The following is a 57671-nucleotide window of genomic DNA, read 5'->3' on the forward strand; positions in this document are numbered from 1 at the left end:
AGTCCGTGTAGAGATCAAGGTTGGTTTGCATGACCAAAGATAATTTGTCCAGTTAACCCAGTTGCGTAACTTCAGCTACTAACTTATCGGTCCATTTTAGTTTTCCTTGTTCGACTAGTTTAGCGGCCATGAAACTAGTCACGGCCTTGGTATTAGAGCCTAAATGAAATTTACTAGTTGCCTTGATGGTATCCGTTCGGTCGGCTCTAATTCGTCCACCATAGCCGTACAGAATTTGAGTCGGCTTAACGATTGCGGCTACAATAGCCGGAACTTGATTGGCTTCCAGTACGCTGTCAATCGCCTGGGTGATGATAGGCGAATGAACTTGTGCACTTAGTGAAAGTGGCCATAGTACGACCAGGATAAGAAGAATTTTCATGTGTGCTCAATTATGTATTCATACAGCATAGTTCAACAACAACCGGGTAAAATTAGGAACGTAGGTAGTATGATTAAGCCTCCCAATTCAAGAAGCACATTTATAAAAACTGATTAGTCTCACTAGGGAGCGTATTTTGAGACGATTATTTGTTAATAACTGTAAACTTTGGTTAGTCGCATACGCTTTTGCAAAAGCCACTCTTGTTTTATAACACCTCTTCGAAAAATACAACGCCCGGTAGTGCAGTGAGCATGACCGGGCGTTGTATTTTTTAATCGATAGCTACTCTAAATTCCACGCTGACATTAACCGTTTTGGACGGGTGTCCAGTTAAAGATCACTATCGGGATGAAGACATTCACTCCAATAAGCAAGTATCAACCTGATCTGCTCTTTCAGGTCGGAATAGCGTACCGGTTTTTTGAAGTAACCTTGGACCGTTTCGTCGTAAGCAGTCTGAACTAAGCCCGGATCGGCCGCTGTCGAGACAAACAGGAAGGGAATAGATTTTCGTCTTAGATATTCATTTTGGTTAAGCTGCTTTCGTAGCTCGATGCCATTCATGAGCGGCAAATTGATGTCACACAAGATTAGAAACGGCTTTTGGGGGGTACTCTCTAAATACTGGAGCGCCGTTTTGCCATCCGTAAAAAAGCGTAATTCATTGGCGACTTGTAGCTCCTTGATCGCTACGCTCATTAAATGTTGGTCGTCATCATCATCTTCGATACAAACTATGGGGCCGGTAATTGACAAAAGGAAAGGATTGAAAATGAGCTTAATACAAACTCACATGAACACTACACATGAATACATATAAATGTTTCGTATGTATGAATGAGCGTTTCACCCTATACACCCAACCAGATTATTGGCAATAGCCAACGGATAGATTTAGGGGTCATAATAGCGATCATATAGCCGTTTTCTCTCCGGCTGGGCCTTTACCCAATCGGTAAACTCCCGCACGGCCTGCGTCTCCGATCTGTCCTATGACAAAGCTGCTTTGCGTTCGCTGTTCAAGAAATACACACCCACAATCAGCAAGCCAAACCCGCCCGCCGACAGGCGTATGCTACGGATAGTAGTTGACAGTACCTGAGACAAGCTGTCCAATTAAACGCCCTATTTATTGATACGTAAACTCCTACTGGTCTCATGTTGGAGCCTTTGCTGAGACGCTATTAGTGGTTAGCCAATTGAAGATATAAGAGTTTATAAACGACTCATGACTGACTCCTGGCTGGAGACGGAAAACAAGCGTATGAGAAAGACTAAACTAGTTCCCTAACTAAGTCGCATTTGTACCAACTCCACGAAGTACTGGATGCCGTATAGTAAGGCGTCATCATTAAAATCGTATCGGAGGATTTTGCTCAGTTTCTTGAGCATGTACCGAGCAGCGCAAAATTGCCCAGTACATGCTCAAGAAACTGAGCAAAATCCTCCGATACCGTAACAGCCTCCATCGCTGAGTCAATCGAACCAGTCGCAAATACTTGAGCGGCTGCCTGAAGCGCAATGGCCGTCGTGCCCGGCTCATTTCGCAGCGGAATAAATTCCCGCTCGTAGGCAACCAGAGCTTGACAATCATTGGCCAGGGCGATACCCGTGGCGATTCGCCGGAGTTCCGTTTCAATCTGTTGACTGATTGCCGGTTGGAAACTTCGCACATCGCCTTTGATGGTGACCTGATTGGGTAAAGCGTTTCGGATACCATCCGTCATAAATTCAGTTACCGACACAACGGCAATACGGGACGGATCGACTCGCCGGGCAACAATGGTTTGTAGGCTAAGCACTAAGGAACTAGCGGCGACTAAGACATCTTTACTTTTATGGGGTCGGGATGCGTGGCCACCAACCCCGGTTAATGTAATCGTGAAAATATCCTCGGCCGCCATTAGCTCGCCCGTTGTAGTGGCAAAGTGGCCAACGGGAAGGCCGGGCCAGTTGTGCAATCCATAGATTTCGTCGAACGGGCATTGTTGTAACAGACCATCGGCCAGCATCGCTAAAGCCCCTTTCCCCCATTCTTCGGCGGGCTGGAAAATAAAGTGAACGGTGCCATCGAACGCCCCATACCGGGCTAACCAATGAGCCGCGCCCAGCAGCATACTGGTGTGGCCATCATGCCCACAGGCATGCATAATTCCTTCTTGCTGGGAGCGGTAGGCAGCAGGTCCCTGTTCTGAAATGGCTAAGGCATCCATGTCCGCTCGCAGGGCCAAACTACGCGTCGCCGAGCCGCGACGAAGCGTCCCGACGACCCCTGTTTTACCAATGCCTTCTACGACAATATCCAACCCGAATTCGCGCAGCTTAGCCGCGACAAAGGCGGCCGTTTGCTTTTCGGTAAAGCCCACTTCGGGAAATTGGTGTAAGCGATGTCGCCAGCCGGTTACGGTTGGTATTAAGTCAAGTAGGCTTTGAGAAAGCATCGATGAATAGGTTTAGTGATTAGTTTACGGATTCGTTACTACCCGGTAGCAGGGGAATGCCTACCAACGCTTCGTAGCGGTCGGGATCAGTCGCCCCTTCGGTATTGATGACCATAACGCAGGAATGACTCGTTATGCCTAGGGCTTCTCTCCAGTCCTGATGCTGACAGACCTGGAGCAATCCGGCTAAGCCCGCGCCACCACTTTCTCCTGATATAATAGCCGGATCATCGTCTAATGGACGGGCTAACCGAATCATGCTGTCAATGGCCATTTCATCCCGAATGGTCAGAAACGCGTCGGTGGTGCGGAGCAGAATGCGCCAGGCGATAGCTGAAGGCTCATAGCATTCGAGCATGGCCATCACGGTAGACTCACCGGGGGGAAGGCTGACCCGCTGATCCGCCTTGGCACTTTCGAAAAGACAAGCCGCCCGTTGCGGCTCAACGATAATGATCTTAGGCCGGTCCGCCCCCCAGCAACTGGCTAGGTGACCCGCAAGGGCCGCGGCTAATCCACCAACGCCCGCTTGAATAAAAATATGCGAGGGTAGACGGGGTAACTGGCTGATCGACTCCTGCCACAAGGTCAAATAGCCCTGCATGACCAAACCGGGAACGTGTTCGTAACCTGGCCAGGAGGTATCCGAGGTAAGCAGCCATCCGTTTCGGTCGCTCACCCGGCTGGCTTCTCGCACGGCATCGTCGTAGCTTCCTGGCACTTCCACAATCTGCGCACCCAGCTCGGCCATACGCTGCCGACGGCGTTGGCTGACACCGGGATGGACAAAAATAACGGCCTTGGCGCCGACGAGTTGCGCGCCGAACGCCACTGATCGGCCATGATTACCGTCCGTAGCACACGCAAACGTGAGCCGTTGAATGACTTCCTGGTGAATCGGTTGACGCAGGGTTTCCCAGGAAACCTGTTGACCAAGCCTTTTAGCTACTTCTTCTTGGGCTAATGTAACGACGGCATAGGCTCCTCCCAAGGCTTTGAAACTTTGCAGACCCAATCGATGCGCTTCGTCTTTTACATACAGTTCGCCAATTGAAAGTGAGCTGGCTAGTGCAGAAAGTGCCTGTAATGGCGTTGGGCGATAAGCGGGCTGTGATTGCCAGAATCGTTGACTGGCCTGGGCTGACAACTCACCGAGTAACTGACTGTCGACTTCAGTCAGAGGTTGGTTAAACGTAGTACTCTCGTTGAAATGAATCATAGACATGTCAAAATGTTATGCAAAATTATTTCAATGGGAGTGTAATTTTTCGTCTAATATTGAGTCTTTATTGCAACAATATTTCACAAAGTCGCTTCCTGTTGACCATAAATAGTACGCTATGCAACTCGATCGGTTTGACCTGGCTATTCTAGGAATTCTTCAACAAAATAATATGATGTCGCAACGAGACATTGGGCACGCTGTTAATCTATCGGCGGCAGCGGTGAACCGTCGTATCAAGGCGCTGAATACATCGGGCATCATTCAAGCTAATGTGGCCGTTATTAATCCGGCCAGCGTAAATCGGGAGATCACGTTATTCGTAGAAGTGGAAATGGTTAATGAACGGAAAGAATACATTGACGAAGCGAAACGACGGTTCACCGATCTGATCGCCGTTCAACAATGCTACTATGTAACGGGCGAGGCTGATTTTGTTTTGGTCATCGTGGTATCCAGTATGATCGAATACGAGCAGATTACCCGGCAGCTGTTTTTTGACAATAGCAATGTGAAACGTTTTCGAACCTTTGTGACCATGGATCGGGTAAAGGTAGGTTTGTCAGTCTCAATACCAGAAGCCAGTCAAGCTCAATTGGTAAGCCCTCCGATCAACCGAGGGTCTAATGGTTGACTGCTTAACGAAACAAACGTGCAAATACCACCGTCAGCCGCCCTGCTGTCGGAAATCTGGCTTGATATTCGTTGGCAATGGGTTGATTATTTGGGAGCGGTGTTAATTATTTTAACGGTATTTCTGCTAGCTCTAGACCGGCAGCGAAAGCCAATCGCCCTGTAAAAGTTGTCTTTATAATCGCCCAATTAGTGAAGCGTATACATGAAAACTCCAACGTCTCATCTAGGAGCGTTTAGTGAGAATAAGTTAACAACCGTTTATTGATTTACTGTCTACTTACAATTTTCGTACTTTACTTCCAAAGTAGGAAACGCATTTTCGCCTATTACTGAAGTCGATCAAGTATCAATTTACGTATCCAATGAGCTTGCTTGAGTTGAGCTTCATAGCGTCTTACTATAGACTGATACCGATTAAAGACCACTTCGCTTTTTGTTCTAAAGGGGATTTCCTGGTGTTCACACCGGCTATTTACGTCGCTAATCATTAATTCTAGTCTAACAATACTCTGTTCGTAAAAACTCAATTTCTTTCTATACCAATGAGTGGCCTCTAAATCTAGCCGTAATCTTATTGGAAAGGACTTAGCCAAAATAGAAATCCATTCTAGTTCTAATTGCTTAAGCTCAGCTAAGAATGAAACACCATCAAATGCCTCTACCGGTAAGCTTGTTCGCTGATAATCGTCAATGAGGTCAGCGCTAATCAAAATATCCCCCTGTTTTTTAATACGATTGACGATGTCAAACCCAATTTCTAAATTTTCAAATTGAAAAATAAATTGACGTTTCTCTTGATTACTATCAATTACATTGAGCCTGAGATACATTTTAGAAAAACAGTTAGAGTGAATACATCGATTAGTCCAGTCGACAATGATCCACTACATGCATATCGGTAACCGAAAGTGGACAGATGCGGCCGAGCCGCTGGAGCGGTGAAAAAGAAAAAAATACTTTTAAGCACGTTGCAAACGCTAATAAATATGACCACTGCGGTGGGCTGCTTTTTCAGAGTTTGAGCAGCGATAACTGCTTAGTTTTTTGCCGTTCCGCTACAATTTGGTCTTGGCGACCCCAGTACTCATCAGCGGGACGTAAATTCTCGAGTGATACATGGTAGCGTTGGTGATTGTAGTAAGCTACCCACTCCGTTAGGCGTTCTCTCAATTCTTCCGGACTGTATTAGTGCTCTAATAACAGCACATTTTCATCGACCGATGCCGCGACGGCGGACCGTTAGCGCTCGATCTTATCCGCTCCGGCTACCTGGTTGCGTCATCGGATGAAAGGGAGCGCTGCGAAAATGCTCAATGCTTTCTCCTTTCAAATACTCTTTTAATTACCGAGACACGTAAGCTGAGCCATTGTCCGACAGCATACGCGGGCGCTGACCAGCAGTCAAACTACTGGCTTGTAGAGCTGCTTGGACAATGCTCTCTACGTCCGTCGCCTACATACCCGGACACAGTACCCAAGCTAGAACGTAACGAGAATAGTCATCCAGCAGGGTTGACAGATAATATCAACCCCAGTTCTTGATCTTAAAATAGCCGGGCCTCCGGTGCGGTAAAGTCGGTCTGCCAAAGTTGGTTGGGCGCGGTAGTCGGGTTATAGAACTCATCATCCGCTTCCATCAACCGATAAGCTGGAGCCGTAATTAAGCCCCGACTTTTCAAAATATGGTAAACGGTTGAATCTGAGACAAACCACCCCTCATTGTCAACAATATAACAGGCCAATTCTTAGCCAGACAGATCAGACCGTTCTAAGGCTAGCTCTACCACACAGTTTTTCTCTGCGGGTGGCATCGGACCGCCGAAGCAGTTGGTTCCAAGCACTGGTGTCGATATGCCTGATCGGCCAAGCCATCATAGCCATCCTGCAAATAACGTTTGTATCGCACCAGTGGCCCGGCACTTATAAAACGTCGACCGGTTGATGCTTAACTCCTGTAAGGTGGCTTTAACGCTCAAAGGCGACTGCTCCGCCAACGTGATAATTTATATTTTTCTCGGACTGAATCATATGATGATAGCGATTAGTCGTCGGCTTTAAGCTGCGGTGGCGGACCGCCTTTTTTAATCTACTATTATTCAGACTCAGCTTGCCCACCAGTTGCTTAAGAGTCTCATTTTCCGCTTTGATGTACTGGACTTCTGGAGCCCTAGCTTCCCGGGTGGTATCCCCAGCTAACCACCTCTTGCCAGCCTCCAAAAACTCCTTACCGCAACGGCGGTCCGTTCCAACGATAACAAATCTTGGTATTGAGCACTTCTAACCGACGGATTTCGGTTACAAACTGTTCGCCTTACAGACCTTCCAGCACGATGAGTATTTTTTCTTCCACGGTGTATTGACGTCGGGTCTGTCACGGTCTGCCGTTGCGGCTGAATGTCTTTGATGAAAAATAGAGCGGGCTTACGCTCGGTAAATGTGCAGTATTGGGAGGCTGCTCGTTTGGCTTTGGGAGTTTTGGCCGAATTGTACATAATCAAGGTGAAACAACGGTTTCTCCTTTTCAATTACTGAATCGTCCCTTCTCATTTTACTCGTTTGGTCCAATTTCATTTGACTCGCTTAGCGAATTAGCGTTTAATTATTACAACTAATTTTCACAGACTTATTCACGATCCAATACCAAATCTTTACAAATTATTCAGCCTGCTAAACACTTTCTGAAAAAGCTCATCTGACAGATTTTGTTGTCTTTGTATCACTTTTATGACATACTGTTTGTAAAGAGCCTCAAATTTGTCGCTAGAGTGTTTACAGGAATGGTGTGGATAAAGCTCTCCTTCATCATACTTTTTATTTGCCGAATCTTCAACTTTATTTTTTTTCATTATTTTATTCGATAATTAAGGTAAAATTATAGGTGATTCTTGAGGTCAAAATTGAAATAATTAATAATAAAATTGGTAGGACTATTGGAGCTAAAAAGTGGGAAAATTGTATAGTTATTATTTATGATTATAAAGCAACATTAAGGTAAGGTATGAAAATTGGTAATATAAGTGTGAAAATTGTAAATTACTCCAATTAAGCAGAGTCTTAAGTCAGATACCGTAGACTTATGCATTACTTTTATAATAGGTCACATTAAATAGTCAGTGGTATAGTATAACCCTTATGAAAACGTTTTATGAACATCTTAGATCGGCAATGTCCAGTAGAATCAATTTTATTTTTTTACTTTATAGTATCATTTTATGGTCTTGTTGCCTAGCGCAAACACCTGTATTTCATTTCTTTGATATACAGAGTGGCCTAGCTCAAAATACAGTATTATCTATTACACAGGATGCGCGAGGTTTTTTATGGTTCGGCACACCCGAAGGCCTCAGTCGCTATGATTCACGATCGTTTAAAACGTACACTAATGATCCTACTAATCCTACTAGTATTTCGTACAACAGGATAAGTTCTTCGCTTAGCGACACCCACCATACATTGTGGATTGGGACCTTTAAAGGATTAAATAAATATAAACCCGAAAGCGATTCGTTTCAGCGGTATTTTCATGATCCAGAAAACAAAAAAAGTTTAAGTAATGATCGAATATTTTGTTTATATGAAGATCGAAAAGGTACAAAATGGATTGGGACTGATAATGGATTAAATAGACTGGTTAATGATAATTTGAATAAGTTCGAGCGGTATTTGTATTCTGAAATTAAGCCCACTGCTCCTAATCAAGCTATGATACGTATCAATGGTATATGTGAGGATCAGCAAGGCAACTTGTGGTTAGCCACCAATACTGGATTGATCAGGATGACATTTACTAAAACTGGTATTGGTTATAAAACCTTCACACACCAAGCGAATAAATCCAATAGCCTGATTGAAAACTCGGTCTCTGCTGTAATCTGTGATCAACACAATAAACTGTGGATTGGTACAAAGAGTGGAAAGATAGACTCTTATGATCCCGTCAATGAATCATTTATCCATTGGCCTAATCTAACGCCTGGGCTTTCAACGTACAATGAAATTAATTGTATGCAACTGGATAAGCAGGGGCGTATATGGATTGGTACGTTACAAGGGGCTATTCGACTGAATCCTATTTCAATGGAAGTTACCGAATATCAAAATGATCCGAGAAATTCTCAGAGTTTAAGTGACAATAGTATTTTCGTAATTTTTGAAGATAACCAACAGTCAATTTGGCTTGGTACATATATATCGGGCGTTAATGTCCTTTATCCAACTTTCACTCCCTTTAAAACCATAGAGCAATCAAAGCCGGCAAGAGGAATTACCCATAGAGCTGTAAGTTCTATTCGGGAAGATCAACGTCAAAACTTTTGGATTAATATCAATAGTACAAGCCTGGATTATGTAAATCTTCAAACGGGTTTATTGGCCAATTATAGAGTTGATAATAGATTTAGAAGGTATCTGCCATCCAAGTTAATTAAAACTGTATTTGTCGACAAAAGTGGATACACCTGGGTGGGTACGCAACGTGGTGATTTAAGTCGAATATCACCCAATCACCGCCAATGGATGTTATACCCAACAAATCATCAGGATTCTGCTTCGGGTAATGAAAATACGATGCGGGCCATACTTGAGGATAGTCAACAACGATTTTGGGTGACTTTCGGTAGGGAAATTGATCTTTTTGATCAAGAGAAAGGAAGCTTACGGCGTTATCATCGATTCACTAATCAGGTAGCATTAAGTGATATCTTATTAGAAGATAGTCACAAGAATATCTGGATTGGCGGTAAAGGGGGCATGTGTTTACTTAAGGACAAAAGTACGCGTTTCTGCTGGATACCCTTTACCATAAATGTCCGTGCCGGAGACGCTCCGGAATGGGTAAATTGTATGCATGAAGATCGTTACGGAAGATTATGGCTAGGAACAAGTTATGGTGGGCTGAAGCTATATGATGCCAAGAAGAACACATTTGTTGATTACAACTTTACCAGCGACTTAAGCCGGACTAGAATAACGTCCATTGAGAGTGACGCCGCTAATTCGCTATGGCTTGGTACGTACCGGGGACTGATTCGCTTTAATGTAGGGACTAAACGCAGCCAGCAGTATACTCGTTCTGATGGTCTTGCCGGGAGCGAAATTATGCCTAATGCTAGCTACCGTGCTACTAATGGAGAATTATATTTTGGCACCAATAAAGGGTTAGTCTATTTTAACCCAGCCGATATTAAGCTTAATCAGTATCCCCCGCCTGTCGTATTTACTGGCCTGGAAGTGGCCAATAAAGCCGTTTCCATCAACGATAAAACCCATTTACTAAACCTAGATATCAGTCAGACAGACCAAATAAGGTTCAGCTATCAGCAAAATTTTTTCACGCTTACGTTTGCGGTTCTGAATTACATCAAGCCAGAAAAAAACCAGTATGCCTATAAACTGGAAGGGCTTGACCAGGAATGGCACTCTATTAAAGCACCGTCTATCACCTACAATAATCTTCCCTATGGTACCTATACCCTACTAGTAAACGGGGCCAATAATGATGGAATCTGGAATCCGAATCCAACTAAGCTTAGCTTAGTGATATTGCCTCCCTGGTGGAAAAGTTGGTGGGCTTATTCACTTTATGGGATACTGGCTGTCGTTGTTTTGTCTGTCATTCTCCGGTATTACTGGCTAAGGGGTCGGATTAAACAGGAACACCTTCTGAATCAAGCCAAGCTTGATTTCTTTACCAACATCTCTCATGAAATTCGCACAAACCTTACGTTAATCACTGGTCCTATCGATCGATTACTGAGTCTAGAAAAAGACAATCCTGAGCTCCAGAAACACTTAACATACGCTAAAAGTAACTCCGATCGCTTGTTAACCCTAGTCACCGAATTACTGGATTTCCGGAAAGCGGAAAGCAATGAATTGCAACTTTATGTTTCCCAAAACAAGGTTACTTCCTTTTTGAAAAATAGCATTACATCCTTTCAACACCTAGCCGAAAAAAGGAATGTGAATCTAATCTTTTCGGCCAAGCCTGAGCACCTAGTACTCTGGTTTGACCCCAATCAACTTGCGAAAGTTATTTACAATCTACTCTCAAACGCCTTTAAATTCATGTCTGATGGAGGGACTATTGAGATTAGCGTGAAAGAGACTGAGCATTGGGTTGCTATTACTGTGTCCGATACCGGTCGGGGAGTATCAGAGGAAACTATTAAAAAGCTATTCACAAATTATTTTCAGGGATATAATCAGGGCGAAACGAACACAGGTTATGGGATTGGACTTGCCTTATCACGCAGGATTGCCGAATTACATGGAGGTACATTGACAGTTGAGAGCCAGGAAGCTCGCAACGGGAACAATGGATTTACCTGTTTCACCCTAGCGCTTCGGAAAGGGCATCATCATTTTACCAGGGAGCAATTGGTCGATTCTATTCCGCTGCTACCAACAGCGGAATTCTCATCAGAAGTATCTGTAAAAACGCAAGAAGCCATAGAAAGAGCCGAATCTGGCCAGCACCATACTATTTTACTCGTTGATGATAATGATGAGCTACGCAGTTTCATCAGGGATGTATTAATTAATACATATCATATTATCGAAGCGATCAATGGGCAGGTAGGATGGGAAGCGGCTTGCCAGCACATACCTGACCTAGTTATCAGTGATATTATGATGGCTGACATGGATGGTCTGGCATTATTACGTAAGTTAAAAACCGATGTCCGGACAAACCATATTCCGGTTGTACTGCTTACGGCAAAAGCAGCCGTTGCTCATCAAATAGAAGGTCTAGAGACGGGTGCCGATAGTTATCTTATCAAGCCCTTGAACCTGCCTCTCTTAGAGCTTTGTTTACGGAACCACTTCACTGCGCGTGAGATCATGCGTCAAAAGTACAGCCGACTTATTACTCTCGAACCACAGCATCTAACTATCAATACTGTACAGGAAGAATTTATTGTTAAACTAGTACAGATTATAGAAGAGAATTTATTCGAAAAGGGGTTTGTCGCAGAAAAACTAGCCGCTCAAGTAAATATGAGCAAACCCGTACTCTATAAAAAGCTCAAAGCGATTACAGACATGTCGGTTAACGATTTTATCAAATCGATCCGCATGAAAAAAGCAGCAAAGTTATTACAACAAAGTAATTTAAATATTAATGAAGTCGCAATGGCCGTAGGTTTTGACGATCGACGTTACTTTAGTCGAGAGTTTAAAAAGTTTTTTGGTCTCTATCCGAGTGAGTATATGAAATAAAAATCTCTCTCCTAAACTAACATGCTTAAATTGTACATCGTCAAGTAAAATCGGAAAAAGGTGGGAGGAGACAATTTAGTAATCTCAACGGTGTCTCGGTTGTTTCACCTTAATCAGCTTATTTATTTTTTATTCAATCAAAAAATCCTGGCCGTTCTAAATCTGGGGTGTTTCGTTTGGCCGGACAGTATTTTGAGATTGTATATAGGTGACCTCGATCTTGAAAGAAGTTGGGCTTGACTGTAAGCAACAATTCCGGTAAACGTGTATTTAAGAATAGCCCTATCCAACAACTCTATGACGGATATTTTTGAACCCGTTCGGCAAGCACTTCTCTCACTCAATCCACAAATCGCCACCCAGGAGTAGAACTACTTTAAGAATGGGTTAATCCAGCATAGTCTGGCCCCCATAGCCTTTTTTATGGAAGCCGATCAGCCCAATCAACTCATCGGTTTTCTAACCAGGGGACTTGTCCGGGGCTATTATCGCAATCAGGCCGGGGAAGAAATAACAACCCGATTCTCCACAGTAAAGAATTGAGTCACCGACTACCCCTCCCTGCTGATGGGCAAACCGAGCCGCTATTCGTTTCAGTGTTTGGAACCCACCACCCTGATCACCATTTCGTATCACCACATTCAGCTGGGCAATGACCAGTTCATCGGATTCGAGCGTAATGGGCGCCTGATTGCCGAAGCGGTACTGCGCCAACAGCAGCGCCGGATTGAAAGCTTTCAGTTCGACGCCACCTGCTGCTTACTCACTGCCATATCGACCACGCTGGCAGTGCGGCTGAAGTACGTCGGCGTACCGGTGCCCGTACTTGGGGTTCTTTTAGTAACCAGACAAAGAATTACGCTAAGGAAATTCGATGTCAAATTTTACTGATTTTCAGTTTTTTACAAAAACGAAGGATTTCCGGTACAATGGAGAAGAGCTGATAAACTAATGAAATTTGAGCTTTGCCTTATATCCAAAACTTATACCAGAAATCAATGTACCTGATTTTTACGTCAAACGGGTACTGAATACAGATTTAAAACGCTTAAAGTAATTCTTTGTCCCGTTACTAAGAAAACCCCGAAAACAAATAAATTGATCGTGTTACGCCTAACTTTCGCCGTCTGTAGCCGCGCTACAGTGGCCGCTCCGGCATGGGTCCGCGTTTGCAACGATACCCCTGGAACAAACCAACCAGTCACCCCCGGACCGAAGCCCAACAACTTGCTACCCAGGCGCTGATCGTCTACGGTGCGCTTATATATTGCCTTAAGCGATCCCGGACTAATTCCCGGTAGGTGATACCGATGGGTAACTGATGCTTGGTAATTAATTCGACCGCATTAGCCTTAATGGCCGTGATGGCGCTGCATCGCACAATGAACGAGCGATTGATGCGCAAAAACTCCTCACCTAACAAGGCCTCAATGGCACTTAAGGGCTGGTGGACCCGCAGGGATTGACCCTCCAGGGTAAAATGGGTGTAATCCTTCATGCTTTCCAGGAATACAATTTCACTCAGGGGGAGACGAATTTGCTGCTTATTGACCTTTAGCCACAGCGTTGAGTCGGGCGGTGGAAGGTTCTCTACCAATGCGGTCTGATCCAGGTTGCCTGCCCCACTACCGCTGCTGATCAATTCGCTTCGGCCGTGTACTTTATGGATAGCCCGCAGAAAACGGTCAAACCGAATGGGTTTTAGCAGGTAATCCGTCACGTCATACTCAAAACCGTCCAGGGCATAATCCGGAAAGGCGGTTGTCAGGATTACCTGTGGTCGATTGGTAGGCAGACTACTGAGCAACTCAAGACCGTTCACTTCCGGCATTTCAATATCCAGAAACAGTAGGTTTGGGCGGTGCTGGCGAATCAGCGAGAGGGCATCAACGGCGTTTGAGCAACTGCTTAGCCAGCAAAGCGAATCCACCCGGCCAATAAATCGTTCGAGCAACTGGCAGGCTAGTGGCTCGTCGTCAATGACCAGGCAGGAAAGAGGAAGGGCCATGCTTAGGGATGATTAATTGAACCGTGAAACAATCAACTTGGTCAGCAATGGTTAGCACGTGGTCATTTGGATAAAGCAGTTGTAGCCTACGCCGGATATTGTCCAGACCAACCCGGTGAACATTGATTTTATGGCGGGTAGCCCGGACCGAGGGCACTGGCGGTTTATTATTACTGACCTGAAAGTGCAGTTGGTGTTCATCCATTTCCAGCCTCATTGTCACCCAGGATGAGCCGATGGTGGCCTGAATTCCGTGCTTGAAGGCATTTTCCACCAGGGTGATCAGCAAAAGCGGAGGAATGACCGATTCATAATTCTCTCCTGGCTCATCAAACTGGATGGTGGCTGGAGCCGTTACATCGTGGCGGATCTGCTCGAGTTCGATGTAGTCTTTGAGCATGGTGATCTCCTGCTGTAAAGCAATGAAGTTGGTATTACTCTCATAAAGCGTGTAGCGCATAATATCGCCAAACTTAAGTAGGATTTCGGCCGCGTAGACATCTTTAGCTTCAACCAGTGAGTAGATGTTATTGAGCGTATTGAAGAGAAAATGCGGGTTAATCTGCGAGCGTAATAAGTTCATTTCGAGTTGTAGAGCCTGTGTTTTAGTCTGGTAGGCATCCCGGACGATCTTCAGCGAAACCGCCGTCACTAGCAGACTATAAAGCCACCAGTTGGGCAGGAGAATGTCATGTCCCAGCGCAGCGGCAACCGCAGCGGCTTGTTTGAACGGAGTGTTACTCTGGTAAAGGGAGGTATGGGCAACCAGAAAGCCCCCACCCACCCCTTGGTAGAGCCAGTAAGTTCCTAGGCCAGTGAGCAGGTATAAGCCCAAAGTCTGCCCAGAAGCCGAGAGCCAACGCTGCTGTAAGAGTGTAGGGTATAAAACGCGGGTAATCCAGTAATAGGCGCCTGCCAGAAGCAGCGTATGGCCGGTGGCTAACCAGCCAGCAACCGTCCCGTTTGGGACCATACCGGCCTTTGTCCCACTGGTTTCCAGGGATAGCCAATAGAACAAAGTGATCAGGGCTAGACAGACTATCCAGGCTAATGCCTTAAGGATACGGTGGCGCGTGTTAAAATTAGGTCAATACGTGGGGAATTGATGGGTTTAGCACTTACTAAGACAGCAAAAGGTCAGGCTGGCTTCCACCGTGCTGACCGCAAACAAAGGTAACGAGCAACCAGTAGAAGTCATCGTTCAGTCGACCGATTGCATTCATCGACACTTAGCGGCTAAATGGCATCGGTTTGCCTGTATTGAACCCGGCCCACTTTATTGCTATAAAGCGGAAGCTTACTTTTAATCCAACGACCAGCCCGTGTTACTGGATTGCTCTATTTAGTCACTATGTTGCGTATTTCACCCAAGCTAGACATGCCGATGAAAAAGCTCATTTTAACACCAGACCTTCCTGATCCTGGATGATCAGCAGGGCTCTTGCTCAAGTAGTCAATGTCGACCTGTTAACTTCCTGTATCCGGAATATTTTCCACTACTACTTCATGTCGGGTAGTAACTAGTAGTTAATTAACCCTTTTCGGCGGAAAAAAAATGGTGTTTCTTATCCTTACATATTGTCTAGGCTGGATTGGAAAGAGCGTGTGTTTATACTTAATAAGTTAACCTCTAAACTAGTTTTTATGAAACGATTCTTCGCTATCGTGTGCGTATTGGTTATTAGCCTCGTCTTTTATGCTTGTAACAAGACTAATTTTTCGGAAGAAAGCATTCCGGAGAACAGATTAGCTATTAAAGAAAATAAAGTTGATGCGTTTAGTGCTCAGTATAAATCGGGATTTATGACGCTGATTTATCGGGCGAAGGAGATTAATTCCATCACGGAGTCTTCCCTGGAGTTTTTTAATGCTGAAGTGGGCAGTTCACCGCTGGCAACAATCAACTTTTCCCTGGACGTAAGTGAGACAGCCTACAAATTGCTTCAGCACGAAAAAGTAATAAATCAGGCCAAGAGCTTAGCCAAACGCTCTAAGCCGGCGGACGTCAGGACGATGTCCGAGTTATTCGAAATTTTTGGCGAAGCTATTATTGCCGATAAGTCTACCAACGGTTTTTCGCCGGTTATTCAATCGGTAGCTTTTCACAAAGCCATATTAAACTCGATGAAGCGAGCAGGAGCGACCCAGGATTGTGGCTGCACACCTCATCCGGGCTATTTCGTGGATAAAACATTTTTTCTGTGTCAGGAAGATGTTTCGATCAGCCCAGGTCTGTACGCTACTTTATTAAAAAACGGCAGCTATAAACTGAACGATAAGGAAAAAACACTTCTACGTTTCCTGGAACAAAAAGCAAACGAAAAAACGATCCCATCGAGTGAAGTTTTCGAGTTTGTGGAGCCGAAAGAATTTTTCTTACAACGGATAAATAACTCTGTATCCCGGGCAGTGTCAATGAAGCAGGCCCGGATTGAGGGAAAAGAGGCTGAAAATGGAGTGGCTAAAAGTTTAGTCCTGGATTGTCTGCGTGGCTCAGATTGGGGCTGTTGTGGCAATTACTCCGGTTGCTGTTGGTTTGCGGCCGTAGAATGTTATCTCCACGATGCAGCTTGTTCCTATTCACAATGCAAACCCAAGTGGCTCTGTGGCCCGCAGTGCAAACCCGACTGAAACTAAGTTTGCTCCGTTGTGGCCACAACGGAGCAAACTTAGTTTCATCGTAGAATCAACCGACAATGTTCATCTATTTATGAAGGTAAAGGTACTTTTTCTTGCAAGTTTATCGACTGGACTGTTTTTTCTGCTTTTCTTCCTGAATGCGTATATTTTCAGGATTGACCATGTCTTGATAAATTTTATTCAGGAAATTGCTACCCTGCCAATGTTATTAATTCAACTGGTGCTTCTCTATTTTACAGTCCGGAAAATCTTAACCCAAAGCTCAGCGGGTAGCGCATACGTAACGGGTTCATTGCTGATTTTGCTGGGTTGTATTTTGGCCACTTTTGGCTCAATAGTCTATGCTTTATGGGAAAAATAAAAAATATACCCGAAGTGAAAGCTAACATCAATACTTACTAAACAGATCGTGTCGTACAGCATGAAGTGGACGTAGATGTTTAAATCAACTCGTTAAATTACGAGCGTTTTCTTGAGACACTTGTCACTATCGATTTCTCCATAAAGATATTCGATATGCTTACCGAACGGCCTCTGGTTCTTTAGATTCAAATTTCAGATAAGTGTCAAAGAAAGGAAGCATTTCGGTGTAGATACGACCATCATAACCGCCTATCTTGTTTATATGTCCTCCTAGATATTCTTCGGCAAAGTGCTTTACCTGGTTGACTTCGAGCTTTTTACTGAACTCAAGACTGGCAATGGGTACATTCCTAGCTTCTTCGTTTCGGCCCCAATCAAGCTTTAACGCATTTAAACTTTTCAGCCCAGGCAGATGACTTTCAATCATATTGATCGGAAAGTTGGCCTCCCATTTTCGTTTTGTCTCCTCATCCACCATCATCCTGTCGCCACTATAGCTTACCGGCATTTTAGCCGAGAGGAATGTTTTTCCGGCTTCATCCGGTGAATACGCTCTGGCTAAATTGGCCATTGCTTTCATATAAAATTTTGTCCCGTCACCTCGTTTAAACAGATCATCCTGTATTTCCGCGATGCTATACTGATTTCTATAGGAATCCATCCCCTTAAAGAACGAAGCATTTAGACTAAATTCAGCAGCCCAGCCCAAATTAGCCGGACTGTGGGCATACACGGTACCAAATACCTCTGGGTATAGCATGCCTATTTTTAAAGCGCCATTGCCACCCATCGAATGACCGCTCAATCCTCGGCTGTTGCGATTGGCAATCGTTCGATAGCGTTTATCAATATACGCAACCACATCTTTCCCAATGTAATCCGACCAGTTCCCGGTAAGGGTTGAGTTGGTATAAAAACCGGCACCCAACTTAGCATCGCTGTTTGGTAGTACTAAAATCATGGGATGGATATGACCTTTTAGAATAGCCGCATCCATTAACTCATGAAGACGCCACCAGGCCATCACGATGCTGTCACCTAATACATCCATACCACCATGCAAAAAATAAATGACCGGATAACGCTGTTTGCTCTCTTCATAGCCGGGCGGCAGGTAAATGGTGATCCTGCGCATAGGATCCTCTCCGGCGTGGTTACCCTGGAGGGAAGGCGCTAAGAATTTTTCGATGATAAGTTTTCCTTTTTGCGGGTTCTGTGCCGAGAGGCGTCCCAACGAAAGAAATACGAATAGACAGAGCAGAAACGGTTTCATAGATGTAGATTTAAGATGACGGAATGATGATTTACTTTAAGGTTATGCCGCTCTAAAGACTTACCCTTTCAGCCCATATTTGGCCATGATGGGCTGCCGCTGCTCCTCGAACATGGTGATCCCATACCGAGTATATAATGTATTCATTTGGGATGTGGCCTCTTTTGAGGTCAAGGAAACACCCCGCTTCATCAGGTCAGGAATTAATCGGGCAAACATCTCTTCCAGAAAATTTTCAAAATCCTGGTTGAAAAACATATCGATATACCGAACAGGTTTATCCGTGGCATTCCAAAACGTATGGACTAGGCCATGGGGACGCAGGTGCCAGCCGCCGGCTTCGACTTCATACACCTGATCGCCAACCAATATGCTAACGGTACCTTCCTGCACAAACATCAGTTCGTCCAGGTCTTTATGAACGTGGGGGGCTGGTCCCATCAGCTTAGGACCCATAATTCCCTCCATGCAGGAGAATTGTATGTTGGTTTGGCTGCTGCGGACGGGTATTCTGAATCCGAGACCATTAGGCCCTACCTGAATGGGCACGGGGGGCGTGTAAAAAGGTTTTAAAGGGCCTCTGTCAGGAGGGGTAAGTACGGGTAGAAGGCTATGAATCAGCGAGGAGGATGGGGTGCCTAAACCAGCCAGTAGACCGGTAGCCAGGAAATGTCTGCGTTCCATAACAAGGTGATTTGTTATGCAAAAGAGACGGTCTCTCTGGATTAATTAGTGGTACAAAAACGACTTTTTACGGCTAACTTACCTGAAGGCTTTATTCGTGCAAGCCCAACAGTCGTTCGGGGGCCTGATTATCCAGTTGAAAAAAAGAGGGGGGAGTAAGTCCGGTGATGGTTTTATACTCCCGGACTAAGTGCTGATAGTCATAGTAGCCGCACTGGAGGGCGATGCTTAACCAGTCTTGCTCTGGCTGGGCATTTTTCATCATGAAGGCTTTATCAAAGCGGGCAATTCGGGCCAGTTGGGGAGCCGGTATGCCCATCCGTTCTTTAAATTTTCGCTCGAACTGCCGGGCACTTAAACAGGATTGGCTGGCCAGCCAATCCATCGAAATAGATGCGGTGTTGTGCAACAGCAGTTGAGCTACTTGATCAATACCATGCGCCTCTTTTTTGGATCGTCTGATGAGTCTGACGACAAACGATTCTACCCATTCAACCATTTCAGCATACGAGTCGGCATTTCTTAACTGTTCTGTTAGGGTCCGTATGTCTGGTGAAAAAACAGCTTCCGCATCGATATAGGTATTGGTCAGCTCGTAGGAAGGAATGCCCGTTAATCGGAATAAAACACCGGGTTGGAACTTAATATTGAGGTATAAAAACTCCCGTCCAACATATCGATTCGTCACGAAGGTATGTTGGCCATGAAGGAAGGCCACGGGTCTCTTGGTTTTAGTGATTTCTCCTGGGTATTGTACGTATTCGGGGTCACGGAGAAAAAACTCAATGGAGTCGCCGGTTTTTGGTGTATAGGCTTTGACGGGAATCAGTTCATCGGGGGGAAATACCAGATGGACGATACCGATATTCTCGATGTACTCACGCAAGCCAGGGCTGGGCAAAAAACCTTTGAGCAGCATATCCCACAACTGAGGTTCATTATATGTTAGCCAAATTACGAAACTTCAGACTAATTACCGTTTCAGAAAACACCCGCTTGATATTTCATGAAAGGTTAGACTTCCATCACGGCAATCGCGTCGATCTCAATTAATAATCCATCCAGAGCTAACGACTGCACACCCAGCCATGTGCTGGCTGGCAGGTTTTTATGCGGGAATGCATTCCTGAAGGCTTCACTGACACGATTGGCATCGGCTAATTGATAATCCTTCACATAGATTGTGAGTTTGACGACATCCTGAGTCGTTGCCCCTACGGAAACCAGCGCTTTTGCCAGGTTCTGAAAGGCTTGAGTGGCTTGGCTAAAAAGATCACACTCCCCAATAAGTCGGTTATGCTGATCCATCGCCACTTGACCAGAAAGATAAATTGTTTTAGAGGAACCGCTACTGACGGTGACAATCTGAGAGAAGGACTGTTCCCAGTTCGGCAGCTCCGGTGGGTTAAGAAAGTGCTTCTCCATAGTCATTCAATGGTGCCATCATTCATCGATTGCTCGTAAGTTACAAAATTTTACCCGTCTCAGAATACCCCCGAAATATTGACATGCCCTCGTCTCAGTTGGGAGCGTTTTGAGCGACTATTTTATTTAACGAAGCTAATCTGATAGTTTTATACGTGTCGTACCAAATCTCTAACATACGCGATACAAGTCATCCTTAAAACTTTTTCATGGAAAGGACCTTTTTTGCCACCCGGGCTACTCACCTAATGAACACGCCTAAGTCTGTTTCGTGTTTGCTGGGCTACAGCTGGGTGATGCTCACAGCCCTGATGCTGGTCAACTGTAGCGCCAGCAAAACCCCCAGCGGTCACTACCAGCAAGAGAAGTTCAACGATGTGGCATATGGCGTCCATTCCCGCCAGGTGATGGATGTGTATTTACCGGCCAATCGGACTACCCATACGGCCTTCGTTATCCTAATTCATGGGGGCGCCTGGGTAAAAGCGGGCAAAGAATACGTGCGCGATATTCAGGATACGCTCTTAAAGCATGGCATTGCCGTCGCCAGTATCAATCACCGGTACGCTAACCAAACCGATGTTCATTACCCGCAAATGCTAGAGGATGTCAACCAGGCCATGACCTATTGCAGCACCCATGCCGCCCAGTGGCATACGCGCCCGGATGGGTTTGTGCTGGTGGGTGCCAGTTCAGGTGCCCACCTGGCCCTGCTGACAGCCTACACGACGCCCAAAACTATACGGGCGGTCGTGGATTTTTCGGGGCCCACCAATTTGGCGGATACCACCCTGCTGAATTACGCCCAGAAAGTTGGATTGATCGAGGTCGTCCAGATGATGACGGGCAAATCCTATGTGAAAGGCACACTGCCTGATCCGGCCTTCGCTCAGGCAAGCCCCCTTACGCAGGTGAAGGCCATTCCGGTGCTGATGATCCACGGGACGGCAGACGTCGTTGTCCCTTACGCCCAATCCGAGGTGCTGGAGGGCAAGCTTAGCTCAATGGGCATCAAGCATAAGCTGCTGGCTATCCCGAACGCGGGCCACGACCTGAGTATGAATGACAGTAAAATCCGTGCCCTGGTGTTGAACACGGCTGTTGAGTGGGTATTGACCTACGGTCAATGATTGAATCGATCGAACTTATACTTGCTACCCTGTCTTACCTAGGAGCATTTAATAAGAATATGTAACTTTCCCTTACGAGCGTAATAAGCTGCTAGGTTTGCTCAAATCTAAACTCGATTAAATCTCCGCTTTCCCAAATGATCGCTCCGGGGCATGGCTTTCTCGTTGGTTGAATAGCGTAGGCGTCAAGTGAGTAAACTCCTTGTAATCCCGCACCAGGTGCTGATAATCGTGGTAACCCAACTCCAGGGCAATACTCAACCAGTCTTTGGTGGGCTGGGCGTTCTTCAGCTTAACACTCTGGTCGAAGCGGGCAATTCGGGCATAGAGTTTAGGGCTGATGCCCATCCGTTGGGTGAATAGATTGTAAAACTGCTTCGGACTCAGACAGGCCTGCTCGGCCAGCCAATCCAGCGATGCCCCGCCGGGACCGGGCCACGCCTGGCCGGGCCTAGCTAAACCGAATCGCGACGGATTTTGTAACAAATACTGACCCACTTTATCAATCGATTGACGATCTGTTCGAAAGGAATGAGGGAGCTGCTTGCGGATTAAATAGTAGAGAAACCGTTCCACTATATCGATCATTTCCAAGTGATCATCCGTACTACTGAGCCGCTCATTGACCAATCGAATTTCAGGCGAGAAAATCGCTTCGCCATCCTCCAAGACATTCGTCAGTTCATGAGCTGGAATGCCCGTCAATCGGCTTAATGCCCCTGGCTGAAAGACAACCTGAAAATAAACAAACTCGTTTGGGGGTTGCCGGTTGACTAAAGACGTCTGCTGGCCAACTACCACCGAACGAGTGGGCCATTTTTGGGCCGTGCCATTGGGTCGTTCCACGACGTCCCCTCCACGAGGGTAAAATCCTAGACAGTTTTCAGGCCGTGGCCAGTAGGGCTTGATGGGCACCACGACGGAAGGCGCAAAGGAAAGCCCCACAATCTGATATTGTCGAACATAGTCTTGAAGTGCTGGCGAAGGTAGCCGGTAATCAAAGATGTTCATGATCAAGCCCTATTTTAGTCAACTAGTGGGTGATGGGCGGACCAATAGTTTTCACCCCGTGGGCCAGCGATAGTTGCTGTTCCTCAGCAAAGGTGGGTGGCCGTTTGAAGGTATTCATATTCTTGAAGAAATCCTCTAGCTGCCCGGCCGGTTGTAACAGATAAATCAATTTTCCTTTTTCCGAAAGTTGCAGCCAGGTATGGGCGATATTTCGGGGCAAAAAGATGGTATCTCCCGCTTCAAGGGTCTGTCGTTGATCACCTATTTGAAACAGATATTCACCCTCGATCACGTAAAAGATTTCGTCTTGATGTAAGTGCATGTGTACGGGCGGACCAATTTTAGCCAACCCTTCGTATTCAAAAACGGCCAATTGCCCATCGGTATCTTTGGCCGAAATTTTAACCAGGTTCGGATTGACACCTTGGTAGAGGATTGGCTCATTAAAGCGATCTTTTCCGGCTTTGACCGTAAAGGGTTTCCCCAGAGCTGTTGGCGGAGATGGTTTGGTGGGCAGGCCCAGGGTGGGAGTGGCCAGAGTGGCTACTAAAAATTTTCTACGTTGCATAGCTTAGTTTCATCAAAGTGTTATGCAAACATGGATTGATTCCCAGCCTGATTGGTGGTAAAAAATGGCAATTTTTTTCAACGTCACCTTTGTCTCAGGTAGGGGGATTTAGTATGAACAGGAACTCTGACCTTTAAGGCGTTTCCGTAAGTAAATGAACGTACGTATTGTACTGCCTCTACTAGGCTTAGGTACTACTCTCCTTTAGCATAGCAGGGCTACTTTGCTTGCAACGACCAAAGAGGATAAATCGCTCTTTTAAGTGCATACATCTACTTTACCAAAAATATTAATTATTTTACAATCAGCCTACTATCGTTCTTCAAAACATTGAAAACGCCATTTATTGACATCGTAGCTGCCAGTTTAGCACTGGCAATAACCCTGCCCGGCTACCAAGAAGGGGAACAGGGGAGGGGACCAATCCCAAATGAATCAGCTTCCAGGCAGGTATCAACCGATGTCGGCTTCAGCAAAATTGGCAGATTCGATCCCTTGATGCTCAAAACGGAAATCGATAAATTCCTCAGCAACCACAACCTGGCGGGGTACGCTTACGCTATTTTCGTGGATGGCCAGTGGGTGGAAGCCGCTGGCGGGCAGGGTGGCCACATCCGCAAGGGCATCGACGCGCCTGCGGCCCCGCATTCGCCCCTGGCCCGCCAGGAAATAGCCAGTTGTTCCAAATACATCACCACGCTGGCCATGGTCCGGATGCTGGACCGGGCCGGACTACCTCTTGATACAACAATTGGGGCCTACCTGCCCGCTTATATGAACGCCATTGCTTCCGTTCGGGCCATTACATTCCGCCAATTGCTGGCTCACCACAGCGGTTTGGTGGGCGGCATGAACGACATCAATATCACCCTGGCCAAGATGCAACAGTGTGTGCAGACGAGCAACTCCGCCCAGTTCAACACCTATCAATACAACAACATGAATTTGGCCTTATGCCGGTTGCTGTTACCTTATGTGTATTGGAAGGAGGTCATGAAATTGACTCCACAGACCCTAGCTGAGTCGGAAATCAACCCGTCTTTATTGGACAACCAACTGGCCACTCTCTTTCTCTCATTTGTGCGTACCGATGTATTCAAGGCTGCCGGGCTGTCAACCTGGGAGGAATTGGGCGCTACCGACCCAGGTACTACCCGGCCGACCCTGTATTATGATACCAATCTGGAGGGAGCGGCCGGGGTAACCGTCCCTCCGTTGTCAACCATCCTAAATTTAGGCCAGGGCGGCTTCGACTTGAATGCCGTTGAGCTGGCTCAGATTGCCTCAGCCGCAAACGACAATAAAATTGTGTCGAAATCACTGATGAAAGCCATCCGAACGGGCTATAAAAACCGGCCGCTGGGCTTCAATGATTTCAGAAGTGGTGCTTATGGAAGGTACTACTTTAAATATGGCAACATCAACTGGAACGTCAACGGGCGACGGGGTGGGGTGGCTACCCTGTTAGTGGATTTCGACTGCTCCCAAGCCCATGTGCAGGTGGCTATTTTGAGTAACGACGACGAGCCAGACATAACGAACATTAACTGGCTACAGGAGGCTTTCGACAAATCCTGGTGAACACCCTCTGATCCTGAAACCAGTAGCGATACGATTCTCAGCGGGGAACCAGTTGCCTGAGGCTGGCCATCAGCTTTACCTATAAGGGTTATTAATACCAGAACTACTAAAACTGTCGATTTTGGCCAATTGAGGTGCTTTTGACTACGTCCAGCATACCGATGAATAATCCTTCGTTTCAAAAAGGATCTGATTCATGACGTCCTTCTATCTCAAGGAAGAGGCATCCGTTTATTACCCTAGTCGTTAATTAGTTGTACTAATGCTTTTGCCGATTCAGTGGTAACAGCGCCAGGATAGTTAACCAAAAATGAGCCGGTGAGAAGCCGAACGAGCTGACGTCGCAGATCGGTAAACTAACTAAAAATGACAGGAAGCCTATTTTAAGGCTGTTAGAAAAGGCCGAAACGACGCTGGATCAGCCAACAGTGGATGTTCGCGGTAGGTTGCTGCATTCGCTCTTTGGCTGAATAGGGTAATTTTTAGTATATTCATACCAGAACGGAAGGAGTCGGTAACATCCGTAGTTGAGACAGGAACTTTACATGAAGACCCATTTCTTCGTTTTCCTCCTTTTAGTCCTGCTGGTTTTCCGAAGCGGGGCACAAACGGGAGTTAATACGGTCAAACCCCTGCCACCTGAAGGGACGAATCTCCAGCAAGGCTGGCGGTTCCACTCCGGTGATGATCCTAAATGGGCTAACGCTGACTTCCCCGATCAGAGCTGGTCCATCATTCAGCTGACCCGCGATATCAACGATCCTTCCCCCCTGAATGCCGCCAGTATTGGTTGGCTGCGATTGCGATTTTCGACCGATAGTACCTGGCTGCGAGAACCCTTGGCGCTGGTCGTTCAGCAAGTGGGGGCCTCCGAAATGTATTTGAACGGCCAGCTCCTGCACCGGTGGGGCGTGGTGAGTGCTGATCCTCAGAAAGTGATCGCGTTTGACCCCTTGTGGAAACCCATACCCTTCCCGCTCCGGCAAACCGGCGAGCAGGTACTGGCCGTCCGGTTTGCCCGTCAGCCCGGTATTCACTATACAACCGTGTTTGAAAATCAGAATCCCCCCTTCTGGATTCAGCTAAAAAAGCAGCAGGCCGCCGACGCTTTTTATCAGCAGTGGCTGGTCGTTACCGAACGCCTTCATGTGTTTCTAATCAGTGCGTGTGGTATACTGGCCATCCTTCACCTGGCTTTTTATCGATTCGATCCCCGCCGAAAAGCCAACTTTTACTTCGGTATATGGGCCGTTCTGCTACTGTTGGGAAACGTTTTGCAAAGACATATGCAGGTTGCCAGCCACGAGCTAACCGAAAAATTCTATGTAGCTAATCTGTCGTTTGGCCTTTACCAGATCGCTACCCTATTGCTGTTGTCGGCGCTTTACCAATTGCTGGAACAACGCAAAGACAAATGGTATTGGGCGCTGGTCGCCTGGAGCCTTGCCGGGCTGTTGCTCAATGCCGGTATTTACGGATGGGGCTGGAAAGTCGGCGGAGTTTTGTGTGGGATCGCCTGTCAGCTAAATATGGCCCGAATTGCCTGGCTGGCGATTCGTCGACAGAAAGAGGGGGCCTGGATTATTGGCCTGGGTGCAATCAGTTACTTTCTCTTTTTTTTAGCCTTTTTTTTGCCCGGAATGTGGAGCGCCGACCTGTTAAATGTGACCATTGCCAACCGCCGGAACATTCTTTATATCTTCTCCTTGCTGAGTATACCGGTGGCCACCTCTATTTACCTGGGGCTTGATTTTGCCTTGCTCAGTCGCGCCCTTGAACAGCAGTTAGTCGAAGTCAAAGCGCTTTCCAACCAAGCCCTGATTCAGGAAAAACAGACCCTAGCCTTACAAGAGCTGGATACGCTCAAATCGCGCTTTTTCGCCAACCTCTCTCACGAATTCCGCACCCCGCTCTCGATCATCAAAGGGTCGGTGGAAAAGCTGCACCAGCAGGATGATCCGGTTTCCAGACGGCAATCCGACTACCAGCTCATCAATCGAAATGCGGGTCGGCTGTTGCAACTGATCAATCAACTGCTGGACCTCTCGCGCCTGGAAGCCGGTAAGCTGGAACTGCATCCCAAGCCCGGTGAGCTGACTCACTTTCTTCAACTAATGGCCAGTTCGTTTGCTTCGCTGTTCGAAAGCAAGGGCATCACCTACCACTACACCGTTTCGCTGCAACCCGTTTGGGTGCTGATGGACAGTGATAAACTGGAGCAAATTATTTCGAATCTCCTCACCAACGCTAGTAAATTTACGCCTACCAAGGGTCAGGTGCGGTTTTCGGCCTCGGTTGAACCAGGGCAAACCGGTACTTGCGAGCTACAACTCATCGTTCAGGACACGGGCATTGGAATCGGAGAACACCAACTTCCCCGCATCTTCGATCGCTTTTACCAGGTCGATGATTCGGCCACCCGCTCGTTTGAAGGCACGGGCATTGGGTTAGCGCTGGTGACCGAATTGGTTGATTTACACGGTGGACAAATAAACGTAGAAAGCACACTAGGCAGCGGTACAATTTTCCGGCTAAGCATATCTTTCGAAACTGTACCCGTGGTTGAACAGTCCGGGCAGGAAAGCCCCGGGCAGGAAAGCCTTGCATCGCCCCCCCTTTTATCAGAGCCTGCCGTAGTGCCTGCGTCTACGATGAACGAACCTGCTCAAACCGGCAAACGTTCGAGTCAGTTAGGGCAGCTGTTAATCGTGGAAGACCATAGAGACCTGAGACAGTTTTTGGTTGATCAATTGTCGAAAACGTATGGGGTATCGGCAGTAGAAAATGGTCTGGACGGCTACCAAACTGCCCTAAAAACGATCCCTGATCTGATTATTTCGGATGTGATGATGCCCGGCCTGGATGGGATGGCGCTCTGTGAACGACTCAAAACCGACGAGCGAACCAGTCATATTCCCATTATTCTATTGACAGCAAGAGCCGACCCTGACAGCAAAATCAAGGGCCTCGAAACGGGAGCCGATGACTATTTGTACAAGCCCTTTGGTCTGGATGAGTTACTGGTCCGGGTCCGCAACCTGCTGGACAGCCGGAAAAAGCTCCGGGAGCGGTTCAGTCGGCAGATCACGCTGCAACCCACCGAACTGGTCGTCACCTCGCTCGATGAACAGTTCCTTCAGAAAGCCCTCGCGGTCACCGAAGCCAACCTCGCTAATGTGGCCTTCGATGTAGAGAGTTTCAGCCGGGAAATGGGATTGAGCCGAACCCAACTGCACCGTAAACTGACCGCTTTAACCGAGCAGTCGCCCAACGAATTCATCCGCTCAATTCGCTTGCAACGAGCGGCCAGTCTGCTAAAGCAACAGCTGGGAAACGTAGCCGACGTGGCTTATCAGGTGGGTTTCAGCAGTCCAAACTATTTTACCAAGTGCTTCCGGGATGTATACGGCCAAACCCCGACCGAATATGCCAGCGGGGGTGTTGCCTCCGGCAAAAAACAGTAATCTATACGGTTTCATGCCATTCACTCAGCCCGGTCCAATTTTGGTCCTTGCCTAGTATAGCAAAATCAGCTCATTTTTCTACAAAATTGGTGCATGGCTCTCCTAAAGTACGTTTTGGCAAAATACTGCTAACTCACCTCAGACCTGTTAGCGTACGTTTGGGGTAGTCAAACGTCAAATCAAATGAAATCTCTGGCAACCCTGGCAGCCTTCGCGCTGCTAACTGTGCCCACGCTGGGGCAAACCCTGCCCGACCCCCACACGCCCCCCTCGGGCAAGTATAACACCACCAACTACCCCGACGACCGCAAGGCCATTAAAGCCATGCGCCTGCTTGACGGCCTGGGCAAGCACTGCCCCGACGACTATGTAACGGTGAATCCGGATGGGAAAATCGACTACGGCTTCGAGGAGTGGAAACAGGGGTTCGTCAACGCCGGAGCCTCATTTAAGTCGGTAACACCCGTGCCAGGTATGGAAATTCTGCGCATCTACGAGGGCAAAACGGCGATATTAAACGATCTGCTCAATGTGGTTTTAGACACACCCAAAGGCGATGTGAAGATTCGGGTGCAACGGGTGGAGGTGTTTGTGAAGCAGCACAGTGGCTGGTGTTTCGTGGCCGGGCAGGGAACCCGCATCCTGTTCAAAGAAGAGTTGGGAGCCTTGCAGACTCCAAGCCCAAAAAAGTAAACCCGATGTCCATACATCCCCCCCAAATCAATGGGAACTAAACTGAGGTTTGTGGTATCCTATTATCGTTCAATACGACACGGTGACACTTTTTACTATAAGGGCGAATGACTTTACGGTAAACAGTCCGGCCAAGGACATTGTAAACCTAGTCCGTGCAAAGAGGCCGGACAGACAGTCATTGCCTTATACCCATATATAGATGAAAAGAAAGGCAAAATGAACGCTCATTGCCCGGCATGCCAACCGTATGAGGCCGTCACGACTAACCTGGTGAGTAGACTACTTGACCAGTCTATACGAATAAAAACCCGCTATCATGACAAAACGTTTTGATGCCTGCTTCCTGATTTGGTTTGTGTTAGCTCTTTTCTACCAGGTAGCTATACAGGCGCAGGTACCAGTAGCCCCTAATGGAAGATTCGCTACAGTAAAGGGTCTAAAGCTTTATTATGAAGAAACCGGAAACGGAATGCCGCTTTTACTGATGAGTGGATTCGGAAGAACCGCTTCTGATTGGCAACCCTTTACGCCCCAACTTTCTAAATACTTTCGCGTAATTGCCCTTGATATACCCGGCCACGGCAGGTCGGATTATATGGACACCACAGACGTGTATTTACACAAAAAAGCAGCCGAGTATATCCTTGGACTTTTAGATTTGTTACATATCGATTCGGTTCATGTATTGGGAGCTAGTTCGGGCGGTTTTATCACCCTATACATAGCAACCCTACGCCCGCAATTAGCTAAAAAGATCGTCGTTGTAGGCGGGCAGGTTTACTATTCCACTACCACACGAAAGGTTATAACAGGATTAGGTGGACCGGAAAAAAATCCAATCCTGCCATTGGAAGCGCTGCTAAACACACACGGAAACCAAAAAGGGACATTGCTTGCCCGACAATTCTGGAATTTCAGAAACGTCTATGGCGATCCTTCTTTTACGGCGGATATATTATCAACCATAAAGGCGAAGGCGTTGATTATTCACGGCGATAATGATCCTATTGCGCCCGTGTCAAATGCGTGGGACATGTACCAAAACATTCCAAAAGCTCATTTATGGGTTGTTCCCAACGGTGGTCATGTGCCGTTTGCTGTACCAGGTAATCAAGATGAGTTTGTCCGAAGGGTTGTAGAGTTCCTCCAAGGTGACTGGGACAGGAAGTAGTATTTTTAGAGAAGAATACGTACAACTAGGCTATCACGACAAGTGTGAAGCGTATGCGTTAAGGACCGAAGGCTACTTGATGACAGGTTACTCGCATCGAAGGCAAGTCGGTTAGTGATACGACTTCATTTGAGGCTTTTTCGACTAGATTCGTGCTGGTTTATAGGCTTTTTTAACGCCCGAATTATTGATACCACCTCGTCTCAGTTGGGAGCCTTTTGTGAGAATGAACACGCTTTACTGCTCAATTCACCTCAGCCTTGCAGTTTGTATTTGTCTACAATGGCCTGCCGTTGATCATGATACCAGGTTACCCCAAATTTTTTATCCAGGGCGGCTACCCGGCTGGCAATCTCCGGGCTGCTCGGAGTCAGCTTTCGGCGGATCATATCCGGGACGATTTGATGAATGAGCTCCTCCAAATAATCCTCAAAGTTTTGATGAAAGAAATTGTCAATAAAGCGTAACGGTTTATCCGAGGCATTCCAAATCGCATGTATGATACCATGTGGGCGAAAGTTCCAGCCACCGGCTTGTACTTCATAGATTTCCTTGCCAATCAGGACCGTCGCTGTGCCCTCTAACACATACATCAGTTCGTCTAATTCTTTATGTACATGAGGGGATGGGCCCATTTGGTTGGGGGCCATGGCTACTTCCACATTGGAAAATTGATTGCCCGTCTGTTTGGCATGAATAATTGTGCGGATGTCTGAATTTCCAGGACCAGGCGTCAAAGCCGGTTTGGGCGGAATATAAAAAGGCATGGCAGGGTCTGCATACGTAGACCCAAAGGCAGGCATGTGTAGGAGCGAAAAGCCGCCAATCACTCCGGTTAGAAACTCGGTACGTTTCATAGAATCGTGTTTATTTGATAAACAATGGACAGTTGAGATACCCTGGTAGGTAGCTAGCTGGAATTGGGCTGTAGGGACTTTTATAGATAGCCCCGGTCGACGGTCACAAACATAGTCACCCGGCGTGTGTTGAATCAGCAGTTTCGCGTCAGCCTTTACACCAGGCGTATCATGCACCAATTTTGTAGAAAAATGAACGGATTTTGCTATTAACCGGGTAAGAAACCGCAGGCCGACCGGGTTGGGCAAAGAGCACTGAGGGATTACGGTTCTTTGGTGGAAACAGCACGTCGCTGGGCGTATTCGGTCGGTGTTTGCCCATAGGCATTTCGGAAGCACTTGGTAAAATAGTTTGGACTGCTGAACCCCACCTGATAGGCCACTTCGGCCACGTTCCCCTGTTGTTGGCCGAGCAGGGCAGCGGCCCGTTGCAGACGGATGGCACGGATGAATTCATTGGGTGACTGATCGGTTAGAGCCGTCAGTTTGCGGTGCAGTTGGGGTCGACTCAACCCCAATTCCCGGCTGAACAGGGCGACATCAAAGCTGGCATTAGCCAGATTGGCTTCGGTGACCGCGAGGGCTTTGCGCAGAAACTGCTCATCGAGTGAGGTGATTACAAGCTCAATGGGTTGTAAGATGAGTTGCCGACTAAACCGCTCCCGGAGCTTTTTTCGACTTTCCAGCAGGCTGCGGACCCGGACCAGTAACTCATCCAGACCAAAGGGCTTGTACAAATAGTCATCAGCTCCCGTTTCGAGGCCCTTGATTTTGCTGTCAGGGTCGGCTCTTGCTGTCAATAGAATAATGGGAATATGACTGGTTCGCTCATCGGTTTTCAGTCGCTCACAGAGATGTATACCATCCAGGCCGGGCATCATTATATCCGAGATGATCAGATCGGGGCTCGTTTTTAGCGCGGTTTGGTAGCCAGCCAGACCGTTTTCTTCCGCTGACACAACATAGGTTTTCGACAATTGATCAACCAAGAACAGTCTCAGGTCTCTATGGTCTTCCACGATCAATAGATGCCCTGAATGGCTCGACCGCTTATGGGTTTGAAGGGTTTCCGCCATGGTGTTCACAGACATAACCTCAGGCACTGAAAAGGGGCGCGCAGATCCATTAGTTTCCTGAGTAGAAACGGATCCCGTCGGAACGATTTCCAAGGGAAGCTGTAGGTGGAACCTCGTGCCGCTGCCTAACGTACTGTCTACCCGAATTTGCCCACCGTGTAGTTCAACGAGTTCAGCCACCAGCGCTAGCCCAATGCCCGTGCCTTCGTAGGATCGAGTGGCCGAGTCATCGATCTGGTAAAAGCGATCGAAGATGTGGGAAAGGTGGTCCTCGGCAATACCAATGCCCGTGTCCTCAACGATGAGTTGTAGCTCGCAAGTACCGGTTTGCAAGGGTTCAACCGAGGCTGAAAACCGCACCTGACCGCTATCCGGGGTAAATTTATTGGCGTTGACCAGGAGGTTGGAAATCATCTGCTCCAGTTTGTCGCTGTCCATTAGTACCCAAACGGGTTGCAGCGAAACGGTGTAGTGGTAGGTGATGCGCTTACTTTCGAACAGAGCCGTAAACGATGCGGCTAGTTGCTGGAGAAACCCCGTTAGCTCGCCGGGCTGCGGATGCAATTCCAGCTTACCGGCTTCCAGGCGCGAAAGATCCAACAGTTGATTGATCAGGTGTAGCAGCCGCCCGGCGCTACGGTCGATGAGCTGGTAATCGGATCGGCGTTTGCTCTCCTGCTCATCCTGTTGTTGCAGCTTTTCGATCGATCCTTTGATGATCGAGAGTGGCGTGCGGAATTCATGAGAGAGGTTGGCAAAGAAGCGTGATTTAAGGGTATCCATCTCCTGCAACGCCTGGGTTTGCCTTTCCTGAATCAACGTTTGCCGGGTGAGCGCGTTGACTTCGGTCAACTGTTGCTCAAGAGCTCGACTCAGCAAGGCAAAATCAAGCCCCAGGTAAATGGAGGTGCCCACCGGAATACTCAGCATGGCCAGACTAAAGAAGACTCTCCGGCGGGTTTCAAGGGCGAGATTAAACAAGTCGTCACTCCATACACCGGGCCATAGAAAGGCCGTAAAGAATATTACGTAACCGATCACGCCCACCCCAATGATCCAGGCTCCTTTTTTCTGTCGACGAATGGCCAGCCAGGTAATTCGGATAATAGTCAGCTGGCATAGGGTAAAAGGCAAGACCCCACCCACTAGCCAGCCCCATCCATAGAACCCGGCGCTAAGCCCTAGCCCAACGAGTTCCCAGATGACCAATCCCCAAAAAAGCTTGTCTTTGCGTTGGTCCAGCAAGTGGTAAAGTGCCAGCAGCATCAATAGGCTACCGATCTGACCGAGGCTAAACGACAGATTGGCCACATAGAATTTGTCGGCTACCCACGGGGTAGCCACCTGTAGGTTTCGCTGCAACACATTGGCTGGTATTAACAGAATGGCCCACAGGCCGAAGTAGAGGTTGGCCTTTTGGCTGGGATCGAATCGGTAAAAGGCTAGGTGAAGGATGGCCAACATGCAACACACACCGATCATGAACACATGAAAGCGTTCCACAAAGACCAGGTACTGCTGATAAAAAGCGTCGGCGGATGCCTGCGTTTTGACCTGAATCCAGAAGGCTGTATTCTGATTTTCAAACAGGGTCGTATAGTGAATGCCGGGCTGGAAGGCCAAGCGGATGGCCAGTACCTGTTCATCGGTTTTACGGAGGGGTAAGGGGATGGGTTTCCAAAGAGGATCAAACGCGATCACCTTTTTTGGATCAGCGCTCACTGCTCCCCATTGGTGCAAGAGTTGACCATTGAGATAGATTTCGGAGGCCCCGGATTGCTGAATGAGCAGGGCCAAGGGTTCCCGCAGCCAGGTACTATCCGTCGAAAATCGCAGTCGTAACCAGCCTATACTGGCGGTATTCAGGGAGGAAGGGTCGTTGATGTCGCGGGTTAGTTCGATGATTGGCCAGCTCTGATCGGAGAAGTCGGGCTTAGCCCACTGGGCATTGTCACCGGCCTGAAACCGCCAGCCTTTCTGGAGAGTAAGTCCTTCGGGTGGTAAGACTCTAACGATATCGGCTTGGTTTTGCGCCCAACTTTGGGTAATCAGCAGGCCTAGAAGGAGCAAAACGAAGCCATTAGTTTTCATGTAACGATCCTGCCAAGACTACATTTGTTACCAAAGCCTCCTGTTTTAGGATCAAGATACTAAACTTTTACGCCCTGGCAAAGAAGTCCAACTGTTCAGGACTTATCATTCCAACAAATGAAAAAGGGCAAAAGCAAGTTTACTAATTTCGGCCATCTCACCAAACGCCCCATTTAAGGAACACTCATTCTTAAACGGCTAGATTGCATATAGTGAGATGGGCAGATTAATTCCAGTAAAGCTTCACACCTATCGTAGCTACATGCAATCCTAAAATTGATACTAAGCCAGTTGCAGGTTTTTTCGAGTGTTCATAACACTGGCATTTTTCAAATGGCTATTTTCTGGCACCTTCAATTTATAGGGCCGGTTAAATGCTTCTTGGGAAACACTAAAGTAGCCAGAAAGTGTCCTGATGATCTCTTTAGACAATCCTTTCTTATAATGCAGAATATCCGAAACCAGACTTTTACTGACGCCCAAGATCTGGGTCAAATCTTTGGCTTTAAGCGACTTCTCGCTCATCAGGGCTGTGAGTAATTCAATGGGGTCTACATCCTGGAAGGAATTATGTTCGGCATCCCACTTTTCAATCAGGTAAGTGAGCAACTCAATTTCATCTTGCGTATTTTCTCCTTGATCGTCTCCAGTTACTAGTGTCTCTAAAGCAGTACAGTAGTCACTGTATTGTTTCTCAGATTTGATTACTTTATATCTAAGTGCTTCCATCTTAGTAGTGATTTACGGTATATTGTTCGTTGTGCTTACAAAGCTTATCATACTGGGCATGGGTTCCTATCCAGCAAACAAAGAGATGAACCTGGTTCTTGCCAAAGGCATATTTGCAGATCATCCTATAGTTATTACCACCAATATCAAATACGACCCGGTTGGTGCCATTGCCCAGCAAATCGGCGGCCCCAAATGTCTCTTTAATCGATTCCGGTGTCTGCCAATTGGCAAACTTGACTACGGTGAGCCAAACCTTAAACGAACTTTTACTGCGCGCATTCTTCTCGGCGTAAGCCTCAATCGTCTCCTTTCTGATCAGATGAACTTTCATAAGCTACTGTAAAGATACGAAAAAAGTTCACATTTTGTGAACTTTCAAGATGCATTCATAAGAAGCTGTCTCAAGTAGGAGCGTTTATATAATACAGTGATTTTTTAATATCTGTCTTACACAAACGATCATGCATCGCTGACCTTGACTTAGGCTAAACCCGCAAATCGGGCTTGCAGGAATGATTTATGGCGCTCCAGAAAGGCCTTCAGCGATTCGGGTTGGATGCCGTAACCGGAAGCCTGCTGGGGGTCAATTTTATAGCCTTCTACGTTCTGCCAGATATAGGGCTCGATTCCCCAGTTAAACAAACCGCTTGAAATCGCTTCCTCCTCGGTGAGACTGGTAGCTTCAAAACGTTTGCCGGTAACGGCCGAAAGCGCTTCAGCCACCTCGGCCATCGTGAGTTTATCCCCCACCAGCGACAGTTCTTTCTGGTTGAATTTCTCCGGCTGGGTAAAGGCTTCAGCGGCAAAGCGGCCAATATCCTCCCCCGTTAACCAATCGACTTTGGTGTCCGGGGCGATGGGCGTGTTCAGCTTGCCTTGGGCCATCATAGGGAACATGACGGCATCCCGGGGGGGGAGCAGATTCTCCATTAAATACGGAGGCTTCAGGATGGTCCAGTAGGGGAAGCCCGCGGCTTTCACGGCCTCGATAGCTGCGGCTTTCTCCTGCCAATACAACGGTTCCCAGCGGCCTTTGTCCCAGTCGACAAAGTGTTCTTGCTCCCCGGCCCGCGCCACCGAGGTATGCACGAACTGCTGCACGCCAGCCGCCTTGGCAGCCGAAACTAAATTGATAGCATGCCGGGTTTCCTGCCCCTTATTGCCGGGGTGGCTACCCATTTGTACGGAGAAGACCCCGGTCGCCCCTTGTGCCGCCTTGGTCAACCCTGCCAAGTCGTCGAACGTGGTTTCGACCAGCTTGATATTTTTGGCCGTTAAGGCTTGGGAGGCTTCGCTGTTCTTATCGCGCACAATGGCGCGTATGGCGACATCACCTTTCGCCAATAAGGCCTTAATGACGGCCCCACCCTGGAGGCCGGCGGCACCCGCGACCAGGATGACTGGTTTCTGAATCGGATTCATGTTCGTCGGTTAATTTTCTGTAAATTTACGCCGAGCTGGTTTACAAAAGATGCCAGTTACCTAAAGGATGCCAGATATACAACCGGACAAAGCCGCCGTTGCCCAGCAAATACGCCATCTTCAGGATACCCTCTACGTAGTCAACGGAAAGTGGAAGCTCCCCATCCTGGTCGCTGTTCACCAAGGCAACAGCCGCTTCCGCGACATCCAGCGGAGCGTGCAGGGTATCACCACCAAAGTCTTATCGATGGAACTCAAGGCCCTGGAACAGAACAAGCTGGTGGTGCGGAAGGTGTATGATACCTCGCCCCCCACCGTAGAGTACACGACTTCTTCGTATTGCGATACCTTGCAGACCATGATTCTGGAAATGATTGCCTGGGGTAAAAACCACCATGACCGGATTCGGGAAGAGTAAGGGGTTGGCATCACTGCCACCAGCACGGCGAATTTGACTTCTCTTCGAGGTGATTAATGGCAAATGCCCATAATTATATTGGTATCCACCGGCAATAATCGGTTCATTGATATTCAGTACAGTATTCCTAGCATTACGAGGTACTGGCGAAGAAACTTAAAGAGTTGGAAGCGCATAAGCTCGTTAAGCGAGCCATCGTAGGAGATTACCCCGAGAAGGTAGTGTATACGCCGACACGTTAACGCCCTTGATCTATGCCATGAAGGATTGGTGGTTTAACCACCAGAACAAAATTTTCTCCGACGAGTAAGGGTATATTATCCATCTCTTGAAACGCCCTATTTATTGATACGTAAACTCCTACTGGTCTCATGTTGGAGGGTTTGTTGAGAATAATTCAACAACGGTTTCCGGGCGGTGCGGCCTCCAGTGTTAGCCCAAAACACACCCCAATCCCGCCATTGGCACTCAGCATGACCGCACGCTCACCATTTTTGGGGAGTGCATCACTATCCTGCTTACCTTTAAGTGGGCATCTGTCCGGCTGAACCAACTTACCTCGACTTGTTTCAAGCGTTGCTCAGGGGAGCAGCGTTGACTCGTTTTCACTACCAATCAGACAATCGAATGACTTTATTTACCTCGACAAAACGAGCGGTGCCGCTCGGACTGGGCTTGGTCCTGTGGCTCTACTGTAGCAGCCTCACCCTGGCTCAGGTGATCACCACCGTGGCAGGGGGCAATGGGTATGGCGCAGCACCCACTCAGCTTAGCCTACCCTACGGGGTGTGGCTTGACGCAGCCGGCAATCTGTATGTGGGGGATTATTCCAATAACCGGGTGCAGAAATTTCCCCCCAACGCCAACTCGGCCACCCCCGGGGTGACCGTGGCCGGGGGCAATGGACAGGGCGCAGGCGCTACTCAGCTAGTTCAGCCATCGGGGATATTTGTGGATGGGGCGGGGAATCTCTACGTGGCGGATTCCTTTAATAACCGAGTGCAGAAATTTCCCCCAAACGCCAACTCAGCCACCCCCGGGGTGACCGTCGCCGGGGGCAATGGGCGGGGGGCGGCCGCTACCCAGCTTGATTATCCGCAGTGCGTGTTTGTGGACGGGGCAGGTTATCTGTTTGTGAGTGATTTCTACAACCACCGGGTGCTCAAATACCCCCCCAACTCCAACTCGGCTACCCCTGGGGTGACCGTGGCCGGGGGCAATGGACAGGGCGCAGCCCCTACCCAGCTAAACCAGCCAGTAGGGGTGTTTGTCGACGGGGCGGGCAATCTGTTGGTAAGTGATTATGTCAATAACCGGGTGCAGAAATTTCCTCCCAACTCCACCCAGGCCAGCACCGGGGTAACGGTCGCGGCCAACCAACTAAACCAGCCAGTAGGGGTGTTTGTCGACGGGGCGGGCAATCTGGCCGTCTGTTCTTTTTCCCAGGTTCTGGTTTACCCCCCCAATTCCACCTCAGCCACCGCGGGGGTGGTCGTGGCGGGGGGGAACGGACAAGCCCTGACTAGTCCAGCGGGCATCTTTGTCGATGCCCAAAGCAATTTGTTTGTCGTTGAACGCTTTAACTACCGGGTGCAAAAGTATGCCTACCCGCCCCTGATCACCAGCCAGCCCGAGGCTGGCCCGGCCGTCTGCGCAGGCTCGAGCGTGACGGCTCAGGTGGGTGCCATTTCCACCTATCCGGGTCTGAGCCTGAGCTACCGGTGGTACTCCAGCAGTGGGCCCCTGTCGGGCCAGACCAGCCCCACCCTGAGCGTCACTGGGCGTCCCGATTTGAGCTACTACGTGATGGTCACCAGTAGTAACGGACTATCCACCAGCTCCGAGGGGTTCTCCCCGCTGGTGCTCCCCCGACCCACGGTTCGGCTGGTGGCCAGTGGTCCGCTGAGCGCGGCTAACCCCAGCGTCACCCTGACCGCTTCGGGGGCGGCTACTTACCAGTTTAGTCCGGGCGCTAGCCAGGTGGGGAACGGCCCCACGGCCACGGTAACTTCACCCGGACCGTATTTAGTCATCGGTGCCGGTGCCAATGGCTGCTTCAATACAGCTTCGGTAACGGTCGACCAGCTGCTAGGTCCTGATCTGACGCCTTTGCTCTATGCCCGGCCCACCATCGTTAACGCGACCACTCCGGTCAGTGTGGTGGTGGACTTAGTAGAGCTGAACGGGGTGGCCACCAGCGGCCCCCTCAGCTTGAAGATCAGTCAGCAGGCCGGACTCAGCTTGAGCCTGCCGGCCAGTGCCACCTCAGTGGGTGGTCGTCCGGTGAGCAACAGCGCCTGGAGCCTGAGCGGTCCCTCGGGGGGCTACTACACGCTGAGCAGTCAGCAGGTGATCAGCGGGGGCGGCCTGCTGAGCGTGGGCTTGACGGGCCGCTTCAGCGGGGTGGGCAGTACGGGCAGCCTGGCCATCAGCGGTACGCTGGTGGGGGGGAGCGGGGGCGAGCAGAAGGCCACCAACAACACCGATGCGGATCGGCTGGAGTATTTTCAGCCGTAGGGATGTTACTACCGATTTCAGCGCCTAGCGAACAAAACGGCCAACCCGAGACCCAACGTGAGCCTAGTTGGTAATTAAGCTTTGGGTCTTTGTTCCCCTGATAGGCCAAAGCGCTGACCTAGTTTCTCTGTCCGCTTCAAGAGTTGAGGAGTACAAACTGGGGGTTCCTGTCTTATTAAACGCCCATTTTGAGAGGCAAAATTGGGTTGGCATAGCTAATTGACTAAACCAACTTGACTACGTTTGCTCGTTTGCAACTGCACGGCAACGGCCGACCGTCGACGACCCGGAGCCACGCCCATTAGATAAAAAAGGAGGTTAAAGAGGGGTTGGGCAGCTACTGATAAACAGCAGCATGAATGAGAATAATTGCCTCAAAACAAGTCGAATTAACAGGTGGTTAGGAGATTGCTTTCAGTGAACAATCTGTTGGCGATACTTAATCAACCTATGAGACAACAATCCATTTCGTTACTCTTCAGCGCAGCCGCTTTGCTGGGGGCACTGCCATCCAGCGCCCAGAACGATTATCAGAACACAGTCAAAGACGGCTACTCCGTCAACGTATTCAAGCCCCAGCAGGTTGATGCCACAACTGAGCGCGTAGCGCAACTGAAAGCCCCCGCCGGTTTTAGCGTCACCACGTTTGCCGAAAATACGGGTAACCCGCGCATGCTGGTAGTGGCCTCCAACGGCGACGTGTACGTGTCGGACCGCACGAAAGGAACCGTTATGCTGGTGCGTGATGCGAACAAAGACGGCAAGGCCGAACTGGTTAAAGACGTGGCTCAGAAAGCTGACCTGCACGGGCTGGCCCTGCGCGACGGTAAGCTCTACATAACCTCCATTCGGGAATTGTACGTAGCCGACATCAAACCCGATGGCTCCCTGAGCGACTTAAAAACCCTTTACAACGATCTGCCCGACGCGGGGCAACATCCGAACCGCACGATCAATTTTAGTCTTGATGGGAAGCTGTACCTGTCAGCGGGCAGCACCTGCAATGCCTGCGACGAGCGCAATAAAGAAGCGGCCACCCTGCTTCAGATCAATACCGATGGCTCGGGGCGCCGGGTATATGCCAAAGGCCTTCGCAATACCATCGGGTTTGGCTGGCACCCCGTCACAAAGGCACTGTGGGGATTCGATCACGGCATCGACTGGCTGGGGGACGAAGATCAGCGGGAAGAACTCAACGAAATTAAAGAAGGGGCCGACTACGGCTGGCCTTACGTATATGCCAATGGGAAGCTGCCTCCCCACCCGCAACCAGCCGGCGAAACGCCCAAACAGTATGCCTCAAAAACGACGAAGCCCGTTCAGTTGTACGATGCCCACGCTGCTCCTTTGGGCATGGTTTTCAATAGGGGCCGCAGTTTTCCGAACCAATACCAGAACGACGCTTTCGTGACCATGCACGGCTCCTGGAACCGGGCCAAACCGTCGGGCTACAAAGTGGTGCGAGTGCGTTTTGATGAGCAAGGCCGAGCCACGGGCATCGAAGATTTTGTGACGGGCTGGTTAGTCAACGGCAACAAGGAACAGTTTGGCCGGGTGTGTGGCATTGCGCAGCATACCGATGGGTCGTTGCTGATCACCGACGATGCCAACGGGGTAATTTACCGGGTAGCGTATTCGGGCAAGTAAGCTAAGGGGGCCGAGATAGCAGCGAAGTATCACCCGCTTCGACGCTATCTCGGCTCTACTGTCTATAATTCCGACAACAAAGTTTATTTATCTAGTAACCGTATGCCTTTAGCTATGCTCAGTGCTATTATTTTAAGATAGCCTTAGCCGGACTTCTATCTTGGATAACTCACAAATATGAGCAACCGCACTACCAGGGCAGGCCCTGCCGAGATGCTTTAACTCGTATGTCAGCTAAAATCGCCCGGCGGCCCGCTATCAATCGATGTAAGCCTCTGGGGGGCCTTTGAACTCCAAATTCAGCAGGGTGGCCTGTACCATTGAAATCAGGGAAAAGTGAGACTGGTTTTAGGTGACAGAGGAGTAGAAAACAGCCAGAAATTCATCGATTAAGAAAGATCTGCACCGCAATTACCATCCACTACCAATCAACGACTTGCTCAATCGAGTGGATTACGCTTAGCTAGTCTAAAGTCAAGAAAGCCTCTTTGTTTTGGCCCAAAATGTCCGATGGTTGGCTCGAATGAACGGCGAATATCCCCTACTTTTACGGCCTCACTCTACTAGACTATGGCTCTCACTCAACAAGTCATCTTTGTTGTACCGCCTTTTGTCCACGTGTTGGATCTGACCGGACCCGTTCAGGTCTTTTACGAAGCTGTTGAGTATGGGGCTCCGTATCAATTACGGTACTGCTCGTTCCAAAATCAGCTTACCAGCTCAGCGGGCCTGGCTTTAGGGCCTGTCCAACCTTTTACCCAGGTGATCCCTCAACCCGGCGATCTGATCGTTATCCCCGGCATGGACATGGCTTATATTCGGTCTGAAGAATTTAAAGCGGAGTACGATTTTCTAAACTGGCTCCGTGAGCAGCACCGACAGGGCGTTATTATATGCTCGGTCTGTACTGGCGCATTTTTAGTAGCCCAGACGGGCCTGCTGAATGGCCGAAAATGCACCACCCACTGGAAGCGCGTGGAAGAACTGCAAACGACCTATCCACGGGTCGTTACCCTGCACGATCAATTATTCGTCCAGGATGGTGGTCTCTATTCCAGTGCAGGGATAACAGCTGGTATTGACCTGGCGCTGGCCATTCTGGAAGAGCAGCAAGGGCCCCTGTTTGCGGCAAAGATAGCTCGCGAGTTGGTCGTGTATCTACGGCGCGGCCCCCACCATTCCCAGAAAAGCATTTACCTCGATTACCGCAATCACATGAATGTGGCCATTCATCACTTGCAGGACTGGCTGATTGCTAATCTGAAAACCAGGGTCACGTTGGAAGCACTAGCCGAAATAGCTGGAATGAGTAGTCGCAACCTAACCCGAACGTTTCGAAAAGAGACGGGTATATCCATTCATGACTATACTACGCAGCTCCTGCTAGAACGGGCTCGTACCCTACGGCACAATCCGGGAATGACGATGGAGGCCATTGCCGAACAGTGTGGCTTTCAGGATGCCCGCCAGTTGCGCCGAATCTGGCAGAAAGACGAATCCAAAAATAGCACCAACGCTTATAGCTTTACTTAACTCTACTCGAATGAACCTCATTCTTCCTGTCCGTTTTTACTTATTTGTTGCCAGTTGGCTCGTTATGGCCGTTAATTCTCTTGGGGCACAGAAATCGATGATGAAAGCAACTCTGATGGCGTACTACGGCGAACCCTGCGGCAGTGGCTACCATGTAGAGCGATACCAAAAGCCCTGCCATTGTCAACAAAGCGGTATGGCCTTTATGCAACGTAGCGCTCCCTTGATGGACACCCTGACGCAACACTCAACGCAAGCTAAAAAGCGGAATGTAGCCATTTTTATTCATAATGGCGTTGAGATTCTGGACTTTGCTGGCCCCAGTGAGGTGTTTGCTTCAACAGAGGGGTTCGCGGTTTACACTGTCTCGTTGACCAAAGAACCGGTCATCAGTCAGGGATTCATTAAAATAATCCCAACCTATAGTCTGACCGATTGCCCCAAGCCTGACATTGTGGTTCTACCGGGAGGCAAAACTGGCCCCTTCATCGAGAATAAACCACTCATTGACTGGATAAAACACACAGCTACTCAGGCCGAGGTAATGCTATCGGTTTGTACCGGTGCCGGGCTACTGGCCAAAGCAGGCCTGCTGGATGGCAAGCAGGCCACTACCTTTCATTCTTACATTGAATCCCTTCAGCGAGCCACACCCAACGCAAAGATTCTAGCCAATACTCGCTTTGTCGATAACGGACAAATTATCACAACGGCGGGCGTTTCGGCCGGTATTGATGGTGCCCTGCACGTGGTGGCCAAATTAAAAGGGCAGGCTATTGCCCACCAAACCGCTCGCTACATGGAGTATGATAAGTGGAAGCCCGAGGAAGGCCTCATCGTGAATCCATCGAATAAGGGCGCGGTAGAGAATAAATAACCATGGCTAAAGAGTATCTCAGGCGTGGATTATAATGGCTTGAAACCTTGACAGAAGGTCATTTACTATGCTCTCCCTGAGATCCGGCCGAAACTGGCCCTGAGTCACCTCATTGGCTGTCAGTTGGACATAGGCCATGAAACCGCTCGAGGTCATCTCAGGTCCCTGATGGCCTGTTGCTTTGCGCCAATCATTTTGAATGGGAGGGTAGGCAAATTCATTGTTTATTGCCAGCAGCGTTACTAAATAAAGGGGGATTCACGGTAGACATTCATTTAGCGATTGGGAATCTCTTTTTCACCTGAAAGAACCGAAAATAGGCTACAACCTGAACCTATTTTGTTTCAAGGTTGGGAGCCTTTATTGAGAAATCGCAGAAGCGGCTCAATTGCCGATAGAAATATTTTCTGTCAAACTCCATCAGTTATATACGAATGTTAATAGCCGCTTACAATAATTTTGCCTCAAGTACTAATCGCTTGACTAAATCCCGACTCCGCTTGAGGCGCATCTTGATTGTACTAGGAGCAAGGCCATGTAAGTCAGACAATTCCTGTATAGTCATGCCCGCCTCATATTTCAAACGAAGCAAGGTCTGGCTCTCGACCGAAAGTGTTTTCATAACCTGATTAACGGCCTGCAGTCGTTTCTCCTGCAATAGGGCCTCTGACTCCTCAATTTGATCGTGACCCAACTCAGTAGCTTGCCAGGAAATTGTTAGTAAGCGTTTGCCCAGACGAAGCTGGTCTATGCAGTAGTTATTGGTAATTGAATAGAGCCAGCTGGAATAGGACGAGCGGTGCTGAAACGAAGCCAAAGCCCCAAAAACTATGATAAAAATATCATGCGTATAGTCTTGAGCGATATTCTTGTCTTTGACCATCCGTAAGCAGTGTCGATATACGCTACGTTGATAGTGATTATAAAATGCTTCAAAGCTAATAATGTGTGGTTGGACTAGAAGCGGTTGTTGGGGCTTTAAAGGCATGTTTGTGTGCAAATTGACGAAAATGGTTTATAATTTAGGTGTAATGACGTTATTGCTACGAATAAGCAATTGTAGTGTTTCATCCACAGGATAGGTAATAATTTGCTCATGATCAGCGTAGTATGTAGTATCGATCAATAGTCGCCAGTATTAATACGTATTTGACTATTAGTGGATAGAGCCTAAGGAAACTACGTTCATTGGCAGTGGCATGATGGGTGATGAGGGTTGCTTGAATGCATAGGGAATGATATACCTGTTTAATCTATGCTAAAACAGATTTATTCGCCTATTTATAAAGCGAAGCCCAAAGACAGTATAGAAAACCAAGGCTGAGGTTTCGTAAAATGCCTCAGAATGCTTACGCTCATAAACGCCTGTTCTCGCATCCTGTATCCAATCAATAAGTGCAAAGCAGTAACCAGTCAAGCAAGCCAAACAGGCTACACACAAAGCGAAGAACAACAATTGGTTTTTCATGATATTTGACTTTTAAGCACTGTCAATTAATCGGGGTATTTACTTAGAGTATGAATCTATTTATACGTTTGACGCATCATAGAAAATATCTATTATACAGGGTTTAGACTTATTATAAATCATATAGGATTGGGTTAAACAAGCCTATCATTCCCAATGCATATCCTACTCGTTGAACACAATCGGTGCTTAGTTGATGAAGTGAATCCGTCAATAATTGGAGCCAATTAAGTAAGGACGCTCGTTAAGCCCACGATCGTTGAGGGTGTGAAAACGTAGCCTTATCAGGACCCCAATACATCGCTTGATGTCCATATTTAAAAGAAGCAAAGTTGGATTAGTAAAATGAGATTTACATTCACTAGTTTGATGCCTAATTGGCCCTAAATTGAGGGAAGGGGAACTAGCCTAAATTTAGGCTAGTTCCCCTTCCCTCAATTTAGGGCCAATCCAACAAGTTAGTCTTAAAAGGAGTTAGTATTGGTGGCGATATGGCTATAGTTTATATCCTTTTTTGCTATTCACGATCTTCTATGCGTATTGTTATTGTCGATGATCATAAGTTACTGACAGACGCCATCGCCTTGGCCCTGCGAGATACCTTTGACGAATCCCAGTTGCGGGTCTACAATAATCCACTCACGTTTATTGATACCATCAGTCCCGACCGATTTCCTGATGTTGTGGTTACCGATTTACTGATGCCGCAAATGAGCGGCCTAGACTTACTGCAAACCCTACGAACGATAACGGGCAACCGCATCAAAGTAATTATACTGACCTCGGTAACCGATGCCCAATCGATACGACAGGCGCTCCGAAGTGGCGCCAATGCTTATATCGCCAAAGATGCCTCGTTAAAGGAGCTACCCGAAGCGATACAGGAGGTGATGAATGGGCAGGAATTTATCAGTCCTAGCCTACAGAAAAGTCTGATCAAAAGTATAATTACCGAAGAGCAGCACGTCTTCTATTTGTCACCCCGTGAAAAAGAGGTACTCAAAAAGATATGCGCTGGGATGACCGTCAAAGAGATCGCCCATAATATGGAGCTCAGCGCTCATACCGTACAAACCTATCTGAAAAAGATCATGAAAAAATTTAAGGTGAACCGGACCGCTGATTTGATCGTGTTTGCCTTGCGACATGGGTTGTATACTCTCCCTCCAAAATGAACATCAAATCGAATCATAGTTTGCAGATCCAATTCCACACTGTCCGGTCGGTTTGGGTTTGGCTGGTTATAGTGCATATAAGTTGCTTGCCGGGCTTAGCTCAGCCAACCATCGAAACGGTTACTAAAACCAGGTATACTACGGAAAATGGGTTGCCTCAGAATAGTATTAAGGGGCTTGCTTTCGATCAGCTAGGCTACTGCTGGATCGGTACGGAAAACGGTCTAGTTAAATACGATGGGGTTCATTTTCGCCTCTATGATGCGTATGATCGACCACCTACCTCCTCCCGGGTCTCCTATATCAAGCAAAATAAACAAAAGGAAATACTGGTCGCTTTTGAAGGCGACCAGTTTTATAAAATCAGAGAGTTTACTGGATTTGGTACGCGGCCCGTATGGGTAGAGGGCGATTATGTCGTTAGTGACTATCCGGTTTTTGTGGATATAAGCAATGAGCCTGCTCGATCCTTCTTCAATCTCATTAAAAAGAAGCCGTTGTCGTTAGCTTCAGATGTTTACTTTATTCTAAATGACCATCAGTTTTATCTACTAAAACCAGACTCCCTATGGATAGGTAACTCAAACGGTGCTATAACCCGTATCGTAGACAAACGCATCGGGAAGTATCCGGTGACCGTCCTTGGTGATAAATTGACGATGATTTTGTCTAATCAAGTAGCCATTCAGTACACTAATCCGGATGGCAAGGTCCAATCACTGAGGACCCAAGGGGGCTTTTTCGATCAGCTCAACCAGGTTAATTCGCCCTGTCCACTACTGTGTACCGCTTCGGGAACCTATGCATTTTGCCAAGGCAAACTATATAAATTGACGCTGAAGAACCGAACTATTTACTCAACGCTGCTCTTAGAGGGGTTGGCGGATTTTACACCCAACAACCTATATTATGACCAACCATCGGGCACTTATTATCTTCAGAGTGCCATTGACGGCTTAGTGGTAGTCCGACCCAACCGGTTCCAGCACGTGCGTATACCGAACGGAACCTGGCGGCAAAATTCGTTTTACGGCCAAAGTACGTATGGGCCGAATCAGATTGTAGCCAACGGTGCCCTGTTTACCTTTAATCAAAAAAATAGAGCTCCTGTCATTCAGCAACTGATTTCGTCTCCCTATTCCTTTATGTCTACCTATCTTCAGCAGGACACCTATTATTATGAGATGAATTTTGGGCTGCGCAAATATAATATGGTAACCAGACAGGATAGTTTGGTCTCCTTTATGGGCGATTATATTCATTGTTTCAATCGGTCAACTTATGACTCAACCTTATACTACTCAACCAGCAACAAACTCTATTCCCTTAAACGGGATAAACCTCAGTGCGTACTGGTACTTCATGCGCAAGCAAAACGGTATATCTATGGCTTTACTTTTTTAAACGCCGATAGTGTGCTAATTGCGACCAATCGTGGGCTTTTAGGGGCCAGTTTACGGACCGGCAAAGCCAAACCCATCCTTTCCGGAATCAATGTGCGCACTATCTATGTCGACAAGGACCGGTACATCTGGCTGGGCACCTACAATAATGGCATCTATTTGCTCAAAGCAGGGCGGGCGAAACACATACCCAACGATACCAACAAACGCCTTAATGTTATCAACAGCATCTTTGAAGACCACCAGGGACGAATTTGGTTTAGTACCAACAATGGGCTTCTGAGTGCCCGACGACACTCCATTACCGACTTTTTTCATGGTTTAGGTACTATTGAACCCTATACACTTTACACGAAAAGCGACGGCTTGCTGACCAATGAATTCAACGGCGGTGCTTACCCAGATAAAGTATATTTAGCCGATGGCCGCATTTCCCTGCCCACGATAAAAGGGTTAGTCGTTTTCAATCCAGATGCATTTCCAATCGACCGGAGTGCTAAAAAGGTGTTTATTGACCAAGTGCGGGTAGATGGGAAGCTGGTAAAGGATTTAACCCAGGTAACGTTACCGCCGGATTATAACGCTATGGAGATTTCAGTCAGCACGCCGTGGTTAAACAAAGCAGAGACATTGAGCTTCGAACGGAAGGCCGTTGGCCATGACCGGCAATGGATCACTTTTTCTTACGGGGAAACGATCTATATCCGGGATTATAGCTATGGACACTATACTATGCTTATCCGTATAAAGGGATACCCTCAGTCGCAAATCGAATATACCTTTAACATAGCGCCGTATTATTATGAAACCATCTGGTTTAAACTAGGGATTGCTCTCTTTATGTTGCTTGGCGTTCTGGCAGCCTTCACCTATACCATTACCTACTACCAACGCCAGACGACCAGTTTGGATCAAAAAATTAGAGAAAGAACCCGAGCGTTGAACGAATCGCTCAGGCATCTGAATCTAACCGTCGAGCGATTACAAGTCGTCGAAGCCCGTCTACAAACTAGCCTCCTCCAAAAAGATCATATTATCAAGCTGCTGTTGCACGATATGAAGTCTCCCCTTTTCGCCCTAAAGATGGGGATTGAAGAGCTTGATGACAATTTATCCCTGCAAGTGGGTTTACCAAGTGCTATCGTACGAAAATCACATTTGCTACGGGAAGGGATCAACGAAGTATACAGTTTCTCGGTTAATTTTTTTGACTGGGTCAAGTATCAACAGGAAGGACTTAAACCGAATTACCAGCTGACCCGCCTCTCGGATGTGTTTGGTAAAATTGATGACCTGTATGGCAGTATCGCAACCAATAAAGGTATTAAATTGGTCATCGATCCTACGGAGGTTATCTGCTATACGGATGAAAACATTCTATTTACCATCTTGAGAAATCTGATTGACAATTCCATTAAATATACGGAAGCGGGGCTCATCCAGCTTTATGTGGAAGGGAACCGGAAGGATTATCTGGTGATAACAGTAGCGGATAGTGGTCCTGGCATGGCCGAACCTATTTTGGGGAAGATACAGGATGCTTTCAGCGAAGACCTACTGACTAATGATCACGCAGGCTATGGCTATAAACTGATTCTTCATCTGGTTACGCTGATTCACGGTGATCTGGAATTAGAAAATAAGGGTGGTCTCCAGGTACGAATAATCCTTAATTATGAGTAGGGACAAGTAGTGATAGTGGCACCTAGGCATGCTAGGTTTTTTCTTAAAAACGGGATAGCGCGGCTGCCGTAAAGAATTACGCTAAGGAAATTGAATGCTTATTTCTGCTGACAATCAGTAATTTACAAAAACGAACGTACATCTTAGAAAAAGATGGGTAAAATAAATGCCCCGAAGGGCATCTAAGTACAACGTACATGACAGGGGTTTCGTGAAAGGAGAGTGAATGTTGCACAACTCTGCTTGTAGTTGCTTATAGTATTATTTATCAGATGATTTATGCGGTGAAATTAATTGATTGATAAGGGTCATCTGCATCGAGACAATCTTCCAGTCATCGTTTCTCTTTTCAAAAACATCAACTCTCCATTTATAATCAGTATCGCCTTTTTTGTATTGGCGAAAGGGTACAGTATAGTCTTTGTCAGCAAAAAGGGTTTCTTCCGTGTAGACAATGACTAGAGTAGAGCTTAGAAACCGCACTTGTTTAACGTCAAATCGCAAGGAGGTTGGCTCTAAGCAGCATGGACCCAGCAACTTGAAATGGGAAAGAATTTCTTGTTTACTTTTCCAAATTTCACCGACAAAATTGATCAAGGTTCCATCATCCGTAAAATAACTGCTCAAGGCGTCCCAATCATGCTTATTCCAGGCAGTCTGTTGTTGTTGGATAATATGCCTAATGGCCATTTCATCTTTTTCATGGCTTTGGGCTAACACCGCCGTTGTCAGAAAAGTGAATACACAAACGAACAGAGTCTGTTTCATACGAGTTGTTTTTAGGACAAAACTAGCTCGGCAGGCTGCTCGCTGACTAGTACAAATACGACATTTTCACCTTAGTGAAATATGCCTTTCACGGCCAGAAAGGACTGCTTATCAAACGCATCGGAGATTTCTTTGGGATTCGCATTGGCAAATACTTTAAAATCTCGGATCAAGTGCATCTGGTCGAAATAATGGCATTCGTAGGCTACCTGTGTCCAGGTGAGTTGAGGATTCGTTTCCTTGAGCAACCACGCCTTCCCAAATCGAACCAACCGACTATAGAATTTTGGCGAAACCCCCATTCGGTCTTTAAACGCTCGTTCAAACTGGCGGTTGCTCATGCATGCCTTTTTGACAAGATAATCAATCTTGAGGGTGCCCCCGTACTTGATTAGTTCAGGGATAACGTAATCGATAGAAACAGGCTGTCTAATTTTGGAGAGTAGCGTGAACATAAATTCATCAGCCAACTTTTTCATCTCCATGAAGTCTGTGGTATTTCTTAAGGCGTCCAAAATAGAGGTAACGACGCTTCCAAACACGGCTTCACCATCATAATCTATTTGGATCATTTCCTGCATCGATTGTCGCAATAAGCGATAGAGCGTTCCGGGTTGAAGCCCGATCTTGATCATGAGGTGATTAGGCCCAATGGAGAGAATATGACGTTCGGTTTGAGGTCCACTGATAGTACAGGCATAAAGTGATCGAACTTGTTTTGTCAGGATGTCTTCTACTCTTGGTCTGTCAAAGGGATAAAATAAGATAGAATGTTCAGGTAAGGGTGGAAACGGAAAGGATAAACTAGTTTTGCCATCATCGGTCACCGCATGACCAATCATGATATTATTGACGACATGGCTAATTGCCGGATGAGGCACGAAGAATAATTGTTTATCAATCATAAAGTGATATCCTCGAATACGAATCAGTAATGATAAGTATCTGCCAGCACGACCTGCAACTTGTTGATTGAGGCACTCTCCTTTTACAATGCGAACAGTGTATTTTGTGGTGTTTTCTAGCTTGCCTAGTTGACGATATAAAAACTTATCTTATTCAGGAGGTTTATACCGCAAGCAGAGTTGAGCACCGGCAGCCTGTATAGTATATGGTTCAATTAATGTGCTTAGCCGTGTTGAATATAGGAAAGATTATGGGTACATCAGTATACAATCCATCTCGCCAAACGCCCGTTTTTCTGAGATAACCTGTTTAGGATGATATGGATGTTCTTAGAAAATGGTTGCTGTCTTAAATTGCCGTCTCATTAACCAACGACTTATTTTGTTTTATGAGATGAGTTTGTAAAACAATTGGTAAGAGGTCATAGCCAAGCAAATTTTGATGGAAAGAATTCATGTACCAAACTATCCAAGTTTATTCTAGACTCATAGGAATCATACAATTAGATATTATCCTAAATAGCTCGAGTGTGTGTTTCTATTATCTACAAAAAGTGCAAAAATAGTTTTTTGAGCTTTCGTTCACGAAAACGCTAGTTATCAAGACCTGCCCGCCTGCGTATTCCAATTTGTAAAATATGAGAGCTGATTATGCACTGACTTTTAGCTTATTTGAATGCCATTCCATTGGCGCTCAACTTTATCTGTAAATTTGCCTTCTGACATAGTCTTTACTACAACTTAAATGAAAGCAATCAATATCAATATCCATTTCTTCTCGCCGACTGAGAATAGCCAAGCTAAACCAAAAACTGAAAAAACGGCCAAGCCAACCAAAGTGGTTTTGACCGGTTATGTTTCCTCAACCGGTAAACTGGTTTTACCCGCCAAGACGGTGGCCAACTTAGGCGTTGATCTGGATAATACATCGTTTAAAGTAGGGATGCTTGAAGGGAAGCGAAAAGCCAAATCTCTTTATCTGGTACCAGCCGGTGGTGGCCAGGAATTGTTTACTTTCGAAAAAGCCGCGAAAAGCTTCACCTTAGCCTTACCGTTCATTCTAAAAAAGAGTGGGGTTGATTTCTCGAAAACGAAGTATGACTTCACCATCCATCTATTCGGCTATGAAGGCACAACCGCCTTTGAGCTAAAGTTGGCTCCCCAAGCTACTACACCCAAAGTACCTTACACGGGTAAGCCACGAGGCCGAAAGCCCAAACAGGAGAGAGTGGCCGAATAAATAGAATAGCCCTGCTAAGTCAGGGCTTTTTTGTGGGTTACCTAGTTTAGCTGGTAGTAGGTATTCCTTTTTATTTCCCCGCTGTTTGGATCGAGTCGTTGATCGTGCAACCTGCCCGAGGTAATGTTGGTGGTTTATTCCTCCATCGGCCTGCCCTTGACTAAAGCTGTCAGGTTGACAGTTTTTTCAGGTCACCGTAGCCTATTGTCATTTTTAAAGTACCTTTGCCACATGCCTTAAACGCACCTCCCTAAGTTGTGTCAAGTTGCCCCCGTTTTTATCGGTCTTCTCAATTCCTTTTCACCATTTCTATCTCGAAAGACCTCAAGAATGATTGAGGCTTCATGCTTTATTGATCTGTGAATTAGTCTGTAATAAAGGCTATTTCTTTTTTATTGAAGAACGCTTTGATTAACACAGGGTTTTTCTCTAACCGTTTGGCTTGCTCAAGAATGGCTACCGTCAACTCATCTAAACTGGTGAATACTTGATTTTTCAGACTGCCTTTAAGGTGGCTCCAGACCAACTCGACGGGGTTCAACTCAGGACTGTAAGCCGGTAAGCGTTCCAAGTGAATCCGTCCGGGACGTTCACGCAACAACACCTTAACGGGTTCGCTTCGATGGATGGCTGCTCCATCCCAAATGACCAGCAAATCCCGCTTACGATAGCGCCTACAGAGTTGACTTAAAAACCAGACAATATCCTCGCCCCTAAAGGGCTGATCTTGCCCCGCTACATAAATTCGACCGTTAGGGGCAATGGCCGCAATCAAACCGCTACGGCGGACCGTTCAGATGCTCACGACCGGCCTGCTCAATGAGTACCGGTGTTTGACCTCTTGGTGCCCAGCTATGAGCTAGTAAAGGCAATAAATAACAGGCGCATTCATCAATATAGATGATAACACGCTGCTCATCCTTGGCTTTTTTTGAGTTCAGGTAGCCGCTCAGTACGCCTGACTTGTCCTGGAAAATATTGACCATAAACAGTCAATTTATGGACAGGCTTGTTAAACTACGCATGAAGCAACCAGAAGGTGTCATGCGGCAAATTGTTGCCCAAATTCTGCTCGGTCAGCTGAACATCGACCAGGCCGCTGAACGATTAAAAGTTAATCGTCAGACGGTGCAGCGCTGGATGAAGAAAATTGAAGAGGAGGCCGAAGCCAATCAGCGCACGGCCCCAATTGACTTCGAGCAGCCACCCCCTCCACCAAAACCAACCAGGCCCGCTAAACCAAAGACAAAATCACCTGTTGATGAATTACGCGCTAAGGTTCTGACCCTGGAAGAACAACTGGAGGAAGCTAACTTCAAGGCGCTCTACTATTCAACTTTAGTTCGAATAGCGAAGCATGAGTTAGGGGTGGACATCGAAAAAAAGTCCGTTACCAAGCCATCCGGTTCATGCTGACGAATCATCCCAACATTGCGATTCGGCGGCTGGAGGATGTGCTTGGTTTTACCCGGCAGGGCTACTATCAATACTGGCAACGCCAAAATGAGCCGGTAGATGATGACTTAAATGTGTTGCGTCTGGTTAGACCCATTCGTCGCCAACATCCGCGGATTGGTGGGCGAAAGCTTTACTATTTGTTACAGAAAGAGTTCTTGGAAAGGGGAATAAAACTGGGTCGGGATGCCTTTTTTGAGTTGTTAGCCAGGCATAAGATGCTGATTAGACGGCGTCGACGAAAAGTAAAGACTACCTTTTCGGGGCATCCGTTTCGGAAATATCCAAACTTAATCAAGAACTTAGTGGTGGAAAGACCTAACCAATTGTGGGTATCGGACATCACGTACTGGTTTACTCAGGGCGGATGCTTGTATGTCTCCTTGGTAACCGATGCCTATTCCAAACGAATCATGGGCTACGCTGTAGCTCCAACGCTGGGGGCTATTCATTGCAAAACGGCTCTGGAAATGGCCCTTAAGAAGATAAAGAAGCGAACAGCCAAAGCCTTGATTCACCATTCGGATCGGGGCCTTCAGTATTGCAGCGCTATTTACATTGGGTTGCTGGACAACTATCATGTGCAGATTAGCATGACTGAGACGGGTGATCCGCTAGAGAATCCCATTGCGGAGCGGGTGAATGGTATTTTAAAGAATGAGTACCTGGCTCATCGAGCGGTGTACTCGTTAGCCCAAGCCGAGCTAGTTTTAGAGCAAGCCGTCATCTTCTACAACTATAAGCGACCGCATATGAGCTGTGATATGCTGGTACCGGACCAAGCTCACCAAGGGGAAGGGAAGCTGAAGCGACGGTGGAAGAATTATTACTCCAAAAGGCAGGTGGGGTAGTAGATGGTGAAAATAGGGTATAGATTAGTGGTCAACAAAACGATGGATAACCAATAAACGGTCAACACTTTCCAGGACGGGTCAGAAGGAAAAACGTTCACGAAAACGCTCGACTAGCTGGATTATGTGCATAAATGAACCATTTAGTTTATAGTGAACGGTTTAGTGTTATCAGTAGGTTTAATCGACTATAAAGCATAACTGAAGGCGTAGTCCTTCCACAAATCGAGCTTTCACTGCTCGGAGGAAAGTTCTCCAGATAAGTCACATGGTTTATTGAAATAAGGAAGAGAGCCAGGTCAGCGGCCCTTTTTCTCCGACACCACCCGTATTGATCAAGCTGGCCTTCTAGCCAGCTCATGGCCGCCCAAAGCTTAGCGACCACCACGGCCGTAGAACAATCTTCATAGTAAGAGGTGGCTGGCCTAAAGTGTCGCATTTACTTTGGCAATGTCGCATTTAGTGTGGAAAAGTCGCATTTACTTTGGAAACTGACAAGACAACCATTCAGCCCTGTTTTTTGCCGTTGATACCTAAATGCAAATAAAAGACAAAAGGTACCTTGCATCGCATAGTACCTTATACTACCTTTGCTTTACGAAATTCACGAAACCAGTACATACTAATGAATATTGAAAATGCTCAAGTGCAAATGCGGAAGGGTATTTTGGAATTCTGCATTCTGCACATCATATCGCGGGGCGAGGTTTATGCCTCCGATATGCTCGATGAGCTGACCTCCGCCCGTATCATGGTTGTGGAAGGTACTTTGTACCCGTTGCTAACCCGATTGAAAAACGCTGGTCTGCTCGATTATAAATGGGTTGAATCGACTTCTGGACCTCCACGTAAATATTATATTCTAACGGATTTAGGGCGGCACTCTTTGGACTCTCTGGATGAAACCTGGCAGGAACTTGCTGAATCAGTTAATGCTATCGTTACCAAGACTGGGCAACATCGTAAACCCCCCAATGGCTCGATTCCCGTTGTCGCTTTAACTGACCCTACTACACCACCCGCCAACGCTTAACCTATTCTTACCAGAAGCCATGAAAAAGACCATAAGCATTAATATCAGTGGCGTCATTTTCCATATTGAAGAGGACGGCTACGACAAACTTAGAAGTTACCTGACCACGGTTCAACAGTACTTTTCGACTTACGAAGACAGTCAGGAGATTATAACCGACATTGAAAACCGCATCGCTGAGAAGCTACTGGCTAAGCTGAAAGCGGCCGATAAACAGGCTGTGTCACTCGAAGACGTCAATGAGTTGACGACGGCTATGGGTACTGTGGCCGACTTCGAAGCTGTTGAAGAAGAAGAGGTACTCGTTACCAGCGGTGGCCGCAATTCAGCACAGGGTATCGGAACCGGACAGGGAGCAAAGAGTATGGGAGGTCGGAATCCCACCCAAAACCCCATGCCCTCTGCCCCGAACCCTCCCCTCGAACCGCGTCGACTTGTGCGTGACCTGCGCCGGAAAACGCTCGGTGGTGTGTGCGCAGGATTGGCTCACTATTTCAATATGGACGTAGTGTGGGTCCGGCTGATCTTCTTGCTCTTGTTTTTAGCCTTGCCGCCACTAGGGCAGAATGAATTTTTCGCCGGGGTGTCGGGCTTTACGTTCATTGTCTATATCGCCATGTGGGTTGCTTTGCCTGGCGTTGTGACAATCGAGGACGACAAAACCGTCAAGAAGTTTTTTCGGAATCCTGAGGATAAAGTACTCGGGGGCGTTGCGTCAGGGATAGCCGCTTACTTCGGAGTCGATACGGGCGTTATCCGGCTGTTATTTGTGTTGGGGATTGTACTGGGTGGCGTGGGTTTTCTGCTTTACATTGTTCTCTGGATGATTGCCCCACAGGCAAATACGCTTACTGAAAAGATGGAGATGCAGGGCCAGCCCATTACGCTCTCGAACATTGAAAACAGCATTAAGCAGAACCTGAATATTAACGAAACGCCAAATAGCGAGAGCACACTAACCCGAATCCTACTATTTCCTTTCCGGGCTATTGCTACAATCATTGGGGGCTTAGGTAGTGCTTTAGGACCTTTGCTGACGGGCGTTGTTGCGGTGATCCGGGTATTTGCCGGTGTGATCATGCTGGTAGTAGCCTTTGCGTTGATGATTGCCTGCATAGCCGTATTGGGCGGGGCTATTGGTATCGGAACTCATTTCGGACCGGGCAGCGATTTTGCCCCCATCGAATTTATCCGGGCTGATATAACGGTTCCGATGGTGCTGTCATCGTTTCTGGTCGGGTTCATCCCTGCTTTTGGCCTGGCAATTCTGGGCGTCATGCTCATTACAATGCGTAGTGTCCTGAGCAGCCGTACGGCCCTGACGCTGGCTGGCGTATGGCTCGTTAGTTTGGTTGTCTTTGCCGGAACCGCTACGCCTTTGATTTCCAGTTTTCAACGCCGGGGAACCGTCGAGGAGACGAAAGTACTGAACGTAGCGGCAGGTACCCCTACTTTCGCCATGAACGAAGTCGAAAATGATGACAACTGGCGTCCTTCGATCGACATGAAAGGGTATGATGGCACAACCGTCAACTTGATTCAGCATTTCCGGGCACAGGGTAGCACCCGTTCTGAAGCGCAGGCTAATGCTCGCCAAATCAAATATGCTTACGCAGTCAAAGACTCGACGGTACGCTTTGATGAAACGCTTGAATTACGGCCGAATGCTCATTTCCGGGCGCAGGATCTGGATATGGATTTGATGATTCCGTATGAGAAACCGTTCCGTATGACCCACGATTTTGCCCGGTTTGTCCGAAATGAGTTCGGTGAAAAAGAGCTTGAACGGATGGAAGCCAGTATCTGGAAATTCACGAAGACTGATGGTCTGGTTTGCATAAACTATCCACGCGAAAAGAACCGCGATTATGATGACGAGGATAACGACGTAACAGACCTTACCGACGATGTGCAGAGTGCCGTGACCAGCGAACTAGGTGATGATTTCGACCGTATTGGCGATCATACCCGTCAGTTCAATGTTACCAATTTCTCGAAAGTGGACGTTGGCGGTGCGTTTGTAGTGCGTTTCCGTAAGGGCGATACGTATAAGGTCGTAGCCGACGGGCGTGAAAAAGATCTGGACGACATCAACGTAAAAGTAGATGGTGGCACGCTGAAAGTGTCGATTGATGGCAAAGGATTATTCAACTGGGGTAACCATAAACGGGTTGGTCTAACGATCACTGTACCTCAGGCGATTGACGAACTGCAATTGTCCGGCGCATCGAAAGCTAGTTTGACAGGATTCGAAAAATATGATGACCTGACCATCGACATGAGTGGTGCTTGCCGGACGGTGTTTGAAGGGGATGTGAACAAACTGAATCTAGACCTGTCGGGGGCGTCGAATGTCGTACTACGTGGTCATGCCGATCAACTGGATGCTGATTTAGGAGGTGCCTGCAAGCTCGAAGCGACCGGCATGACAATTGATAAAGCGTCGGTGGATGCTGGAGGGGCCAGCCATGCAAATCTGGGTCAAGTTGGTACGCTTGACTCTGAAACATCAGGAGCCAGCAAGGTAACCCGTCAATAGAATAAACGGGCAAACGTGTGAAAAGGAAAAAGCTGGCTTAGACCAGCTTTTTCCTTTTCACA

At 47.5% G+C, this 57671-nt stretch carries 53 protein-coding genes (1 of these 53 running past the window's edge); 25 read left to right on the forward strand and 28 right to left on the reverse strand.

The features are described from left to right. Positions 1–52: 52 nt before the first annotated feature. From IC230_RS20285 to IC230_RS20300, 4 genes are all read right to left on the reverse strand, one after another. On the reverse strand, positions 53–382 hold the full coding sequence (locus tag IC230_RS20285) for a serine hydrolase (protein ID WP_191040883.1): 330 nt from the start codon (positions 380–382) through the stop codon (positions 53–55). A gap of 333 nt (positions 383–715) precedes the next feature. Further along, positions 716–1141 carry a response regulator gene (locus tag IC230_RS20290; RefSeq protein WP_191040884.1) on the reverse strand — a complete coding sequence of 142 codons (426 nt, stop codon included), beginning with the start codon at positions 1139–1141 and terminating at the stop codon, positions 716–718. Between the two features lie 620 nt (positions 1142–1761). Continuing rightward, the gene (locus tag IC230_RS20295) at positions 1762–2826 is read right to left on the reverse strand and encodes an amidohydrolase (protein WP_191040885.1); all 1065 of its coding nucleotides are present in this window, start codon (positions 2824–2826) and stop codon (positions 1762–1764) included. A 19-nt stretch (positions 2827–2845) separates the two neighbouring features. Further along, positions 2846–4045, reverse strand: a complete 1200-nt coding sequence (locus tag IC230_RS20300) for a diaminopropionate ammonia-lyase (RefSeq protein ID WP_191040886.1) — start codon at positions 4043–4045, stop codon at positions 2846–2848. A gap of 121 nt (positions 4046–4166) precedes the next feature. Between IC230_RS20300 and IC230_RS20305 the strand changes: the two genes are divergently transcribed. Next, positions 4167–4682 carry an Lrp/AsnC family transcriptional regulator gene (locus IC230_RS20305; protein WP_191040887.1) on the forward strand — a complete coding sequence of 172 codons (516 nt, stop codon included), beginning with the start codon at positions 4167–4169 and terminating at the stop codon, positions 4680–4682. An 18-nt stretch (positions 4683–4700) separates the two neighbouring features. Next, positions 4701–4847: a hypothetical protein gene (locus tag IC230_RS20310; protein WP_191040888.1), complete on the forward strand. Its 147-nt coding sequence runs from the start codon at positions 4701–4703 to the stop codon at positions 4845–4847. Between the two features lie 163 nt (positions 4848–5010). Here IC230_RS20310 and IC230_RS20315 read toward each other — a convergent pair whose 3' ends face one another. The 4 genes from IC230_RS20315 to IC230_RS20320 all read right to left on the reverse strand — a co-directional run bounded on the left by IC230_RS20315 (position 5011) and on the right by IC230_RS20320 (position 7530). Beyond that, positions 5011–5514 (reverse strand): hypothetical protein, encoded by a 504-nt coding sequence (locus IC230_RS20315; protein WP_191040889.1) that lies wholly within the window; start codon positions 5512–5514, stop codon positions 5011–5013. 181 nt (positions 5515–5695) lie between these two features. Continuing rightward, the gene (locus IC230_RS34810; RefSeq protein WP_394355500.1) at positions 5696–5854 is read right to left on the reverse strand and encodes a hypothetical protein; all 159 of its coding nucleotides are present in this window, start codon (positions 5852–5854) and stop codon (positions 5696–5698) included. Between the two features lie 374 nt (positions 5855–6228). Then, positions 6229–6363, reverse strand: a complete 135-nt coding sequence (locus IC230_RS34505; protein WP_262893174.1) for a hypothetical protein — start codon at positions 6361–6363, stop codon at positions 6229–6231. Between the two features lie 969 nt (positions 6364–7332). Continuing rightward, positions 7333–7530 (reverse strand): hypothetical protein, encoded by a 198-nt coding sequence (locus tag IC230_RS20320; protein WP_191040890.1) that lies wholly within the window; start codon positions 7528–7530, stop codon positions 7333–7335. 286 nt (positions 7531–7816) lie between these two features. Between IC230_RS20320 and IC230_RS20325 the strand changes: the two genes are divergently transcribed. Beyond that, positions 7817–11905 carry a hybrid sensor histidine kinase/response regulator transcription factor gene (locus IC230_RS20325; protein ID WP_191040891.1) on the forward strand — a complete coding sequence of 1363 codons (4089 nt, stop codon included), beginning with the start codon at positions 7817–7819 and terminating at the stop codon, positions 11903–11905. A 459-nt stretch (positions 11906–12364) separates the two neighbouring features. On the opposite strand, the gene IC230_RS20330 is transcribed toward IC230_RS20325, so the two are convergent. Next, complete coding sequence (locus tag IC230_RS20330; protein WP_191040892.1) at positions 12365–12619, reverse strand: hypothetical protein; 255 nt, start codon at positions 12617–12619, stop codon at positions 12365–12367. 41 nt (positions 12620–12660) lie between these two features. Here IC230_RS20330 and IC230_RS34815 point away from each other — a divergent pair, with 41 nt between their 5' ends. After that, a complete protein-coding gene (locus IC230_RS34815; RefSeq protein WP_223860760.1) occupies positions 12661–12849 on the forward strand; it encodes an MBL fold metallo-hydrolase in 189 nt (62 codons plus the stop codon). Positions 12850–13154: 305 nt separating this feature from the next. Here IC230_RS34815 and IC230_RS20340 read toward each other — a convergent pair whose 3' ends face one another. Next, complete coding sequence (locus IC230_RS20340; protein ID WP_191040893.1) at positions 13155–13913, reverse strand: LytR/AlgR family response regulator transcription factor; 759 nt, start codon at positions 13911–13913, stop codon at positions 13155–13157. Then, positions 13882–14931 carry a sensor histidine kinase gene (locus IC230_RS20345; RefSeq protein ID WP_191040894.1) on the reverse strand — a complete coding sequence of 350 codons (1050 nt, stop codon included), beginning with the start codon at positions 14929–14931 and terminating at the stop codon, positions 13882–13884. The genes IC230_RS20340 and IC230_RS20345 overlap by 32 nt, the downstream gene beginning before the upstream one ends. A gap of 136 nt (positions 14932–15067) precedes the next feature. On the opposite strand from IC230_RS20345, the gene IC230_RS20350 reads away from it, so the two are divergent. The 3 genes from IC230_RS20350 (at position 15068) to IC230_RS20360 (ending at position 16914) form a co-directional block, all read left to right on the forward strand. After that, positions 15068–15220 carry a hypothetical protein gene (locus IC230_RS20350; RefSeq protein WP_191040895.1) on the forward strand — a complete coding sequence of 51 codons (153 nt, stop codon included), beginning with the start codon at positions 15068–15070 and terminating at the stop codon, positions 15218–15220. Positions 15221–15557: 337 nt separating this feature from the next. After that, positions 15558–16544, forward strand: a complete 987-nt coding sequence (locus IC230_RS20355) for a hypothetical protein (protein ID WP_191040896.1) — start codon at positions 15558–15560, stop codon at positions 16542–16544. 79 nt (positions 16545–16623) lie between these two features. After that, positions 16624–16914, forward strand: a complete 291-nt coding sequence (locus IC230_RS20360; RefSeq protein ID WP_191040897.1) for a hypothetical protein — start codon at positions 16624–16626, stop codon at positions 16912–16914. Between the two features lie 159 nt (positions 16915–17073). Here the strand turns inward: IC230_RS20360 and IC230_RS20365 are convergent, their stop codons facing one another. The 4 genes from IC230_RS20365 to IC230_RS20380 all read right to left on the reverse strand — a co-directional run bounded on the left by IC230_RS20365 (position 17074) and on the right by IC230_RS20380 (position 20298). Next, positions 17074–18189 carry an alpha/beta hydrolase gene (locus tag IC230_RS20365; protein WP_191040898.1) on the reverse strand — a complete coding sequence of 372 codons (1116 nt, stop codon included), beginning with the start codon at positions 18187–18189 and terminating at the stop codon, positions 17074–17076. Positions 18190–18249: 60 nt separating this feature from the next. Continuing rightward, complete coding sequence (locus IC230_RS20370) at positions 18250–18873, reverse strand: cupin domain-containing protein (protein WP_191040899.1); 624 nt, start codon at positions 18871–18873, stop codon at positions 18250–18252. A gap of 91 nt (positions 18874–18964) precedes the next feature. Continuing rightward, on the reverse strand, positions 18965–19792 hold the full coding sequence (locus tag IC230_RS20375; protein ID WP_191040900.1) for a helix-turn-helix domain-containing protein: 828 nt from the start codon (positions 19790–19792) through the stop codon (positions 18965–18967). A gap of 95 nt (positions 19793–19887) precedes the next feature. Next, on the reverse strand, positions 19888–20298 hold the full coding sequence (locus tag IC230_RS20380) for a RidA family protein (protein ID WP_191040901.1): 411 nt from the start codon (positions 20296–20298) through the stop codon (positions 19888–19890). Between the two features lie 209 nt (positions 20299–20507). Here IC230_RS20380 and IC230_RS20385 point away from each other — a divergent pair, with 209 nt between their 5' ends. Continuing rightward, entirely contained in the window at positions 20508–21428 is a 921-nt protein-coding gene (locus tag IC230_RS20385; RefSeq protein ID WP_191040902.1) for an alpha/beta hydrolase, read from the forward strand. A 117-nt stretch (positions 21429–21545) separates the two neighbouring features. On the opposite strand, the gene IC230_RS20390 is transcribed toward IC230_RS20385, so the two are convergent. Next, positions 21546–22439: a helix-turn-helix domain-containing protein gene (locus tag IC230_RS20390; protein WP_191040903.1), complete on the reverse strand. Its 894-nt coding sequence runs from the start codon at positions 22437–22439 to the stop codon at positions 21546–21548. A gap of 22 nt (positions 22440–22461) precedes the next feature. After that, the gene (locus IC230_RS20395) at positions 22462–23007 is read right to left on the reverse strand and encodes a cupin domain-containing protein (RefSeq protein WP_191040904.1); all 546 of its coding nucleotides are present in this window, start codon (positions 23005–23007) and stop codon (positions 22462–22464) included. Positions 23008–23337: 330 nt separating this feature from the next. Here IC230_RS20395 and IC230_RS20400 point away from each other — a divergent pair, with 330 nt between their 5' ends. The 4 genes from IC230_RS20400 (at position 23338) to IC230_RS20415 (ending at position 29919) form a co-directional block, all read left to right on the forward strand. Further along, a complete protein-coding gene (locus IC230_RS20400; RefSeq protein WP_191040905.1) occupies positions 23338–24588 on the forward strand; it encodes a serine hydrolase domain-containing protein in 1251 nt (416 codons plus the stop codon). Positions 24589–25133: 545 nt separating this feature from the next. Further along, on the forward strand, positions 25134–28052 hold the full coding sequence (locus IC230_RS20405) for an ATP-binding protein (protein WP_191040906.1): 2919 nt from the start codon (positions 25134–25136) through the stop codon (positions 28050–28052). Positions 28053–28235: 183 nt separating this feature from the next. Then, positions 28236–28745 (forward strand): hypothetical protein, encoded by a 510-nt coding sequence (locus tag IC230_RS20410; protein WP_191040907.1) that lies wholly within the window; start codon positions 28236–28238, stop codon positions 28743–28745. A gap of 319 nt (positions 28746–29064) precedes the next feature. Next, entirely contained in the window at positions 29065–29919 is an 855-nt protein-coding gene (locus IC230_RS20415; RefSeq protein WP_191040908.1) for an alpha/beta fold hydrolase, read from the forward strand. A 254-nt stretch (positions 29920–30173) separates the two neighbouring features. Here IC230_RS20415 and IC230_RS20420 read toward each other — a convergent pair whose 3' ends face one another. The 5 genes from IC230_RS20420 to IC230_RS20440 all read right to left on the reverse strand — a co-directional run bounded on the left by IC230_RS20420 (position 30174) and on the right by IC230_RS20440 (position 36097). Continuing rightward, complete coding sequence (locus tag IC230_RS20420) at positions 30174–30776, reverse strand: cupin domain-containing protein (protein ID WP_191040909.1); 603 nt, start codon at positions 30774–30776, stop codon at positions 30174–30176. Between the two features lie 263 nt (positions 30777–31039). Beyond that, positions 31040–33943 (reverse strand): hybrid sensor histidine kinase/response regulator transcription factor, encoded by a 2904-nt coding sequence (locus IC230_RS20425; protein WP_191040910.1) that lies wholly within the window; start codon positions 33941–33943, stop codon positions 31040–31042. Between the two features lie 282 nt (positions 33944–34225). After that, a complete protein-coding gene (locus IC230_RS20430; protein ID WP_191040911.1) occupies positions 34226–34672 on the reverse strand; it encodes a helix-turn-helix domain-containing protein in 447 nt (148 codons plus the stop codon). 1 nt (position 34673) lies between these two features. Continuing rightward, the gene (locus tag IC230_RS20435) at positions 34674–35006 is read right to left on the reverse strand and encodes a type II toxin-antitoxin system HigB family toxin (RefSeq protein WP_191040912.1); all 333 of its coding nucleotides are present in this window, start codon (positions 35004–35006) and stop codon (positions 34674–34676) included. A gap of 149 nt (positions 35007–35155) precedes the next feature. Continuing rightward, entirely contained in the window at positions 35156–36097 is a 942-nt protein-coding gene (locus IC230_RS20440; protein WP_191040913.1) for an NmrA/HSCARG family protein, read from the reverse strand. A 67-nt stretch (positions 36098–36164) separates the two neighbouring features. Here IC230_RS20440 and IC230_RS20445 point away from each other — a divergent pair, with 67 nt between their 5' ends. The 6 genes from IC230_RS20445 to IC230_RS20470 all read left to right on the forward strand — a co-directional run bounded on the left by IC230_RS20445 (position 36165) and on the right by IC230_RS20470 (position 43089). Further along, positions 36165–36515: a winged helix-turn-helix transcriptional regulator gene (locus tag IC230_RS20445; protein ID WP_191040914.1), complete on the forward strand. Its 351-nt coding sequence runs from the start codon at positions 36165–36167 to the stop codon at positions 36513–36515. Between the two features lie 164 nt (positions 36516–36679). Continuing rightward, the gene (locus IC230_RS34065) at positions 36680–36757 is read left to right on the forward strand and encodes a hypothetical protein (RefSeq protein WP_262893176.1); all 78 of its coding nucleotides are present in this window, start codon (positions 36680–36682) and stop codon (positions 36755–36757) included. 385 nt (positions 36758–37142) lie between these two features. After that, positions 37143–39032: an NHL repeat-containing protein gene (locus IC230_RS20455; protein ID WP_191040915.1), complete on the forward strand. Its 1890-nt coding sequence runs from the start codon at positions 37143–37145 to the stop codon at positions 39030–39032. A 450-nt stretch (positions 39033–39482) separates the two neighbouring features. Further along, positions 39483–40679, forward strand: coding sequence for a PQQ-dependent sugar dehydrogenase (locus tag IC230_RS20460; RefSeq protein WP_191040916.1), 1197 nt, complete (start codon positions 39483–39485; stop codon positions 40677–40679). A gap of 570 nt (positions 40680–41249) precedes the next feature. Next, entirely contained in the window at positions 41250–42212 is a 963-nt protein-coding gene (locus IC230_RS20465) for a GlxA family transcriptional regulator (RefSeq protein ID WP_191040917.1), read from the forward strand. Between the two features lie 10 nt (positions 42213–42222). Further along, positions 42223–43089 (forward strand): DJ-1/PfpI family protein, encoded by an 867-nt coding sequence (locus IC230_RS20470; protein WP_223860743.1) that lies wholly within the window; start codon positions 42223–42225, stop codon positions 43087–43089. Between the two features lie 448 nt (positions 43090–43537). Here the strand turns inward: IC230_RS20470 and IC230_RS20475 are convergent, their stop codons facing one another. After that, entirely contained in the window at positions 43538–44077 is a 540-nt protein-coding gene (locus tag IC230_RS20475; protein WP_191040918.1) for an RNA polymerase sigma factor, read from the reverse strand. A 1013-nt stretch (positions 44078–45090) separates the two neighbouring features. Between IC230_RS20475 and IC230_RS20480 the strand changes: the two genes are divergently transcribed. Continuing rightward, a complete protein-coding gene (locus tag IC230_RS20480; RefSeq protein WP_191040919.1) occupies positions 45091–45732 on the forward strand; it encodes a response regulator in 642 nt (213 codons plus the stop codon). After that, positions 45729–48818, forward strand: coding sequence for a ligand-binding sensor domain-containing protein (locus IC230_RS20485; protein ID WP_191040920.1), 3090 nt, complete (start codon positions 45729–45731; stop codon positions 48816–48818). The genes IC230_RS20480 and IC230_RS20485 overlap by 4 nt, the downstream gene beginning before the upstream one ends. A gap of 261 nt (positions 48819–49079) precedes the next feature. Here IC230_RS20485 and IC230_RS20490 read toward each other — a convergent pair whose 3' ends face one another. Next, a complete protein-coding gene (locus IC230_RS20490) occupies positions 49080–49586 on the reverse strand; it encodes an SgcJ/EcaC family oxidoreductase (protein ID WP_191040921.1) in 507 nt (168 codons plus the stop codon). A 71-nt stretch (positions 49587–49657) separates the two neighbouring features. Continuing rightward, complete coding sequence (locus IC230_RS20495) at positions 49658–50491, reverse strand: helix-turn-helix domain-containing protein (RefSeq protein ID WP_191040922.1); 834 nt, start codon at positions 50489–50491, stop codon at positions 49658–49660. Positions 50492–51236: 745 nt separating this feature from the next. On the opposite strand from IC230_RS20495, the gene IC230_RS20500 reads away from it, so the two are divergent. Then, positions 51237–51731 carry a hypothetical protein gene (locus IC230_RS20500; RefSeq protein WP_191040923.1) on the forward strand — a complete coding sequence of 165 codons (495 nt, stop codon included), beginning with the start codon at positions 51237–51239 and terminating at the stop codon, positions 51729–51731. A gap of 364 nt (positions 51732–52095) precedes the next feature. Here IC230_RS20500 and IC230_RS20505 read toward each other — a convergent pair whose 3' ends face one another. Both IC230_RS20505 and IC230_RS20510 read right to left on the reverse strand, forming a co-directional pair. Further along, positions 52096–52506, reverse strand: coding sequence for a transposase (locus tag IC230_RS20505; RefSeq protein ID WP_191040924.1), 411 nt, complete (start codon positions 52504–52506; stop codon positions 52096–52098). A 4-nt stretch (positions 52507–52510) separates the two neighbouring features. After that, entirely contained in the window at positions 52511–52717 is a 207-nt protein-coding gene (locus IC230_RS20510; RefSeq protein WP_191040925.1) for a hypothetical protein, read from the reverse strand. Positions 52718–52730: 13 nt separating this feature from the next. Between IC230_RS20510 and IC230_RS20515 the strand changes: the two genes are divergently transcribed. From IC230_RS20515 to IC230_RS20530, 4 genes are all read left to right on the forward strand, one after another. After that, a complete protein-coding gene (locus IC230_RS20515) occupies positions 52731–53147 on the forward strand; it encodes a helix-turn-helix domain-containing protein (RefSeq protein WP_223860744.1) in 417 nt (138 codons plus the stop codon). Continuing rightward, the gene (locus tag IC230_RS20520) at positions 53141–54037 is read left to right on the forward strand and encodes an IS3 family transposase (RefSeq protein WP_191040926.1); all 897 of its coding nucleotides are present in this window, start codon (positions 53141–53143) and stop codon (positions 54035–54037) included. Before IC230_RS20515 ends, IC230_RS20520 begins: the two co-directional genes overlap by 7 nt. A gap of 625 nt (positions 54038–54662) precedes the next feature. Next, positions 54663–55070, forward strand: a complete 408-nt coding sequence (locus IC230_RS20525) for a PadR family transcriptional regulator (protein WP_191040927.1) — start codon at positions 54663–54665, stop codon at positions 55068–55070. 19 nt (positions 55071–55089) lie between these two features. Beyond that, positions 55090–57609: a PspC domain-containing protein gene (locus IC230_RS20530; protein WP_191040928.1), complete on the forward strand. Its 2520-nt coding sequence runs from the start codon at positions 55090–55092 to the stop codon at positions 57607–57609. A gap of 57 nt (positions 57610–57666) precedes the next feature. Here IC230_RS20530 and IC230_RS20535 read toward each other — a convergent pair whose 3' ends face one another. Continuing rightward, a protein-coding gene (locus IC230_RS20535; protein ID WP_191040929.1) for an AI-2E family transporter crosses the window boundary here: on the reverse strand, positions 57667–57671 show its 3' portion. It continues 1075 nt past the right edge of the window; the window shows 5 of its 1080 coding nt (coding positions 1076–1080); its start codon lies off the right edge, out of view — the gene reads right to left on this strand; its stop codon occupies positions 57667–57669.

This window comes from Spirosoma validum (assembly GCF_014699035.1).
GTDB classification, from domain to species: Bacteria; Bacteroidota; Bacteroidia; order Cytophagales; family Spirosomataceae; genus Spirosoma; species Spirosoma validum.

What these genes read in the sequence shown, in the direction of transcription:
- IC230_RS20495 (WP_191040922.1), bottom strand. Translation starts at nt 50,491, where the DNA reads ATGATTGATAAACAATTATTCTTCGTGCCTCATCCGGCAATTAGCCAT.
- IC230_RS20360 (WP_191040897.1), top strand. Translation starts at nt 16,624, where the DNA reads ATGAAGGTAAAGGTACTTTTTCTTGCAAGTTTATCGACTGGACTGTTT.
- IC230_RS20475 (WP_191040918.1), bottom strand. Translation starts at nt 44,077, where the DNA reads ATGCCTTTAAAGCCCCAACAACCGCTTCTAGTCCAACCACACATTATT.
- IC230_RS20395 (WP_191040904.1), bottom strand. Translation starts at nt 23,007, where the DNA reads ATGCAACGTAGAAAATTTTTAGTAGCCACTCTGGCCACTCCCACCCTG.
- IC230_RS20420 (WP_191040909.1), bottom strand. Translation starts at nt 30,776, where the DNA reads ATGAAACGTACCGAGTTTCTAACCGGAGTGATTGGCGGCTTTTCGCTC.
- IC230_RS20430 (WP_191040911.1), bottom strand. Translation starts at nt 34,672, where the DNA reads ATGGAAGCACTTAGATATAAAGTAATCAAATCTGAGAAACAATACAGT.
- IC230_RS20415 (WP_191040908.1), top strand. Translation starts at nt 29,065, where the DNA reads ATGACAAAACGTTTTGATGCCTGCTTCCTGATTTGGTTTGTGTTAGCT.
- IC230_RS20455 (WP_191040915.1), top strand. Translation starts at nt 37,143, where the DNA reads ATGACTTTATTTACCTCGACAAAACGAGCGGTGCCGCTCGGACTGGGC.
- IC230_RS20385 (WP_191040902.1), top strand. Translation starts at nt 20,508, where the DNA reads ATGGAAAGGACCTTTTTTGCCACCCGGGCTACTCACCTAATGAACACG.
- IC230_RS20295 (WP_191040885.1), bottom strand. Translation starts at nt 2,826, where the DNA reads ATGCTTTCTCAAAGCCTACTTGACTTAATACCAACCGTAACCGGCTGG.
- IC230_RS20490 (WP_191040921.1), bottom strand. Translation starts at nt 49,586, where the DNA reads ATGAAACAGACTCTGTTCGTTTGTGTATTCACTTTTCTGACAACGGCG.
- IC230_RS20380 (WP_191040901.1), bottom strand. Translation starts at nt 20,298, where the DNA reads ATGGAGAAGCACTTTCTTAACCCACCGGAGCTGCCGAACTGGGAACAG.
- IC230_RS20445 (WP_191040914.1), top strand. Translation starts at nt 36,165, where the DNA reads ATGCCAGATATACAACCGGACAAAGCCGCCGTTGCCCAGCAAATACGC.
- IC230_RS20370 (WP_191040899.1), bottom strand. Translation starts at nt 18,873, where the DNA reads ATGGAACGCAGACATTTCCTGGCTACCGGTCTACTGGCTGGTTTAGGC.
- IC230_RS20375 (WP_191040900.1), bottom strand. Translation starts at nt 19,792, where the DNA reads ATGCTGCTCAAAGGTTTTTTGCCCAGCCCTGGCTTGCGTGAGTACATC.
- IC230_RS20390 (WP_191040903.1), bottom strand. Translation starts at nt 22,439, where the DNA reads ATGAACATCTTTGATTACCGGCTACCTTCGCCAGCACTTCAAGACTAT.
- IC230_RS20515 (WP_223860744.1), top strand. Translation starts at nt 52,731, where the DNA reads ATGGACAGGCTTGTTAAACTACGCATGAAGCAACCAGAAGGTGTCATG.
- IC230_RS20440 (WP_191040913.1), bottom strand. Translation starts at nt 36,097, where the DNA reads ATGAATCCGATTCAGAAACCAGTCATCCTGGTCGCGGGTGCCGCCGGC.
- IC230_RS20530 (WP_191040928.1), top strand. Translation starts at nt 55,090, where the DNA reads ATGAAAAAGACCATAAGCATTAATATCAGTGGCGTCATTTTCCATATT.
- IC230_RS20315 (WP_191040889.1), bottom strand. Translation starts at nt 5,514, where the DNA reads ATGTATCTCAGGCTCAATGTAATTGATAGTAATCAAGAGAAACGTCAA.
- IC230_RS20465 (WP_191040917.1), top strand. Translation starts at nt 41,250, where the DNA reads ATGGCTCTCACTCAACAAGTCATCTTTGTTGTACCGCCTTTTGTCCAC.
- IC230_RS20410 (WP_191040907.1), top strand. Translation starts at nt 28,236, where the DNA reads ATGAAATCTCTGGCAACCCTGGCAGCCTTCGCGCTGCTAACTGTGCCC.
- IC230_RS20405 (WP_191040906.1), top strand. Translation starts at nt 25,134, where the DNA reads ATGAAGACCCATTTCTTCGTTTTCCTCCTTTTAGTCCTGCTGGTTTTC.
- IC230_RS20525 (WP_191040927.1), top strand. Translation starts at nt 54,663, where the DNA reads ATGAATATTGAAAATGCTCAAGTGCAAATGCGGAAGGGTATTTTGGAA.
- IC230_RS20500 (WP_191040923.1), top strand. Translation starts at nt 51,237, where the DNA reads ATGAAAGCAATCAATATCAATATCCATTTCTTCTCGCCGACTGAGAAT.
- IC230_RS20285 (WP_191040883.1), bottom strand. Translation starts at nt 382, where the DNA reads ATGAAAATTCTTCTTATCCTGGTCGTACTATGGCCACTTTCACTAAGT.
- IC230_RS20355 (WP_191040896.1), top strand. Translation starts at nt 15,558, where the DNA reads ATGAAACGATTCTTCGCTATCGTGTGCGTATTGGTTATTAGCCTCGTC.
- IC230_RS20300 (WP_191040886.1), bottom strand. Translation starts at nt 4,045, where the DNA reads ATGATTCATTTCAACGAGAGTACTACGTTTAACCAACCTCTGACTGAA.
- IC230_RS20305 (WP_191040887.1), top strand. Translation starts at nt 4,167, where the DNA reads ATGCAACTCGATCGGTTTGACCTGGCTATTCTAGGAATTCTTCAACAA.
- IC230_RS20470 (WP_223860743.1), top strand. Translation starts at nt 42,223, where the DNA reads ATGAACCTCATTCTTCCTGTCCGTTTTTACTTATTTGTTGCCAGTTGG.
- IC230_RS20340 (WP_191040893.1), bottom strand. Translation starts at nt 13,913, where the DNA reads ATGGCCCTTCCTCTTTCCTGCCTGGTCATTGACGACGAGCCACTAGCC.
- IC230_RS20325 (WP_191040891.1), top strand. Translation starts at nt 7,817, where the DNA reads ATGAAAACGTTTTATGAACATCTTAGATCGGCAATGTCCAGTAGAATC.
- IC230_RS20460 (WP_191040916.1), top strand. Translation starts at nt 39,483, where the DNA reads ATGAGACAACAATCCATTTCGTTACTCTTCAGCGCAGCCGCTTTGCTG.
- IC230_RS20485 (WP_191040920.1), top strand. Translation starts at nt 45,729, where the DNA reads ATGAACATCAAATCGAATCATAGTTTGCAGATCCAATTCCACACTGTC.
- IC230_RS20520 (WP_191040926.1), top strand. Translation starts at nt 53,141, where the DNA reads ATGCTGACGAATCATCCCAACATTGCGATTCGGCGGCTGGAGGATGTG.
- IC230_RS20365 (WP_191040898.1), bottom strand. Translation starts at nt 18,189, where the DNA reads ATGAAACCGTTTCTGCTCTGTCTATTCGTATTTCTTTCGTTGGGACGC.
- IC230_RS20510 (WP_191040925.1), bottom strand. Translation starts at nt 52,717, where the DNA reads ATGGTCAATATTTTCCAGGACAAGTCAGGCGTACTGAGCGGCTACCTG.
- IC230_RS20435 (WP_191040912.1), bottom strand. Translation starts at nt 35,006, where the DNA reads ATGAAAGTTCATCTGATCAGAAAGGAGACGATTGAGGCTTACGCCGAG.
- IC230_RS20425 (WP_191040910.1), bottom strand. Translation starts at nt 33,943, where the DNA reads ATGAAAACTAATGGCTTCGTTTTGCTCCTTCTAGGCCTGCTGATTACC.
- IC230_RS20480 (WP_191040919.1), top strand. Translation starts at nt 45,091, where the DNA reads ATGCGTATTGTTATTGTCGATGATCATAAGTTACTGACAGACGCCATC.
- IC230_RS20320 (WP_191040890.1), bottom strand. Translation starts at nt 7,530, where the DNA reads ATGAAAAAAAATAAAGTTGAAGATTCGGCAAATAAAAAGTATGATGAA.